We start from the raw sequence: 52,219 nt of genomic DNA on the forward strand, positions 1-52,219 counted from the left end.
GCCGCCGGCCGCTCCGGGTCCGTTCACGCCGGTCAATCCGGACGGATCGCTTATCAACTGCATCCCGCCATGGCACCTGTCGCCGCTCGGGCCGGTGAAGTATCTGCAGGATCTGCTCGCGACCGGTATCGGCGCCACATGCGAGCATCCGGCGGCAACCGGCGGCACCCTCGCCGACCTGGTCGCGCCGCGCCGCGGTGCGCTCGGCAGCCTTCACGCCACGGCCGCAAACCTTCACACCACGCTGCCGCTGATCGACATTGTCAATGAGAACCTCGAGGACCTCGCCGACAACGGCGCTCCTGGCGTCGTCTATGACACCAGCGCCACGGCGCTGGGCGGGCACGCGCTAAGACCCGCCGACGCGGACGACGGCACCGGGCACGCGCCGAATACCCTGTTCGCCGCGCTGCCGGAGCATTCGACGCCGGCAACGCCGGTGAAGGAGCCCGGCGCCTATGTGAAGCTCGCCGGCGATTTTTCCTCGCCGCTGCTGCCCTATTCGCAGCCGCTCGACATTTCGCGCACGTACCTGTGCGGCATGGGAACGTCGCGGTTCGCGACCATGCGCGCGTTCCGCGAAGAGATCACCGAGTTCGCGATCGACGCGAAGCAGGAGGCCGCGGACTTCCAGAAGCATCTGTGGCGGTATCCGGTACGGATCGAGCTGGCGATCGAGTACCTGCGCCTGTCCCCGGCCGAGTACCAGACCCTGTACGTCGATCCAATCGGCCCGGCCGACCTGCTCAAGATGTACGGCTTCCCGTCGGCCACGATCAACGGGGTCGACTGGAAGTCGATCGTCGTGCATGTGCCGGAGTTCCTAAAGCGCACGGGGCTGGATTACTGCGAGTTCCTCGAGCTTTGGAAAGCCAGGTTTGTCGAGTTTGAACGGCAACCGGCCGCGCCAGGGACCGCTGCCGGGCGGACCACGGGCGCCACGGGGACGACGCCGAAAGCCGGATTCCCGGATTGCGAACCGTGCTGCCCGGAAGATCTCGTGATCCAGTTCGTCAATCCGCAGGCGCCTGAAGATGCGCTGCGGCGGCTGATCGTCTTCATCCGCCTGTGGCGATCGCTCAGGTGCCTGCCCGGCGCGGGCTACAGCTTTGCGGATTTGCGCGACATCGGTCTGGTGCTCGGCCTGTTCCAGGGTGCGAACGTCAACCCGGAGTTCATCCGCCAGCTGGCTGCCTTCCAGATCCTGCGAGACGACTGGCGGCTCGCGCTGGGCACCGACCCGGACGCGGCACCGGACGCAACCGGATCGGCTCGCACACGCCTGCTTGGCCTGTGGGCGGCCGCGCCCACCGCGTCGTTCGACTGGGCCGTTGACCATCTGCTCGGGCGCATCGAGGACCGCGCCGAGCGCGAGCACGCGCCCGGCCGGCGTCCGGGCAGCCACCGCCGCCATCGTCCGCCCGAGTTCATCAAGATCCTGCGCGACAACCTCGACACGCTGTCGCTGCTGAGCGGCTTCGATCCGGTCGCGAGGCCGTGGAATGCGCAGCCGACCGGCACCCTGCGCCTCACGGAAGTCCTGGCCAAGGTCTACGGTTCGTGGTTCACCACCGGCGAGCTGCTGTACCTGTTCTCGGTCGACCAGCATCTCGACGGCGACGATCCGTTCTGCCAGCAGGACAAGAACGAAGCGCTCGATCAGCCGTTCGACTTCCCGGAGGAAGGGCATCCGTACGACCTGTGGTGCCTGCGGCGCAAGCTGCTGGACGTCCACGCAACCGAAGAGGAAATCGCCGCGCTGACCTGGACCGGCCTCGTCACCGCGATGCGGACCGACTTCGGGTACGAGCCTGCGCCGGGCACCGATCCGCTGCGCGAGCTTGGGGAGCATTTCTTCCCAGCAATGCTCGCTGACGCCGGGTTTCCGGTCAGCCCGCAGGCGCGCCAGTACCGCTCGCCTCTCGCGGCAACCGTCGCTAACATGTGGAACCACCCGCATCCCGGACCATTCCAGTACGATGCCGCCGCCAAGGAACTGGTGACGTCCCTGCCGCTGCTCGACCAGGACGTGCTGTTCAAGCTCAATGCGATCGAGCAGCTGACGGACGCCGAGCGCAAGGCGGTGCAACAGTTGTACTTCGCCCCGCGTGCCGAGCTCGCGCGGTTCTCGTTCCTGTTCCCCAGCCTCGCCGCCGCTGAACAAGCGCTGGTCCAGGAAGCGGATGAGACCCGGCGCTGGGAATACTTCCGCCGCGCGTTCGTGGAGTTCTCACGCCGCGCGCACATCGTCGCGGAGCATCTTGCCGCGCATGTGGGCTACGCCTCCGACGGCACCGATGCGGAAACCGATCTGGCGTGGCTGATCCTTCGCCGCCTGCTCGGCGACGAGAACAAGGCAGCGTCGGCGTGGGAGCAGGATAACGGCAAGCCGCCCGCCAGCTTCTCATGGCCGTTGCCGGCGGGCGGTGCCTTTGCCGCGCTGACCGGACTTACCGGCACCGGACTGTTCGGTGAGGTGAAAGGCGCGAGCGGGAGTTCATGGGCCGAACTGCGCGGACCGATGACGGCGTTCTCACAGGCGGGCAATGCCTGGAATGCGCCGGTTCCCGGGATCGTGCCGGACCTGGATTTCACGCTGCCGCCGGCGGCACTGAAGTTCGCCGTATTGCGCAACGGCCTGGCGATCCGCGAGTCGGACGGCCAGCCGCTGGCGGGCGCCGAAGGCTACACCGCACGCTGGACCGGCGTGCTCATGGTCGAGACATCGGGCACGTACACATTCTTCGCCGGCGCGCCGGCACCGGACTGCGAGACACCCGATTTCGAGGCGTGCAGCCACAACAAGTGGCGCGTCAACCTGCGGCGCGGACAGAAGACGTTCCGCCTGCTGAACTACCGGTGGGCGGACGAGCCGGCGCCGGACCGTGCGTCCGGCCCGCTGCATCTAAAGCGCGGCGCCTACTTCATCGATATCGACTTCGAGGAATCGCCACCGGAGTTCGATGAGAAGCAGGAACTGGCGCGCGCCCGCACCGGCTTCACGGTGAAGTACCAGGGCCCGGACACCGATGACTGCATTGCCGAGCTGCCGGCCGAGCGCCTGTATCGCGACGTCTCGCCGGGTCAGCTGAACAGCGCGCAGGCGGTGGTGCCGTCGGCAAAGGCGTATCTGGCCCTGCAGTACACCAGCAGCCTGCGCGACATCCGCCGCACCTACCAGCGCGCATTCAAGGCGCTGCTGTTCTGCCACCGGCTGCGACTGTCGGCACGCCTGGTGGCGCGGGCAAACGTTTCCGAGACCGGGTATATGCTGTCGTCGCCAGGCCTGTTCGCCGGCTTCACCTACGTTCCTGGCACCCCGTATACATCGCACCGCGCGTATCTGGACTTCAATTTCCTGCCGGTTGGCGACACCTACAACGGCGATCCGGAACGCAAGCCACCGGCGCCGCTCGACCAGCGCGCGACGCCGTCGGTCAAGCGCCGGCAGGCGCTCTTCGACTGGTTCGAGCGCTTCCATGACTACACGGTGATGCGGCGGGCAGTCCAGCAACGGGCTGAGCGCCTCGCGTGGCTCTGCTTCGTCGAGGCGTCGAACCAGCAGCCCGCCGATCCCGTGCCGCTGCTGATGGACCTTGGCGTCGACATGGATCATGCCGCGCTTGTCCTCGACTTCCACGACGGCGTATCCGTCGACTGGGCCAGGCTGTCGGACGATCGCTGGGCAATCCGCGTCTGGCACGCCGCGTCGTGGGTGCGGCGGCTGCTGAAGACGTTCGTTCCGCTCGACCTCGCCCAGGCACAGCCCGATCTCTGGGCAGCGAGCGCGCCGGCGGCAATGGCCAGCGGCAACGCGAACCTGACAAGGTTCTACCGCGACGGCATGATCGAGCGCGGCAACCCGCTGCGCTACGCCGACATCGAGCACCTCAACAACCTGCTGCGCGAGCGGGGACGCACCGCGCTGGTCGCGTATCTCACCGGAATGAACCGGATCCCGCTTCCGTTTGTGCCAGGCGCGTTTGCGACGTCGGCGAAGGATCTCAGTGCGCTGCTGCTGATCGACGTCGATGCTGGCATTTGCCAGAAGCTCAGCCGCATTGAAGAAGCGGTCACGGCGGTACAGTCCTTCGTAGAGCGCGCACGCCTGGCGCAGGAGCCGACCTTCGTGGTGACCCCTGCGTTTGCCTCGGCATGGGACAAGCTCTTTGCGATCTTCCATATCTGGCAGGCCTGCCGCCGCCGCACGCTGTACCAGGAGAACTACGTCGAGTGGACCGAGCACGAACGCGCGCTCCAGGCCGAAGCATTCCGCTTCCTCGAATCCGAGCTGCGGCGCGCCACCTTGACCGCGCCGCAACCCGGCGGCATGGAGTACTGGCCCGGACCCTACTGGCCGGCCCATCCGTTGCTGACCGCGCTGCAGCATCGCGAACCGTCGCATCTGAAGCAGGTGCCGCAGCCCGAGAACCTCGGGCTGATGGGGCGGCCCGAGCGCCACGCAAGACCCAGCTGGCTGGCGCCGTCGCAGCTCCGGCTGCCTGCCGGCCCGACCCCGGGCACGACCAACAATGTCCCGGGGGCCGCTCGCGGCATGCTCGCCGCTACGGTGCCTGCCAACGCGTCCACAGGAACGCCCCCCGGCGCTGAGTCTCCGCAGCCTCCGCTCTGGCTGCAGGCGGCGGTCCGCCTCGGCACGCGGTTCCTGCGCATTGCCGCTGCCGGGGAGCCGCCCGCCACGTCCGCGTTCATGCTGCCGGAGAGGTCGGGCTCGGTGTGCTGCGCCGAGTGCGGACACGTGCATGCGCCGGTCATGGACGAGTACTACTTCTGGCTGGTGAACTCCGAGTACTACGATCCGGGTGTTCTGAATCCCGCGGACCCATCCTTGTTCCAGGACGCAGACTGGGGTGTCGTGCCGGCCGACATGACCTCGGACTGGCATCGCCGTGACCGTCTGCCGCAGCTGCTGGCCTGGCCGCCGCGGCCGATGGTGAAGCTCGCATGGTGCCGCGTGCATAACGGAGAATTCCAGACCCCGCGCATCACCGACGACGGCGCGCATGTCAATCCTGCCGGCGGCGAGCCACAGCTCGAATTCCTGGGCCGCGAGGTTGACTCCCTTCGGTTCCGGATCACGAACGCGGCGGCGCTCCCGCCGGGCCATACGGACCCGTCGCCGTGGGGCTTCCGCTACGACATTACGCCGGATACCGCCGTCGTAACGCCCGAGGTGATCGCGACGCCCCTGGCCCCGGCACCGCTCGCTCCATTGCTGCAGGCGTATCCGTTCTTCGTCTATTTCACCTCCGGCGCCCCGCTTGAGCCTTCGCTCTACTCGACCGCGATGACGGTCGCCGGAACGCTGCGCGCCCACTGCCGCTTCGAGGCAGCCCTGAAATGGTACGAGCTCTACTTCGCGCCTGGCGACAAGGACCTGCGCTGGGCGACCTGCCGCACGCCGCAGCCGCCGTCGACCGGGACGATCCCCGGGACCAACGTTCCCGGTGGCACGAACGAGCCAAATCCGAATACCCCGGCCAATCCCGCACAGCCCGCTGGCCGCGGCATTGCTGCAGCATCGACGCCGCGCGCGGCGGTGTCGACGGGCGGTCGCATGCGCACCGGCCAGGATCCGTGCTGCGACACGCTGGTGAAGACCGAGCTTGCGTCCCGGCAGCGAAGTGTCGTCCTGGCGTATCTCGAAACCCTGCTTCAGCATGCGCAGGCGGCAATGTGCCGGCATTCCCCCGAGGGCTACGCCATGGCGCGGCTGCGCCTCGACACGCTCTCGAGATTCCTCGGCGAGCGGCCGCGCACGATCTTCGGCCAGGATGATGGCACCAAAGCGCAGACGGTAACCGCGTTTATCCCGCGGTTGGCCCCGCTCAACCCGCGCCTGATGGAGATCTACGACTGCGTCGCCGACCAGCTGGACGCCCTGCACCGCTGCCTGACGAAGGCGCGGCTGGCGGGCGGCGTCCCCAATCTGGATACCTCATATTGGGGCAACAATCCGGTGCGGCGCGGATGGAAGACTGCGGCCGCGAACTGCCTTGACGACGACGGCTGCTGCTGTCCGCCCAGCCCGTACCGCTTCCCCTTCCTCATCCAGCGCGCCGTGGAGACGGCGAACGAAGTCCGCACCTTTGGCGCCGCGCTGCTGGCCGCCTTCGAGAAAGGGGATGCCGAGTTCCTCGCGGCCATGCGTGCCGCGCACGAACGCCAGCTCCTCAACCTGACCGAGGAGATCCGCCGCATGGAATTCCGCGAAGCGGACTGGCAGGTGCAGGCACTGCAGAAGACCAAGCAGGGGGCGCAGGCGCGGCGGCAATATTACAGCGACCTGATCGCGAATGGGTTGATCCCGAAGGAGCAGGCCTACCAGAACCTGACCGGCGTTTCCATGACCACGCGCGCCGCCGGCAACATCGTGGAAGGTGTCGGCCAGGTCATGAACCTGATTCCGGACAATACGACCGGCGTTGCCGGGATCGCGTCCACCCCGGTGTCGGTGTTCCAGATGCCGATCGGCACCAAGCTGGCCCACGCGTTCGCCGCGGCCGCGAGGATTCTCTACACGGTTGCCGATATCAACGGCACGCAGGCCGGCCTGGCACTGACCGAGGGTGGATGGGACCGTCGCGAGGCGGACTGGATCTTCCAGGTCACGGTGCTCGATATCGAGATCCAGCAGATCGAGCGGCAGATCCTTGGCGCCGAGCGGCGCCGCGGCGTGGCGCTGCGCCAGTTGAACAACCTGGTGCAGCAGAAGCAGCAGGCGGCGGAGCTGCAGGACTTCCTGCGCGACAAGTTCACCAATCACGCGCTCTACCTGTTCCTGCAGCAGGAGACAGCGGCGCTGCACCACCAGATGTTCGAGATCGCCTGGTGCTGGGCACGCCAGGCACAACGCGCGTTCCAGCTGGAACGCGAGCTGACCACGCAGACGCACCTGCCACCGGATATCTGGGACGGTCTGCACGAAGGCCTGCTGGCCGGCGAGCGGCTGTCGACCTCGCTGCGCGCAATGGAAAAGGCCTACTACGACCAGAACCGGCGCGAGCAGGAGCTGGTGACGCGACTGTCGCTGCGGATCGATTTTCCGCTCGCGTTCCTGCAGCTGAAGGCGACAGGCATGTGCGAGATCGAGATTCCCGAATGGCGCCTCGACCGCGAATACCCCGGACACTACCTGCGCCGCGTCAAGAGCGTCAGCCTGACCATCCCCTCTGTCGTGGGCCCTTACACGGGCGTGCACTGCAAGCTGACGCTGCTGAGCAGCGCGACCCGCATCGAGCCCACGCTGCTCGACGTCGAAGACTGCTGCCCTGGCGAATGCACCTGCGGCTGCTGCGAGCGCCGGCGCTACGAGGCGACCAGGGATGATCCGCGCATCGTGAAGCGCTATGGCGCAACCGAAGCGATCGCAACTTCCACCGGGCAGAACGACTCGGGGCTGTTCGAGCTCAATTTCCGCGACGAGCGCTACCTGCCGTTCGAATACGCCGGGGCGGTCAGCCGCTGGCGCATCGAGCTGCCCATCGAGACCAATGCGTTCGACATTGACACGGTAAGCGACCTGATCGTCCAGTTGAGCTACACCGCTCGCGAAGGCGGAGCGCTGCTGCGCAAGGCAAGCTGGGCCGCCGCGTCCTGCCTGCTGCCCGGCGCGGGGCTGCGCTTCTTTGACTGGAAGCAGGACTTCGCCGATGCGTGGCAGCGGTTCAAGGCAGCCGTGCCGGCGGCAGAAATTCCCAGCTGCACGCGTGCGCTCACGCTGCGCATGAGCCGCGGCATGTTCCCGTACCTGCCGGGCCAGCGGCCGGTGCGCATGCGCCGCGTCGAACTGTGGTTCGAGGCCCAAGGCTGCAGCGGCGCGCGCAACCATGAGATCGAGTTCGTGCCAGATCGCGACTGCACATGCGAGGACGACGGCGAAGCGTGCTGCGACCGCTTCTTCCTGACCTGCGTGGCCAGCGAGGATTGGCCGTGCCTCTTCCATGGCGTGATCGAGTACCCGTTCCCGTACCTGAGCGACGAGCGACCGGTCGTGATCGGCGATTTCCTGTTTCCGGAAGACGCCGGCGTGGTACACCGTGCCTATCTGCTGTGCTCGTACGAGGCCGGTCCGCCGGAACGCTGCCTGCCGAAGCTGCCGGCTTGCGACGGCGACTGCATGACCGTCTGTTGAAGTGATGCCCGCGCCCGGGCCATAGCAGGAGTTGGCAAATGGAGAAGAAGCCCCCACCTGATGAAAACACGGACCTCCCACGCCGAGGGCACGGCTCCGCTGCGCGAGCGGCGAAGACTCCGCCGCCTCAGCAGAGCATGCCCGGGCATCTTATCGAGCTAAGGCCGGGCTTCTTTCTCAACCCCGACCACATTATCAGCGTGCGGGTGTTGCCGGAAGAGGAAGGCGACGTCTATGCAATCCTGCATCTGTCGAATGGCGACAAGCAGAACCTGACCCGCGGCGAGTTCACCGCCATTACCGGGGAAGAGCCGCGCCCGCCGGCGCGGCTGCCGCAGAGACCACTGGCCGAATAGCATTGCTGCGCCCGCTTGATGGCCGTCGCGCGCCGGCGGCATCGCCCATGCTCAGGGAGCAATGTGGGAGCTTGCGAGCAATCCAGCTCGATCCAGACCCTTCGCAATGCTCTCAGGTAGATGCCGCCTTTGCGGCCTGTTGGTCAATCTGACGCCGCATTTCATCGGCCAGTGGATGGAGCCCGCCCGCCGGTGGAAGCGGATGCGACCAGGCTGTAGCCCAGCCCTTGGCCTTGCCGACGCTAAGCGTGCTTGCGCATCCCGGCTTCGGTCAACGAGCAAAGTGCCACGGCAGACCAGTCGTGCTCGGCACCAATGCCTTGCGAGCGCACCGCAAGAAAGCGATCGTGAATGAAGCTCGCAAGCGGGAGCGGAACGCCGAGCGCGTCGGCGGCCGCCAGCATCAGGCGATTGTCCTTCTGGCCGAGCGGCAGTGCAAAGCCAGCCGGCTGGAACTGCTGCGACGCGATCATCGCACCATAGATCTTGTAGGGCGGCGCGTTGAAGCTGGCGTTCGTCAGAAGCTGGACGAAGTGCATCTGGTCGATTCCCGCCTTGCCCGCCACCGCGCAAGCTTCGCCCAGCGTCTCGATGATCACGGACAGCATGAAGTTGCCGATCAGCTTCACGAGACTCGCCTGCGAGGGATCGGCCCCAACGATACCGAACGACTGCCCCAACTGTTCCAGGAGGGGCACTGCAACTTTCAGGTGCTCGTCCGCGCCCGCGGCCATGATGAAGAGCTTGCGCGCCGCGGCCGCATCGGGCCGGCCAAACACCGGCGCCGAGACGAAGCCCACCCCGGCTTCACGATGCCGGACCGTGAGAGCCTGTGCGGTATCGACGCCAATCGTGCTGAGCGAGATATGCACCGCGCTTGGTCTGAGTCCCGCGAGGATTCCAGTCTCCCCGAGCGTGACCGATGTGAGGGCGGCATCGTCGGCGACCATCGAGAAAACGACGTCAGCCGCATGTGCAGCCTCGGCCGGACTCGCCGCGACCGTGGCCCCTGCCCTGCGCAGGCGTTCGGCACGCGCGGGGCTGCGGTTGAACACTTGCACCTGGTGTCCAGACTCGAACAGGTTCATGGCAATCGCGGCGCCCATGGCGCCAAGCCCGATGAATCCAATCTGCATGATGAAACTCCGAATAACGAACCCATTGACAAGGCAGCGCTCCGGCAAATGCGCTCCGCATCACGCCGGATCTTCTTCCTTGACGAATCGTCTAACTCTGGATAATCTGTCCAGATGACGAAGCGAACCATGGAGCAGCAAGCGCTGCTCGATCAACTCAAGCAAGTGGCGCAGGGCCTCGGCGAGACCCTGGCGCCGTTTTGCGAGGTCGTTGTCCACGACCTCCTCGATCCCAAGCATGCCATCCTGGCCATCCATAACAACCTGTCGGGTCGACAGCCTGGCGACCCGGCTACGGAACTCGGCCTGGCCCGCATCGCCGATCCGCAATACCAGCAGATCATCGCCAACTATGCCAACCAGTTCGCCGATGGCCGCCAGGCCAAGAGCACGTCGATCGGCATCAAGGATTCCAGCGGGCAATACATCGCGGCCCTGTGCCTGAATGTCGATCTCTCCCTGTTTCGTGGCCTGCAGACCATGCTGGGACAGTTCGGCACGGTCGGCGCGGCTGCAGGTGTTACCGAGTCGCTCGATCCGGTCGGAGCGGAAGCCATCCGGGATCGCATTGACCAGTTCGCGGCGCGGCTCGCCACCACTCCCCGTTCGCTCAAGGCGACGGACCGGCGCGCGCTGATACGCGAGCTCAAGGAATCGGGTTGCATGGAGGTGCGCCGGGCCATGGAAGTCGTGGCGATGCATCTGGGTGTATCGCGAGCAACGGTGTACAGCGATGCCAAGTGACGCCCGCCTGCTGCTGCTCGACAAGGACGAGGTGCAGTCCTTGCTACTGCCCGACGACGTCCTGGCAGCCGTGCGCGAGGCCTTCGTTCTGCATAGCGACGGCGAGGGCCGCGTCTTCCCGGTGGTGCGCGAGCCCCTGGCAACCGGCGGCGTCTTCGGCATCAAGTCGGGGGATGTGCAGGCACAAGGCTTGCTCGGGTTCAAGGCCGCGGGATTCTGGCCCAACAACCGTCAGCTTGGCGGTGAGCCGCACCAGGCCACCATCATCCTGATCGATCCCGCCACCGGGCGGCCCGTCTGCATCATGGATGGCAATGCGGTCACGACCATGCGCACCGGCGCCGCGGGTGGCCTGGGGCTGCAGCAGCTCGCACGGCCGGACAGTACCCGCTTGTGCCTGTTCGGCACCGGTGTCCAGGCGCGCGTGCAGCTCAGCTTCGCACTGCGGTTGCTGCCCTCACTTGGCGAGGTCCGCTATGCCACGGTGGACGGCAAGCGCGACGCTGCTTTCGAGGCGCAGTTCGCGCACCGTTGCGACATCTCGCCGGCGCGCGACCGCAATGCCGCCGTGTCGGAGAGCGACATCGTGATCACCGCAACACCAGGAGCGGGCGCTTTGTTCGACACGCAGGCGGTGCGGCCAGGTACACACCTGAATTGCGTGGGCGCCGACACCAAAGGCAAGCGGGAGCTGCCCGAGGGGCTGCTGCAGCGGGTACGCCTGTTTGTCGACGACCAGGTACAGGCACGCCAGATCGGCGAAACCCAGTGGGCTCCCGATACGCCGTGCATCGAACTGGGCGATCTGCTGACGGGAAAGGCGCGTGTGGACCGCCAACCGGCGGACATTACGGTATTCGACATGACCGGTCTCGCCCTGCAGGACCTGACCGTCGCCCGCCTGCTCCATCAGCGGGCCGGCGCGACCGGCGTGGGTTCCAGCATCCCGTGGTCGTGGTAACGCATTAATCGATGTTTGCACTATGTAGGAGTCGCTTGCTTTTCACGATGTCACCGCAGCCGCTGCGCGGCTTCGGCGCCTTGCCCGCGGCACGCCAGTGATGCGCTACCGGACGGTCAAGGACCTCAATTCCTTCCCATTTGTCCGGAGTTGGTTTCATGCGCCTCATCCCTGCCCTCACAGCGCTCGCATTGAGTGCTGCCTGTAGTTTCACTTCCGCCGCCCGGGCGGCCGACAATCCGTGGCCGCAAAAGCCGGTTACTGTCATCGTTGCCTCCGCTGCCGGCGGATCGGCCGACGTGCTGACCCGCGTTGTGCTGACGCACCTGGCGAAAGAAGCCCACGCCAACTTTGTCGTCGACAACCGCCCGGGCGCCGCCGGCAACATCGGCATGGCGCAGGTCAAGCGCGCTGAGCCGGATGGGTACACGCTGGGCTATGGCAACATCAACACCCTGGCCATCAATCCGGCGCTGTTCAGCAAGCTTTCCTATGACGTGCGGCAGGACTTTGTGCCTGTGGGCCGCATGTTCTCGATCTATAACTTGCTCGTGGTACGTGCCGATTCCCCGGTCAAGAACGTGGCCGAGCTGCTTGCACTGGCCAGGAAATCCCCGGGCAAGCTGTCGTACGCCGCTGCGGGCACTGGCAGCAGCGGCCACATGGGCGGCGAATTGCTCAAGAAGATGGCCGGCATCGACGTGTTGTTCATTCCATACAACGGTGACCCGGCGTCGCTGGCCGACCTCGCCGGCGGCCGGCTCGATTACACCATTACCAATGCGTCGGTGGCATGGCCACTGGTCAAGAGCGGGAAGCTGCGCGCGCTGGCGATCACCAGCCGCGAGCGCGTTGCGCTGTATCCAGACGTGCCGACGCTCAATGAGTCCGGCCTTAAGGGCTATGAAAATGTCTCGTGGGGTGGCCTGGTGTTTCCCAAGGGCACGCCGCAGCCTATCGTCGACAAGCTCAGCACGGCGTTGGAAAAGGTGCTGAAGACCGATAGCCTGCGCCAGGACCTGGCCAATGCCAATGCCGTCGCCGCCACCGGCACGCGCGCAGATTTCATCCAGTTCATCGCCAGCGAGCAGAAGAAATGGGCCGAGCTGGTGGAAACCGCGAAGATCCCCAAGCAGAACTGAGATTTCCGCCGACCATGTCCAGTCCCCGCATTGCTATTCTCGGCTTTGCCATTGAATCGAACCGTTTTGCTCCAGTGTCCACGCGCGCCGACTTCGTGTCGCGGGCTTATTTTGCCGGCGATGCGCTGCTGTCCGATGCCCGCGCCCGCGCGCCTGCCATGACGCCGGAGATCCCTGCCTTTGTCCGCCGCATGGATGCAGTCGGGCAGTGGCAGCCCGTCCCGATCCTGTTCGCCAATGCAGAGTCGGGTGGCCCGGTCGACCACGCCTTCTTCATGGAGACGCTCGCCATCTTTGAACGCGAATTGCGCGCCGCGCTGCCGCTCGATGCCGTCTACATTTGCGAGCACGGTGCCGCCATCACCACCGAAGAGGATGATCCCGACGGCCTGGTCTTCGAGATGGTGAGGTCCGTCGTCGGACCGTCGGTGCCGGTCGTCGCCACCGTCGACCTGCATGCCAATGTGTCCGATCGCATGGTCGACGCGGTGGATACGCTGATCTCCTATCGCCGCAATCCGCATACCGACATGGCCGAACGCGGTACGGAAGCGGCTGACGTCCTGATCGAGCTGATTCAAGGCGCGCGGTTTTGCGTCGCGCATGTGCGCATGCCGGTTTGTGCGCCCCCGACGCAGCTGTTGACCGCGCCCGGAACCGGGCCGTACGCCGACATGATCGCGCAAGCGGAGGCACTGACCGACCCGCGCATTGTCAATGTATCGGTGGTGGGCGGCTTTGCCTTTGGCGACACCCCGAAGAACGGCATGACGGTCATCGTCACGACCCGCGGCGATGCCGACCTCGCCCGGCAAACCGCCCAAGAGCTAGTGACGCCGGCCTGGACTGGCCGTGCCGCCTTCACGCCCGAGTTGACGTCCCTCGACGAGGCGGTCGAGCTAGCCAAGGCCGCTGGCGAGGACCACGCGCTCCCGCCCGTATTGCTGGCCGATGTGGCAGACAACCCCGGCGGCGGCGCGCGCGGCAATACGCCCTTCCTGCTGCAGGCGCTGTTGCACGCCGGAGTGCGGGACGCCATCCTCGGTGTGGTCACCGATCCTGAGCTCAGCGCGCAGGCCCATGCCCTCGGCGTGGGCGCCGAGTTTACCGCCCACTTCAATCGCGGCGAGAGCACCGCTTACTCCGAAGCATTCAGCGCACCCGCCACGGTACTGCGGCTGCACGCGGGCCAGGGCGTGGGGCGACGGGGGCAGCTGGCCGGTTGCAGCTTCAACCTGGGCCCGTCGGCCCTGCTGCGGGTGGGCGGCGTGAAGGTCGTGGTGATCACCAATCGACACCAATGCCATGAGCCCGCCTTCTTCGAGATGTTCGGCATCGATATCGCGCAAGCCCGCACGGTGGTGGTGAAATCACGAGGCCATTTCCGCGCGGCGTTCGACCAGTTCTTTGGCCCCGGACAGATCTTCAGCGTCGATGCCCCGGGCCTGACATCGCCGGTGTTGTCCCGCTTCGACTTCCAGCGCCTGCCGCGCCCGGTCGTTCCGCTCGACGCCATGACCGACTGGACGCCGCATATCCGGCTGCTGCGCAAACACAGTGCGCTCCAGTGAACCCCTTGCCGATCCAGCCAGACATGTCCACATCCCTCGACTCCCTCGATACCCCGGCAGCCGTCATCGACCTGGCGCGCATGCAGCGCAACATCGACCGCATGCAGCAGCGCATGAACGCGTTGGGCGTGCGCTTCCGCCCGCACGTCAAGACCTCCAAATGCACGCCGGTCGTGCGCGCCCAGCTTGCCGCCGGCGCGCAAGGCATCACGGTGTCCACGCTGAAGGAAGCGGAATACTTCTTTGCTGAGGGCATCACCGACATCGTCTATGCCGTCGGCATGGCGGCGCATCGGCTGCCGCAGGCGCTGGCGTTGCGTCGGCGCTGGTGCGACCTGAAGCTCCTCACCGACAGCGTGGCCTCGGCCGAGGCGATCGCAGAGTTCGGGCGGGCGAACGATGCGGTGTTCGAGGTGCTGATCGAGATCGACACGGACGGTCACCGCTCCGGCATCCGGCCGGAGGACCCTGCGCTGCTGGCTGTCGGCCGCGCCCTGCACGATGGAGGCATGCGCCTGGGTGGCGTGCTGACCCACGCTGGCTCGAGTTACGAGCTTGACACCACCGAGGCCCTGAGCGCCCTGGCGGAGCAGGAACGCGCCGGCGGCGTGCGTGCGGCTGACCGTCTGCGGGCCGCGCAGCTGCCATGCCCGGTGGTCAGCATCGGCTCGACCCCGACGGCACTTTCCGCCGCGCAGCTCGATGGCGTCACCGAGGTTCGGGCCGGCGTCTATGTCCTGTTTGACCTGGTGATGAGCAATGTAGGGGTCTGTACCACCGATGACATCGCCCTCAGCGTACTGACCACGGTGATCGGCCATCAGGGCGACAAGGGCTGGGCCATCGTCGACGCCGGGTGGATGGCGATGAGCCGCGATCGCGGCACGCAGAAGCAGAAGCGGGACTATGGCTATGGGCAGGTCTGCACGATCGACGGCACGGTGTTGCCGGGCTACGTGCTCAGCGGCGCCAACCAGGAGCATGGCATCGTGTCGCGCGAAGGAGCGCCCGATGCCGATATCGCCGCGCGCTTCCCGGTTGGCACGCGGCTGCGCATTCTTCCCAACCATGCGTGCGCGACCGGCACGCAATTCCCCGAATACCAGGGGCTCTCCGAAGACGGTGAGCTGGCGGCATGGCCGCGCTTCCATGGCTGGTGAGGTGGACGCCATCGTGCGCTCGACGAACGGCTCCACGCCTTGCCCTTCGGACTCATGAAATCGATCTGCGGATTGATGACAACGAACGCAGAGCAAGGAGCACTACAGAACGCCCCTACCCTTCAGTGCTTCCGTTCCTCGCGCGCGAATCCGTATGAAACCAACCCGCCCGCGCCGCGGCGCGCGCCGTCAGCCCTGCGAGAAGCAAAGCCGCACACTTTCGCAGCAGCGCGTGAAGTCTCGAATTGACTGGCATGGCTGGATCTCCGCTGTGATTCCGTGGCGCGCCGTCATGGCGTCGTAGCATGGCTGGCGCAAGGCGTGTGCCACCCAGGGGCACCGCGCATGTTCCTGGGTGTGCCTGAAATTAGTGCAGCGCGCGCTGCGCGCACCGGCCCGATGCACCGCATCGTAGCAGTTTGTCCGGCCCCTGCCCTGCCTTGGTGCTGCTCCCCGGCAGGGCGCTGCCATGGGCAGTGCCAATCCCTACAGCGGCACTCTGGCACGCCTATTGCGTAACTCCGGTCAGGGAAGCGATTTCGCATCGCTCACCGAAGGGTAGCTAGGGTTCCGGTCGTGCCGCGCACGACGTCTGGTCCAAGAGCAACCGGCCTCAGGCGCGCATGCTGGCGCCCAGGCTCCACGGCGGGACAAAAGCCCGGGAGATTCACTTCGTTGCGAGGTGTCTGCTTCCCTGCTTTTTTCTATCTGCCAGATCGGAGCCGAGGCATGCCTGCATTTTCTCTCTCATTGTTTTCGAATCGCCTGCCGGCGCGCGCCCGCGCCGGCTTGCTGGCCATCGCGGTGCTGGCTTACGGCCTGGGCGCGATGCGGCCCGCCGCGGCCGAGGTCAAGGTCGGCGTCTCCGACTGGCCGGGCTGGGTCGCCTGGTACGTGGCCGAGCAAAAGGGCTTCTTCAAGAAGCACGGCGCCGACGTGAAGCTGGTCTGGTTCGCGAACTACACGGATTCCATCGCGGCGCTTTCCTCCGGCCAACTGGACGCCAACTCGCAGACCTGGTCCGACACCCTGGGCCCGCTCGCCAAGGGCCTGCCGCTCAAGGCGGTTCTAGTCAATGACAATTCGGCAGGCAATGACGCGCTGCTGGTCAGCGCGCGCATCAAGTCTTTCGCGGATCTCAAGGGCAAGACCGTGGCCCTGGAGCAGTACAGCATCTCGCACTTCGTGCTGGCGACGGCGCTGGCGAGGAATGGCCTGAAGCCAGCCGATGTCAGGATCACCAACCTTGCCGCCGGGGATGCGGCGGCGGCATTCATGGCCGGCCGCGTGGACGCCGCGGTGGTCTGGAATCCATGGGTCGACCGCATCGTGCGCAGCGGCAAGGGTCGCGCGCTGTTCACGTCGAAGGACATGCCCGGGTTGATTCCCGATCTGCTGGTCGCGCGCGAAAAGGCCATTCAGGCCAAGCGCAAGGACCTGGTGGGCATGATCCGCGCATGGTTCGACACGCAGAAATTCCTTGCCGAGCAGCCCGCGGAAGCGGCCCGCATCATGGCGAAAGTCGTCAGCATGAAGCCGGAGGAATACGCCGTCTTCCTGCCCGGCACCCGCCTCTTCGACGGCGCCGCCAACAAGGCGGCCCTCGATCCGGCGCAGGGCGCGTCGCTGCAGGCCGTCGCACCGACCATTGCCGGATTCCTGCTGGAGCACAAGCTCATCGACGGCAAGCCGGACGCGACGCGCGGCGTCGACGCCAGCCTGCTCGCCGAAGCGTTGAAGTGAGGCAGCCATGAACGAGAAGACTGCCATGCTGCCGGCCGCGCTGCCGATGCTGCCACAAGCGCCGCCCGCACCGCCCGTCCTGGAGTCGCCAGATGCCTCACCCGCCGTGCCGCCGCTGCGCGCCCGGCCCAGGCCCTGGTGGAGCGTGCGCGCTGAAATCCCCGCTGGCCGCACCGCCGCACTGGTCAGCATCGGCCTGTTGCTGCCGCTGGCCGGCTGGGCCTTGCTGGCCGCCAGCGGCGCGGTAGACCCGGTATTCATGCCGGGTCCGCCGCAAGTGCTGCGCCGCCTCTGGGACTGGTTCAGCGAGGAGTCGCTGCCGGGCGACATCGGCATCAGCACGTTGCGCGTCGTGCTCGGCTGGGCGTTGTCCGCTGCGCTGGCGTTGCCGCTGGGCCTGATGATCGGCACCTTCCGCGGTGCGCAGGCGCTGCTGGAACCGCTGACCGACTTCATCCGCTACATGCCCGCGGTGGCCTTCATTCCGCTGGTCATGGTGTGGATCGGCATCGACGAGAGCGCCAAGGTCGCGATCATCTTCATCGGCACCTTCTTCCAGATGGTGCTGATGGTCGCTGAAGACGTCCGGCGCGTGCCGATGGCGCAGATCGAAGCCGCACAGACCATGGGCGCGAGCCGCGGCGAACTGATCCAGCTCGTCATCATCCCGGCTGCCAAGCCGGCGCTGCTCGACACGCTGCGCGTGACCATGGGCTGGGCCTGGACCTACCTGGTCGTGGCGGAACTGGTCGCGGCAAGCTCCGGGCTGGGGTTCTCGATCCTGAAGGCGCAGCGCTTCCTGCAGACCGACAAGATCTTCGCCGGCATCCTGCTGATCGGCCTGATTGGCCTGGCGATCGACCAGTTGATGCGCTGGACGCACCGCCGCGCCTTTCCTTACCTCCAAGCGAGACGCTGAACCATGGGCACATCCATCATTCCCAAGCTGCGCGCGCGCGGCGTCTGGAAGTTCTTCGACGCCGATACCACGCGTCCCGCCGCGCTGCAGGACGTGAATCTCGATATCGCCGATAACGCCTTCGTCACGCTCGTCGGCGCGTCCGGCTGCGGCAAGTCCACCTTGCTGCGCACGCTGGCGGGCCTGGAGCAGCACAGCGCCGGTGAAGTGTGGTGCGACAGCGAGCCGGTCGACGGTCCGGATCCGCGGCGCGCGATGGTGTTCCAGCACTACAGCCTGTACCCGTGGCTGACGGTGGAGGAGAACATCCGGTTCTGCCGCCGGCTGCAGGTCAGCATGAAGGATCGCACCAGCGCCGACGTGGAAGCGGCATCGGGCCGCGCCGACGCGTTGCTGCGGCTGATGGGCCTGTGCCACGTTGCGCGCGCCTATCCGAGCCAGCTTTCCGGCGGCATGCAGCAGCGCGTGGCCATCGCCCGCGCACTGATGAGCCGGCCGCCGGTGCTGCTGATGGACGAGCCGTTCGGCGCCCTTGACGCCCAGACGCGCGAGGTCATGCACGACCTGATCTTGCATGTGCACCGGCTGGAGCGCAGCACGATCGTCTTCGTCACGCACGACGTCGAGGAGGCCATCTACCTCGGGCAGCGCGTGGTGCTGATGGCCCCGCGTCCAGGCCGCGTCGACACTGTCTACGACGTGCCGCTGCCCGCGCATCGCACGCAGGACATGAAGCTTGCGCCGGAATTCCTCGACCTCAAGCGCGAAGTGCTGGCGCGTATCCGCGCCACCTCCGGCATGCAGACCGACTTCGACCTGCTCGAACAGCTTTCGCACACCGCTTCCACCGCAATGGCGCCCGAGCCGGTTGCCTGAGACCCCACGGAGACCCGATATGGAACACCCCGACCATCTCCTCGACAATCCCCCCACCCACGCCCCCGTGGACGCGGTGCCGCTGTGGCGCCGCTTCGCCGCCGGGCTGCCCGCCGAGCGCGTCGCCTGGAGCGAGATCGTGCCCGGCGGCGCGCACTGGAGCTGGCGCCTGTCGCGCGGCATGTCGCTACGCTTCGTCGCGCTGGAGGCGCGCGCCAACTGCTCGATCGTGCTGTACGCCGCGCACGACCGGCTCGAGCGCTACAGCATGCCAGATACCTGCAAGGCGCTGCACACCGCGCATTTCACGCGCGGCCACGTGCTGATGAGCGACATGGGCCGCGCCATGGCTTCGTTCACCCACGACACGCTCGGCTGGCACGATCCGTTCGGCGGCCTGCTCGATGCCCGCCGCATGCAGGAAAAGTATGGCGAGCGGCGTTTCGGCGAGCACCGCAACGCCATGCATCGCGCCGGGCGCGATGGCCTGCTCATCGAGATCGGCAAGTACGGCCTGAGCGCGCGTGACCTGATCGCCCCCGTCAATCTGTTCAGCCGCGTCACCGTCGACGCCGAGGGGCGCTTCGGCTTCGACGCGCAGCATCCTGTGCAAGGCAGTTCGGTCGAACTGCGCTGTGACATGGACCTGATCGTGGCCGTCTCAACCGCCCCGCATCCGCTCGATCCACGCCCGGACTATGCGCCCGGGAAGATCGGTATCGCCGCGTGGCGCACCGGCCCGGCGCCGGCGGACGACTACTGCCGCGGCTTCCGGCCGGAATGCGCGCGAGCCCTCCACAACGCCGACGTGTTCGCGCTCTCCTGATCGCGTCCGGCTCATGCAAAGGAAACCAGATGATGTCTGACAAAGCTCTCCCCTCTCCCGCCGCGCCCGTCGCCGCCGCCCTGCTGCGCGAGAGCCCGCTGGATCCGGCCAGCGCCGTGCTGCGCCACCGGCAGCCCGCCGGCGAGCCCTGGCTGGCTGAAGTCCGCGCCGGGCAGACCGTGCGTATCGTCGACCTCGACGGCAACCAGGCCGCCGATGTGCTTTTCTACAACCGGCACGAGGTTGCCGAGCACTACAGCGCCACCGACACGCTGCTGTGCCAGGGCGGCATCTACCTGACCACGGGTTCCGTGCTGGTCTCCAACAGCGGGCGGCCGATGCTGACGATCGTTGCCGATACCTGTGGCCGGCACGACACCCTGGGCGGCGCCTGCGCGGCCGAAAGCAACACCGTGCGTTACGCGCTGCAGAAGAAGTTCATGCATTCCTGCCGCGACAACTACCTGCTGGCGATGGCGACTGCCGACGTGGGCCTGGGCAAGCGCGACCTGGTGCCGAACGTCAACTTCTTCATGAACGTGCCGGTGACCCCCGCAGGCGGCCTGCAGTTCGCCGACGGCGTCTCGGGACCGGGCAAGTATGTCGAGCTGCGCGCTGAAATGGACCTGTGGATGCTGGTATCGAACTGCCCGCAGCTCAATAACCCGTGCAATGCCTACGATCCCACGCCGATTGAGTTCATCGTGTGGGATGCCGAACCCGGCCAGCCGCGCCACACCGCCTGATCGCCCCCCCTCAAAGCGCCGCCAGGCGCCGCCGCGGGACGACCCGCGGTCGTACGGTTTCCGGCAGGACGACCTGCCACGAGGGAGCCCTCCCCATGTCATTGCCCAGCGCCACGGCGCCCAACGTCGGCCACGCCCCGCGTGCGCCGCGCTTCGATACTGTCCTGATTGCCAATCGCGGCGCCATTGCCTGCCGCATCATTCGCACGCTGCGCCAGCTTGGACTGCGCGCCGTTGCCGTGTACTCCGAGGCCGATGCCGATTCCGCGCACGTCGCGCAAGCCGATGCGGCGATCTGCATCGGCCCGGCCGCGGCGGCCAGCAGCTATCTCGACGGCGACCGCATCCTGGCCGCCGCCCGCGAGGCCGGCGCCGGCGCCATCCATCCCGGCTACGGCTTCCTGTCCGAGAATCCAGCCTTCGCCGAGGCCTGCGAGGCCGCGGGCATTGCCTTCATTGGCCCGACCGCCGCGCAGATGCGCGCCTTCGGGCTCAAGCACACGGCCCGCGAGCTGGCCGCGCGGCATGGCGTGCCGCTGCTGCCCGGCAGCGGACTGCTCGACGACCTCGACAGCGCGCGTGCCGAGGCCGCGCGCATCGGCTACCCCGTGATGCTCAAAAGCACCGCCGGCGGCGGCGGCATTGGCATGCGCATGATCCGCGGCGAAGCGGAACTCGCGCCCGCATTCGAGGCCGTGCAGCGGCTGGCGCGCGCCAATTTCAAGGACGCCGGCCTGTTCCTGGAAAAATTCATCGAACGTGCCCGCCATATCGAAGTGCAGTTGTTCGGCGATGGCCGCGGGGAGGTCGTCGCGCTCGGCGAACGCGACTGCTCGGCCCAGCGCCGCAACCAGAAGGTCATCGAGGAAACGCCGGCCCCCGGGCTGGACGCCGGCACCCGCGCCGCGCTGCTCGATGCCGCCGTGAAGCTTGGGCGCGCCGTGGACTATCGCTCGGCCGGCACCGTGGAGTTCGTGCTCGATGCGGGCACCGGCGCCTTCCACTTCCTGGAGGTCAACACGCGCCTGCAGGTCGAGCATGGCGTCACCGAACAGGTCACAGGCGTCGACCTGGTGGCATGGATGGTGCAACTGGCGCGTGGCGACGCCTTCGCGTTGCGCGCGCCGCAGCCGCGCGGCGCCTCGATCCAGGTGCGGCTCTATGCCGAGGATCCGGCCCGCAACTTCCAGCCCAGCGCCGGGCTGCTGACGGAAGTCGCGTTTCCCGCCGGCGCGCGGGTCGAAACCTGGGTGAGCGCCGGCACCGAGGTGCCGCCGCATTACGACCCGATGCTCGCCAAGCTGATCGTCACCGGCTCGGATCGCGCCGACGCCGTGGACAAGCTGCGCGCCGCGCTGCGCGACACGCGGCTGGGCGGTATCGAGACCAACCTGCGCTACCTGCGCGCCGTGGCGGCAGCGCCCGAGTTTGCCGAGGGCCGCATCACCACGCGCTCGCTGGCCGATTTCCGCCATCGCCCGAACGCCGTTGAAGTGCTCGAGCCCGGTGTCCAGACCAGTGTGCAGGACTGGCCGGGCCGTACCGGCTACTGGGACGTGGGCCTGCCGCCGTCCGGCCCGATGGATGACCTGGCGCACCGCCTCGCCAACCGGCTGGTGGGCAACGCTGAAGGCGCCGCCGCGCTCGAATGCACGCTGGGCGGCCCGGCACTGCGCTTCCACGACGATGCCGTCATCGCGCTCTGTGGCGCGACGATGGCCGCGACGCTCGACGGCGCCGCGCTGCCGCCGTGGCAGGCGCATCGTGTCGCGGCGGGCAGCGTGTTGCGGCTGGGCGCGGTGCAGGATCGCGGCAGCCGGGCCTACCTGGCGATTCGCGGCGGCATCGATGTGCCGCGCTATCTCGGCAGCCGCGCCACCTTCACGCTGGGCCAGTTCGGCGGCCACGGCGGACGCGTGCTGCGCGCCGCCGACATGCTGCACATCGGAAACGATACCGATGGCGCCGTCGACCCCACCGCCTTGCCGGCGCTGGCGCCGGAGGACGTGCCCGCCTGCCCGCCCGCCTGCCAGGCCTGGGACATCGCCGTGCTGTATGGCCCGCACGGCGCGCCCGATTTCTTCACGGATGGCGATATCGACATGGTCTTTGCCACCGACTGGCAGGTCCACTACAACTCCAGCCGTACCGGAGTGCGCCTGATCGGGCCAAAGCCGCAATGGGCACGGCGCGACGGCGGCGAGGCCGGGCTGCATCCGTCCAATATCCACGACAACGCCTACGCCATTGGCGCCATCGACTTCACCGGCGACATGCCGGTCATCCTGGGACCAGACGGTCCCAGCCTGGGTGGCTTCGTCTGCCCGGCGGTGGTCATCGGCGCAGAGCGCTGGAAACTGGGCCAGCTCAGGCCCGGCGATACCGTCCGCTTCAGCCGCGTCACGCAGGCCGAGGCCGCGCGGCGACAAGCGGCGCAGGACCGCTGGGTGCGGGAACTGTCCGCGCCGCAGGCGTGCGCGGACAGCATCGACACGGGCGGCCCGGAATCGCCGATCCTGTCCGAGCGCGCCGCCACCGCCACCCGGCCGGCGCTGGTCGTGCGCCAGGCGGGCGACCGCTACCTGCTGGTGGAACTCGGCGAGCTGCAACTCGATATTGCGCTGCGCATGCGCATCCATGCCTTGCATGCGCGGCTGTCGGAGATGCGGCTCGACGGCATCGTCGATCTCACGCCGGGCGTCCGCTCGTTGCAGCTGCACTTCGATCCGCGCCGCGTTCACCGCGCCGCGCTGATCGACGCCGTCCTTGCGGCTGACGACGCGCTGGGCGACACCGACGACCTGGTGGTGCCGTCGCGCACCGTATACCTGCCGCTGTCCTGGGACGACAGCGCCACGCGGCTGGCCATCGACAAATATATGCAGTCGGTGCGCCCGGACGCGCCCTGGTGCCCGAGCAACATCGAGTTCATCCGCCGCATCAACGGCCTGGACTCCATCGAGGACGTCAAACGCATCGTCTTTGACGCTAGCTACCTCGTGCTCGGGCTTGGCGACGTCTATCTGGGCGCCCCGGTCGCAACGCCGGTCGATCCGCGCCACCGCCTGGTCACCACCAAGTACAACCCCGCGCGGACCTGGACGCCCGAGAACGCCGTCGGCATCGGCGGCGCGTACATGTGCGTCTACGGCATGGAAGGCCCCGGCGGCTACCAGTTCGTCGGCAGGACGCTGCAGATGTGGAACCGCTGGCGCGATGCGGCGAGCGGCGCGGCGGCCTTCGAGGCCGGCAAGCCGTGGCTGCTGCGCAGCTTCGACAGCATCCGCTTCTACCCGGTGAGCGAGGACGAGCTCGCGCGCATTCGGCGGGAGTTTCCGGTTGGCCGCTATCCGCTGCGGATCGAGGCGGGCAGCTTCGGCATGCGCGAGTACCGGCAGTTCCTCGATGACAACGCGCAGGACATCACAGCGTTCCGTGAGCGCCAGCAGGTGGCTTTCGCCGCAGAGCGCGAACGGTGGCGCGCGCTCGGGCAGGCCGAGTACGTCGATGAATCGGATGCGCCAGCCGCAATCGCGCCAAGCGACGGCGATGCACTGCCCGAGGGCGCCCGCACGATCTGCAGTCAGGTGCCGGGCAGCGTCTGGAAGGTGCTGGTGCAGGAAAGCGCCACCGTTGCCGAGGGCGACACGCTGATGGTGATCGAGTCCATGAAGATGGAATTCGCCGTCACCGCGCCGTGCGCCGGCCGCGCCTGCCGTATCGCCTGCCGCGAGGGCAGCGCGGTGGGTGCCGGGCAGGAAGTCGCCGTCGTCATTCCCGAAACCGTATCCATCGAGGAGGCAGCATGAGCCAATCCTTCCAACCAGGCGTCAATCCCGCGAGCGTCACCGGCGCGCCGCACGGGCCAGCCGGCCCCGGTGTCCCATTCGCGCTCGACATCGCCACCCTGCTGGCAGCCTACCGCAGCGGTGAACGCAGGCCGACGGAGGTCGTGGAAGCGATCATTGCCGCCACGGCGGACGATCCGCATCGCGCCTGGATCCACCGCGTGGAAGCGGACGCGCTGCGCGCCCGTGCCCGCGCGCTCGAACGGCACGGCGCAAGCGACCTGCCGCTCTTTGGCATCCCGTTCGCGATCAAGGACAACATCGACCTGGCCGGTGTTCCCACCACGGCTGGCTGCCCCGATTATGCCTATGTGCCGGAGGAAAGCGCCTTTGTCGTGCAACGGTTGCTCGACGCGGGGGCCATCGCGGTCGGCAAGACCAACCTCGACCAGTTCGCCACCGGCCTGAACGGCACCCGTTCACCTTATGGCGCGTGCCGCAATGCCTTCGACCCGGAGCGCATCTCGGGAGGCTCCAGTTCCGGCTCGGCCGTCGCGCTGGCACTTGGGCAAGTCAGCTTTTCCCTGGGTACCGACACTGCCGGCTCGGGCCGCGTCCCGGCCGCGTTCAATCACCTGGTCGGCCTCAAGCCTACGTGCGGCCTGCTGTCCGCCACCGGCATGGTGCCCGCCTGCCGCTCGCTCGACACGGTTTCCATCTTCGCGCTGACCGCTTCGGATGCACATCGCGTGTTTGCGGTGGCACTGGGGTTCGATGAGGCGGACGCCTACGCGCGTCCGTCCCGCGCGTACGGCTTCGACTTCGGCAGCGCCGCGCGCTTCCGGCTGGGCATCCCGGCACCCGGCCAGATCGAATTCCGTGAGCCTGGCTATGCCGACGCCTATGCCCAGGCTTGCGAGCATGCACGCGGGCTTGGCGCCGAACTCGTGGAGATCGACTTCGCCCCGTTCATGGCCGCGGCCCGCCTGCTCTACGAGGGCCCCTGGGTGGCGGAGCGCTACCAGGCGATCCGCGCCTTCATCGACAGCCATCCCGCTTCGGTCTTTCCCGTCACGCGGGAGATCACGCTGGGCGGCGCCTTGCCACGTGCCGCCGACGCCTTCGCCGCGATGTACCGGCTCCGTTCACTGCGGCGCCGGTGCGATGCCGCATGGCAGCGGGCCGACGCGTTGCTGTTGCCGACCGTGTCGTCGCACCCGACGATCACCGCGATGCTGGAGGAGCCGGTCGCACACAACAGCGAGCTGGGGCGCTACACCAACTTCATGAATCTGCTCGACTACGCGGGCATTGCGGTGCCGGCCGGATTCACCGCCAACGGCCTGACGTTTGGCATCACCCTCGCCGCCCCCGCGCACCAGGACGTGCCGCTGCTGCATCTGGCGGACCGCTGGCAGCGCGCCCTGCACGGGCGCTCGGCGACGCTGGGCGCCACGTCGCGCGTGTTTCCTTCCGGCCCCGGCGGCAGCTTCGCGCCGGCAGTGCGTTCGGGCCAGGTGCACATCGCCGTATGCGGTGCGCACCTGGAGGGCCGGCCACTTCACCCGCAGCTTGCCGACCGCGGTGCGCGGCTGGTGGCCCGCACGCGTACGGCGCCCCGCTACCGCCTCTACGCCCTGGCTGACAGTGGCGCCGCTGTGCAGCGGCCCGGCCTCGTGCATGCGGCCGCGGGCGAATCCGGCGCAGCCATCGAGGTCGAGGTCTGGGAGATGCCTGAATCGCATTTCGGCAGCTTTGTCGCGGGCATTCCCGCGCCACTCGGCATCGGCCGCACCGAACTGGCGGATGGCACCACGGTGCCCGGCTTCATCTGCGAACCGCGGGGACTCGCCGGCGCCACGGACATCACGGCATTCGGCGGCTGGCGCGCGTGGCTGGACCAGCGCGCGAACGGCGCCTGACTCACCTCGGCCAGAGCGCCGTCCGCTTTCACACCCATTTTCCAATCGAACTTGCACCATGCCCGCCCTACTGTCCTCGCTTCGCCACCCGGCCGCCTGCGCGCTGCTTTGCAGTCTCCTGTTGCCCGTTACCAATGCCCGCGCCGACGACGCCACGGCAGCAACGGCCACCGAATCCCCGTCAGCGCAGAAGAACGGACCCTATACCTTCACCGGCCACGTTGACGTGGTGTCGCGCTACGTGCTGCGGGGCGCCACCACCACCTACGGCAACGGCACGCCGCTCGGCAATGCCGGCGGCGACGCCCCCGAATCCTCGCGCCCGGCGCTGCAATGGGGGCTGGACCTCGCGCACGAAAGCGGCTGGAGCGTGGGCTATTGGGCCTCGATGATCAACTACTCCTACCAGCAATTCGGACGCTCCTATAGCGACCGCGGCATCACGGACTTCCAGCGCGACAAGTCCATCGAGAATGATTTCTATGGCGCCTACAGCGGCAAGCTGGCCGGGGATCTCGGCTATACGCTGGGTATGACGGCCTACTACTACATCAACGGCGAGCACGCGAACGCGTTTGAAACCAAGGCCGGCCTGTCATACGGACCGTTCAGCCTCAATGCCCAGACGCTGCTGAACGACGTGGTGTGGGGCAACAAGGGCGATACGTACTGGACGCTGGTCTACTCCACCTTGCTTCCCTACAACGTCACGTTCACATCCACCCTTGGCGCCTACACCTACAACCGCCAGGGCAAGTACCTCGGCTCTGTCGATACGCTGACCGGCACCGCCTGCGGTCCGCACGCGGCCTTCGTCGTCAACGGCTGCTTTGCCGGCAACTCGCCTTCGCGAGGCGGCTTTCGCCACTTGACGCTGGCGTTGAACGCCCCCATTCCCGGAACGCCAGTGACGGTCGGCGTACAGTGGATCATTGGGGGCAGCAACCGCTTCGGCGTGCACCAGGACAACCGCTGGATCGCATCGCTCAGCGCGGGGTTCTGACGCGTGGAGGACGCCGCGGGCCAGTCAAAGCGCTACATGCCGGCGCCTGAACTGCCAGGCCCGGCCTGGATCGCGGCCAGTCAGGATGAGTATGAATCAATTCGGTGACTACCAGAACGAAAGTGCCAGGATTGAGGTGTCGCCCATCAGGCCAGCCGGGCGCCTCGAGTCCCGACTCCGGCAGCGCATCAACTTCCAGGCAAAGGCCGCTGCACATCATCGAGCGCGGGCTGCGGCCAAAAGCCGCTTGCAGCGCGCATTCACCTTCGACGTCCCCTACCCTTTAAGTCTCCCTTAAGTCTTTCCTCATAGAGTGACGGTGTACCAGCAACAACCGGATAGAGACGCCATGACCCCGCAAGATACGCAAGCACTCGAAGTCTTCCTGACTCAATTGACCCAGGCCCGCGCCGGCGCGAAGGACCCGCAGGCGCAGGCACTCATCGCCCAGGCGGTCGCGATACAGCCGGACGCCGCCTATTTGCTGGTCCAGCGGGCCATGCTGCTCGATCATGCCTTGTCGACGGCAAAGGCGCAGATCGCTGCATTGCAGGGCCAGTTACAGGCTGCGCAGGCCAACGGCTCACGCAGCTTCATCGATCAGCAGAATGCGTGGGGCGCCAGTGCGAATCCTGCTGCCGCGACGCCCGTGCCTGCGCCCGCTCAGGCCGTGTCACCCGCGCTGCAGACCGCCCCGGCGCAGCCGCCCCGGCCGGGCTGCCTGACCGGAGGGTTCGGCAGCACGCTGGGCACCATCGCAACCACGGCTGCCGGCGTGGCCGGCGGTGCCTTCCTGTTCCAGGGTATCGAGAACCTGTTCGGCCACAGCAGCAAGAACGCGTTCCCGGAGCCGTCCGGCATGAACACGCCAGGAACGGAAACGAACGTCGTCAACAACTACTACGGGAACGATGACCAGGCATCGGTCGCTGCGCGCGATGGGGGCTCGGATAGCGGCAATCTCGATGCGGGCCTGAGCGACGACGGTTTCCTGGACGACGATTCGACCGTGATCTAGCGTCATCGCGCGCGCGTGGCACGCGGGGGAAGCAGATGTCCTGATGGCGCGGTGCACGGGACCCAGGGGCCGCGCCCTGGATCAGGACGCAGAAACCACTGGCCGAATAGCCTTGCTGCCAAGCTGCCCTCCCCCCCCAGCATCAATGCTGACTCGCCCCGGCAGCGCCAATCCCGGTCATGGCACGCACGAACTGCGCACCATAGCGCTGGCGCTCGGTGCCGGCCCGGGCGGAGCGGTCCAGCACCGACGCCAGCCAGGCGCTGGCAAAGGCCAGCGTCATCGAGAACAGCGCCGGGTTGGCATACGGGAAGATCGCCTTGTCATGATGCAGGATGCCCACCCAGACCGTCGGGCCCAGCACCAGCAGCGCCACCGCCGACACCAGACCGGCCAGGCTGCCGGCCACGGCGCCGCGCGTGGTCAGGCCTTTCCAGAACATCGACAGGAACAGCACCGGGAAGTTGACCGAGGCCGCGATCGCCAGCACCAGGCCGGACAGGAAAGCGATGTTCTGCTTCTCGAACATCACGCCCAGCACCATGGCCAGCACGCCGATCACCAGGGTGGCCGCCTTGGACACCCGGATCTCGTCCTTCTCGTTGGCCTTTCCGCGGCGGAACACATTGGCGTACAGGTCGTGCGAGACCGCCGAAGCGCCCGACAGGGCCAGGCCCGCCACCACCGCGAGGATGGTCGCGAACGCCACCGCCGAGATAAAGCCCAGGAAGAGATCGCCGCCGATCGCATGCGACAGGTGCACCGCCACCATATTGCTGCCGCCGATGATCTTGCCGGCCGCGTCGCGGTAGGACGGATCCGCGCCCACCATCACGATCGCACCGAAGCCCACCACCAGGATCAGCACGTAGAAGTAGCCGATGAAGCCGGTGGCGTAGAGCACGGACTTGCGCGCCTCGCGGGCGTCGGCCACGGTGAAGAAGCGCATCAGGATGTGCGGCAGGCCCGCGGTGCCGAACATCATCCCTACCCCCAGCGAGATCGCATCGATGGGATTGGACACCAGCCCGCCCGGCGACAGGATCGCCAGCCCCTTGTCATGCACCTTGGCCGCACCGGCGAACATGGCTTCCGGGCTGAAGCCGAAGTACGCCAGCACCATCACGGCCATGAAGGTCACGCCGCCCAGCAGCAGCGCGGCCTTGATGATCTGCACCCAGGTGGTGGCCAGCATGCCGCCGAACATCACATACAGCACCATCAGCAGGCCGACGATCACCACGGCGGACTCATAGCTGGTGCCGAACAGCAACTCAATCAGCTTGCCGGCGCCGACCATCTGCGCCACCAGGTACATGATCACCACCGTCAGCGTGCCGCAGGCGGCGGTGATCCGCACCGGCTTCTGCGCCAGCCGGTATGACACCACGTCGGCAAAGGTATAGCGGCCAAGGTTGCGCAGCCGTTCGGCGACGATGAACAGGATGATCGGCCAGCCGGCCACCACGCCCAGCGCGTAGATCAGCCCGTCGTAGCCCTTGTCGAACATCATCGCGGAGATGCCGAGGAAAGAGGCCGCCGAGACCATGTCGCCGGCAATTGCCAGGCCGTTCTGGAAGCCGCTCAGCCCGCCCCCGGCGGCATAGAAGTCTGATGCCGAGCGCGTGCGGCGCGCGGCCCAGCGTGTAATGCCGAGCGTGAACAGCACGAACAGCAGGAACATCACGATGGCGCTCCAGTTCAGCGGCCGCGGCGCGGCATCGCCCTGGATTGCGGGTGCCGCCGAGGCGGCCATGCTGGCAAGCCCGAGCAGGGCCGCGCACAGGTAACGGTTGGCGGGCTTCATGCCTGGCACTCCTTGCGCACGCGTTCGTTGAGCGGGTCCAGGTCGCGGTTGGCCCGGTACACGTAGATCCCGGTCAGCAGCACGGCCGCGACGATCACCGCCACGCCGACGGGAATGCCCACGGTCATCACACCCGCGCCGAGCGGTGTGCCGAGCGTGGCCGGCGAGAATGCCAGCAGCAGGATAAAGCCGAAGTAGATCGCCAGCATGACCAGCGTCAGCGACCAGCCCAGGCGGGTCCGCCCGTTGATCAGCCGGATGAAATCGGGGTGGTTCTGGATGATTTCCAGTTGTCGCGCGTCCATGGGGGTCTCCTTTGGCGCAGGGGTGGGCGTGGCGCCTCTGGGTGAGCGCCATCGATGGATGATTCGTTGAGGCTTAAACTCTTCCGGCGATGTGCTCCCTCTCCCCGCATGAGGAGAGGGCCGGGGTGAGGGGTGGTTTAGCTAGGATCCAAATCAAGCGGGGCCTTTGGTTTTATCCAGCATAGCGCCCGTTGAAGCCTCCGCCCTCACCCCAACCCTCTCCCGCAAGCGGGAGAGGGAGCACACATGCAGCGGCTTGTCAGTTCATGCGATACGTTCAGATCGCCCCGACCGACTGCTCGTGCGTGACCTTCGGCCGCATATCGAGCACCCGCCGCGCCTTGCCGACAGTGGTGCGCTCGATGCCGTCCGCATCCACCACCTGCACGCGCGTGGTCACGCCCACATAGGTCTTGATCTGCTCCTTCAGCCCGCGCTCCAGCGTCGCGCGGTCGTCGGCGCAGAGCGGGGCCGAACGTCCACGCCGCGCTTCGACGCGCACTTCCAGCTTGTCCAGGTGGCCGTCGCGGGTCACCACCAGCTGGTACTGCGGCGCCAGGGCCGGCGTCTTCAGGATCAGCTCCTCGATCTGCGACGGGAACACATTGACGCCGCGGATGATCAGCATGTCGTCCGAGCGGCCGGTGATCTTGCCGATGCGGCGCATCGAACGCGAGGTGGGCGGCAGAAGGCGCGTCAGGTCGCGCGTGCGGTAGCGGATCACCGGCAGCGCTTCCTTGGTGAGCGACGTGAACACCAGTTCGCCCTCTTCGCCATCCGGCAGCACCTCGCCGGTCACCGGGTCGATGATCTCGGCGTAGAAGTGGTCTTCCCAGATCACCGGGCCGTCCTTGCTCTCGATGCATTCGCATGCGACACCCGGCCCCATGACTTCAGACAGGCCGTAGATGTCCACTGCGTCGATGCCGGCGCGGGCCTCGATCTCGGCGCGCATCGCATCCGTCCACGGCTCGGCGCCGAAGATGCCGACCTTGAGCGAGCTTTCCGACGGATCCATGCCCTGGCGCTCCATCTCCTCGATCAGGTTCAGCATGTACGACGGCGTCACCATGATGATGTTGGGCTCGAACTCGCGGATCAGCTGTACCTGTTTCTCGGTCTGTCCGCCGGACATGGGGATCACCGTGCAGCCGGCCTTCTCGGCGCCATAGTGGGCGCCCAGGCCGCCCGTGAACAGGCCATAGCCATAGCTGACATGGACCAGGTCGCCGGCGCGGCCGCCGGCGGCGCGGATGGAGCGCGCCACCACGCTGGCCCAGGTATCGATATCCTTCGCGGTATAGCCGACCACGGTCGGCTTGCCCGTGGTGCCGCTCGACGCATGCACGCGCGCCACCTTCTCGCGCGGCACCGCGAACATGCCGAAGGGATAATTGTCGCGCAGGTCCTGCTTGGTCAGGAACGGGAATTTCGACAGGTCTGACAGCGACTGCAGGTCGTCCGGATGCACCCCGGCCGCATGGAAGGCCTTGCGGTAGTGCGGCACGTTGTCGTAGGCATGGCGCACGCTCCATTTCAGCCGTTCCAGCTGCAGCGCCTGCAGTTCGTCGCGGCTGGCGCGCTCGATCGGCTCCAGCTCGTTGGGGTTAGGGATGCGTTGAACCATTGTCTACTCCATCATCGTTATGATTGCGCCGCATACGTATTTGGGGGCCGGCGCCGGGTACTGCGACTGCTAGTTAGTGCATCAGATATGGGAACGGCTCTGCACCACGCGGAAGCGGTTGGCGACGAAGGCCGCATCCGACAGCGAGGCATTGGCTGCCGGGTTGGCGCCGGTGGCATGGAAGTCGCTGAACGCGGCCGACTGGTTGACGAACACGCCCCCGGTCAGGTTCAGCGACAGGGCCACGCCCGCGTCCTCGGCGGCTTCGCGGATGCCCTCGGACACGCCGGCATCGGTGGTGTATGCCGACAACGTCAGTGCGCCATGTTCCTTCGCACCGCGATGCGCCAGCGCGATGCTGTGCGCGGTGTTGTCGGTGGCGACGATGAAGGAGATCGGGCCAAACAGCTCCTGCATGATCTTGCCCTCGTCGCTGGCGTCCACCTTGAGCACCAGCGGCGTGCGGATACGCGCGCCGGGGAACTCCGGGTGCTCCAGCGCGCGGCTGTCGGCGACGATCTCGCCCAGCGCGCGCGACGATTCGATGCGCTGCACCACCATGTCGTTCTGGATCGCGCCCAGCAGTTCCACCGCCTTGGCCGCATCGCTGGTGAGCCTGACTACGCCCTCCCCGATCGCCGCGGCCACCTGGTCGAAGCTGAGGTGCCCTTCCGGCGTGTCGATGCCGCCCTTCGGCACATAGATGTTCTGCGGTGCCGTGCACATCTGGCCCGAGTACAGCGCCAGCGAGAACGCGATATTGCGCACCATGCCCTTGAAGTCGCTGGTGGAGTCGATCACGATCTGGTTGACGCCGGCCTTCTCGGTATAGACCTGGGCCTGGTGCGCATTGCGCTCCAGCCATTCGCCATTGGCGCTGCTGCCGGTGAAGTCGATCAGGCGCACTTCCGGGCGCAGTGCCAGCGTCGAGGCCATGCGCTCGGTCGGGTCGTTGGCCACCAGCGTGACCAGGTTCGGGTCGAAGCCGGCTTCCTGCAGCACCTCGCGCGCCACCTCGACGGTGATCGCCAGCGGCAGGATCGCGCCCGGGTGCGGCTTGACCACCACTGCGTTGCCGGTCGCCAGGCTGGCGAACAGGCCGGGATAGCCGTTCCAGGTCGGGAAGGTGCAGCAGCCGATCACCAGGCCCACGCCGCGCGGCACCACGCTGTAGCGCTTCTCCATGCGCAGCGGCTCGTTCTTGCCCTGCGGCTTCTCCCAGATCGCCTGCTTCGGGATGCGGCGCATCTCGTCCCAGGCGTAGGCCACCGCTTCCAGCCCGCGGTCCTGCGCGTGCGGGCCGCCGGCCTGGAAGGCCATCATGAAGGCCTGGCCGGTGGTGTGCATCACCGCGTAGGCGATCTCGAAGCTGCGGCGGTTCAGGCGCTGCAGGATTTCCAGCGAAACGCCGACCCAGGCTTCCGGCCCGGCCTTGCGCCAGGCCGGCATGCCTTCGGCCACGCCGGCAAAGAGCTGGTCGAGGTCGGGCTTCGGATAGGTGACACCCAGTTCCGCGCCGTACGGCGAGACTTCCTTGCCGGCCTGGCCGACCGTGCCCGGCTGCGACAGCGCGAACGGGCGGTTCAGGCGGGCCTCGAAGGCAGCCTTGCCGTCGGCGTTGGCGGTTTCGCCGTAGACCCTGGGGCTCGGCATTTCGGTGAACGGGCTCCAGTAGCCGCGCTCGGCAATGGCTTGGGTGGCTTGTTCCAGCAGCGCCTGGTGGCGTTCAAAAAACAGATGGGACACGGCTTGCTCCGGGGGCAGAATGGTTTGTGTATGGGTCGGGATGGCAGCAGGAAACGCCTCAGGTTTCCTGGTCGAAGTCGATCACCAGCTTGTCGCTGACGGCGTAGCTCTGGCAGCTGAGGATGAAGCCGCGCGCGACTTCGTAATCCTCCAGCGCAAAGTTGACGTCCATGTCGACCTCGCCTTCGATGCGCTTGCAGCGGCAGGTCGAGCAGACCCCGCCCTTGCATGAGTAAGGCAGCTCGATGCCTTGCGCCAGCGCGGCATCCAGCACGGTCTCCTTGTTCTTCTCCAGCGTGAAGGAGCGCGTGCGGCCGTCCTGGATCACCGTGACCTCGCACTGCTGCAGACCCACCTGCTTGTGCGCATGCGCCGCCGGGCGGGCCGCGGGAATGCTGGTGGCAAACAGCTCGCGCTTGATGCGGGCCTTGTCCACGCCGTTGTCGAGCAACGCCTGCGACACCTCTTCCATCATCGAATGCGGGCCGCAGATAAAGGCGATGTCGATGTCCTGCGGCTTGACCCAGTGCTTGAGCAAGGCATTGACCTTTTCGCCATCGATGCGGCCGTTGAAGAGGTCAATGTCAAGCTGCTCGCGGCTGAGCACGAACACCAGGTTGAAGCGCTGCAGGTAGGTGTCCTTCAGGTCTTCCAGCTCTTCCTTGAACAGCACCGACGACGAGGCGCGGTTGCCGTAGAACAGCGTGAAGCGGCTTTCCGGCTCGGCTTGCAGCGTGGTCTTGATGATCGACAGCATCGGCGTGATGCCGCTGCCGGCGGCGAAGGCCACGTAGTGTCTCGCCTGCGTGGCGGACAGCGGCACGTGGAAGTGGCCGGATGGCGGCATCACCTCCAGCTTCATGCCGGGCTGCAGTTGCTCGTTGGCCCAGTTGGAGAACAGGCCGCCGTCGACGCGCTTGATCGCCACGCGCAGCTGCGCGTCCTGCACCGCCGAGCAGATCGAGTACGAGCGGCGCACGTCCTCGCCGCCGATGCCGGTGCGCAGCGTCAGGTGCTGGCCCTGGATGTAGCGGTAGGTGTCGGCCAGTTCATCCGGCACGGCAAAGGTCACGGCCACGGCATCCCGGGTTTCGCGGGTGACCGAGGCCACGGTCAGTTCATGGAATTTGCTCATCTCACTACCCCGGTCAGGCTCAGTGCGCCTTGAAGTAATCGAACGGTTCCTTGCAGTCGCCGCAGCGGTACAGGGCCTTGCAGGCGGTCGAGCCGAACTGGCTGACCAGCCGCGTGTGCCGCGAGCCGCAGTGCGGGCAGGCCACCACCAGCGCAGGCGCCGCCTTGCGGCTGATGCCGCTGATGTCGATCACCTGCTGGGCCGGCGGCGCAATGCCGTAGCCACCCAGGCTGGCCTTGCCGCGCGGCGTCATCCAGTCGGTGGTCCAGGCCGGCGCCAGTTGCGTGCGCACACGCACGCTGGCGATGCCCTGCGCGGCCAGCGTGCGCTCGATCTCCTCCCGGATCACCGTCATGGCCGGGCAGCCGGAGTACGTCGGGGTGATGGTGACGACGCAGGCGTCGTCCTCCCATGCCACGTCGCGCACGATGCCGAGATCCACCACGGAGATCACCGGGATCTCGGGATCGGGCACCGTATCGAGCCAGGTCCAGACCTGCCCGATGGCCGGGCGTGCGATCGCTTGCGCAGTCATGGCGTTCACCAGCTGGCGCCCGGATAGGCGCGCTGCAGGAACTGCATTTCGGCCAGCAGGTAGCCGAGGTGTTCGGTATGGCGGCCGGGGCGGCCGCCGCTCTGCGACCACGTCCCGGCAGGCAGCCGCAGCGTGGCTTCTTCCAGCACCGCTGCCACGTGGCGCTGCCACGGTGCGGCCAGTGATGCGGGATCGGGCACCACGCCGTCCTGCACCAGCGCGGCGTCGCCCGCGTCGGACTCGAACAGCTCACCGCTGAACATCCACAGGTCGTCAAAGGCATCCCGCATGCGGCGGTGGCTCTCTTCGCTGCCGTCGCCCAGGCGCACCACCAGGTCGGCGCTGCGGCGCACGTGGTAGGTCACTTCCTTGAGCGACTTGGCGGCGATCTCGGCAATGCGGGCATCGGTCGAGCGCTGCAGGCCATCGAGCAGGAAGTAGTGCCAGGTGTCGAACAGGAACTGCCGCGCCAGCGTATCGGCATAGCTGCCGTTGGGCTGCTCCGCCAGCAGCAGGTTGCGGAACTGGTGCGCGTCGCGCAGGTAGGCCAGCTGGTCGGCGCTGCGGCCGGCGCCCTCCACTTCCGCGGCGTAGCCCAGCCACAGCCGGGTCTGGCCGATCAGGTCGAGCGCGACATTGGTCAGCGCGATGTCTTCTTCCAGCGCCGGGCCGCGGCCGCACCATTCCGACAGGCGCTGGCCGAGGACCAGCGTGGAGTCGCCGAGGCGCAGCAGGTATTGGAGCTTGTGGTTGTCCATCATGCGGGCCCGTATCAGATGTGCTTGACGGCTTCCGGCATCGGGAAGAACGTCGGATGGCGGTAGACCTTGCTGTTGGCCGGCTCGAACAGCGGGCCCTTGTCGCCGGGGCTGCTGGCGACGACATCACCGGCCTTCACCACCCAGACGCTGACGCCCTCGTTGCGGCGCGTATAGACGTCACGCGCGTTGTTGATCGCCATTTCGCCGTCGGGCGCGTGCAGGCTGCCCACGTGCTTGTGGGCTAGGCCGTGCTGGCTGCGGATAAAGATCTCCCAAAGCGGCCACTCTTTCATGGCAACCTCCTGTGTCATTGCGTTGGATGGATGGCGGTGCCGGGCGCCGCGGCGTCAGGCGGCGGCGCGCTGGGCCTGCTTGTCGGCGTGGGTCACCAGGGCGTCGCGGAACCACGCGCCCTCTTCCCAGGCCTTGACGCGGGTGCGCAGGCGGTCGCGGTTGCAGGGGCCGTTGCCCTGGATGACGTTGTAGAACTCGGACCAGTCGATCTCGCCGAAGTCATAGTGGCCGCGCTCCTCGTTCCACTTCAGCTCGGGATCGGGAATGGTCAAACCCAGGTACTCGGCCTGCGGCACGGTCTGGTCGACCATCTTCTGGCGCAGCTCGTCATTGGAGAACAGCTTGATGCGCCATTGCATGGATTGCGCGCTGTTGGGCGAATCGCCGTCGGACGGGCCGAACATCATCAGCGCCGGCCACCACCAGCGGTTGAGCGCGTCCTGCGCCATCTGCTTCTGCTCGGGGGTGCCGTTGCACAGTGACAGCAGGATGTCGTAGCCCTGGCGCTGGTGGAACGACTCTTCCTTGCACACGCGCACCATGGCGCGCGCATACGGGCCGAACGAACAGCGGCACAGCGGCACCTGGTTGATGATGGCCGAGCCGTCGACCAGCCAGCCGATCATGCCGATATCGGCCCAGCTCAGCGTCGGGTAGTTGAAGATGCTGGAATACTTGGCCTTGCCGGTGTGCAGGTCGCCCAGCATCTGGTCGCGCGACACGCCCAGCGTCTCGGCCGCGCTGTAGAGATACAGGCCATGGCCAGCCTCGTCCTGGATCTTGGCCAGCAAGACTGCCTTGCGCTCCAGCGTCGGCGCGCGGGTGACCCAGTTGCCTTCCGGCAGCTGGCCCACGATCTCCGAATGCGCATGCTGCGAGATCTGGCGGACCAGGGTCTTGCGATAGGCCTCGGGCATCCAGTCCTTGGCCTCGATCTTGATCCCGGCATCGACGCGCGCCTGGAACTCGCGTTCCTGCGGCTCCATTTCTTCCATGGCGCGAAGCCTCGTCGCTCCTGTCTCCACCAGCTGTGCGTACATCCTTTGCTCCGCTCTTGGTTGCTCTGAATCGGGGTCTTGACCTGCATCAACATCGTCAGTTGCAACGGATGGTAGTGATACACTTTGATTCAATCAATCTGCATTTGTGTATCACTTCAGGGAGCAGGCCGATGGCGACGCCAGGCACAGATCCGGTTTCTCCCCGCGTGGCGCGGCTGGCACGCGGGCTGAAGCTGGGCGCCAATTCCATGCTGCTGACCTTGTTCGGCGATGTGGTGGCGCCGCGGCCGCAGGCAATCTGGCTGGGCAGCCTGATCCGGCTGGCGGCGCCGTTCGGCATCAATGACCGGCTGGTGCGAACCGCCACCTTCCGCCTGACCGCCGACGACTGGCTGGCCGCGACCAGGATCGGGCGGCGCAGCTACTACGGGCTGTCAGAAGCCGGTTTGCAGCGTGTACTGCACGCCGGCAAGCGCATCTATGCGGGCGAGGCATCCGAATGGGATGGCCGCTGGACCCTGGTGATGGTGCGCGGTGACGTACGCGCCACGGTCCGGCAGAAGCTGAAGCGGGAATTGCTGTGGGAGGGCTTCGGCGCCATTGCGCCAGGGGTGATGGCCCACCCCAATGCAGACCTCGCCTCGCTGCGCGAAATCGTCCAGGCCGCACGCGCGCAGGACGATGTGGCGGTGATGGAGGCGAGCAGCCTTGAGGCGTTTTCCATCCGGCCACTGCAGGCGCTGATGCACCAGACCTTCAAGCTCGGCGACGTGGCCGCTGCCTGGCAGGCACTGCTGCGCCGCTTTACGCCGCTGGCCGAAGAGGCCGCCGGGCTTGCTCCGGCCGATGCCTTCTTCGTGCGGACGCTGCTGGTGCACGAATACCGGCGCGTGCTGCTGCGCGACCCCAACCTGCCCGAAGCGATGCTGCCGCAGGACTGGCCCGGCCGCACCGCGCGCGGCTTGTGCCACACCCTGTATGGGGCACTGCTCGACGCCAGCGAAGACTACCTGCACCGCGTGGTGGAAGCGGCGGACGGTTCGCTGCAGGATGCCAACCGGAGCCTGCGCCTGCGCTTTGGGGCCGGCGCGCAGGCGGCCGATGGCAATTAGCCGGGCATCGGGGGAATCCGGCGCACGGACTCACCCGTCCTTGAAGAGGAAGCTGTAGGCATTCAGTGCCGGTACCCCGCCCAGGTGTGCGAAGAGGACTCTCGATCCTTGCGGAAACTCGCCGCGACGGACCATGTCGATCATGCCCTGCATGGACTTGCCCTCGTAGACCGGGTCGGTCATCATGCCCTCCAGCCGAGCGCTGAGGCGGATGGCTTCCAGGGTGCCCGCCGAAGGCAGGCCGTATTCGGGGCCGCCATAGCGGGTGTCCAGCACCACGTCCGCTTCAGTGATGTCGCGGCCGAGGTCGACCAGCTCCGCGGTATGGCGTGCGATGCGCAGGATCTGCGCGCGCGTCGGTTCCGGCTTCGCCGAGGCATCAATGCCGATGACCCGGTCCGCGCGACCGTCGGCAGCGAATCCCACCACCATGCCCGCCTGGGTGCTGCCGGTGACCGAGCAGACGACGATGTAGTCGAACCTGAAGCCGAGTCCGGCTTCCTGCTCCCGCACTTCCTCCGCGAACCCTACATAACCGAGACCGCCGAGCGGATGCTCCGAGCAGCCTGCCGGAATCGGGTAGGGCTTGCCGCCCGCCTTGCGCACGCTCTCCATGGCTTCTTCCCAGCTGGGGCGAATACCGATGTCGAACCCTTCGCTGGCCAGGCGCACGTCGGCCCCCATGATGCGCGACATCTGGATGTTGCCCACGCGGTCATAGACCGCGTCGGAGTAGTTGACCCAGTTCTCCTGCACCAGCACGCACTTCAGCCCCAGGTGCGCCGCGATGGCGGCAACCTGGCGCGTGTGGTTCGACTGGATCCCGCCGATCGAGACCAGCGTATCGGCGCCCTGCGCCAGCACGTCGGGAATGACGTATTCGAGCTTGCGCGTCTTGTTGCCGCCAAAGGCAAGCCCGCTGTTGCAGTCCTCGCGCTTGGCATAGAGCTCGACCTTGCCACCCAGGCTTTCGCTCAGCCGCGATAGCGGATGGATCGGCGTCGGGCCGAAGGTCAGGGAATGACGCGGAAATTGCTTCAGGTTCATGACTGGCTCCAGGTTGTGGTTGGCATGCGGGTGCGCGGCAGCCGCAAAGCCCGGCATTCGCATGGAGGGCGCGACGCCGCATCTGGAATCATCATAAGAAGACTGAGACGAAAGGTGCTTGCAAAGATCTGCGACTTCTTGCACGATAAAAAGGCCGGAAGCACCACGAAATTCTCTTTATTCCGTAAAAATGGCCACATCCAGAATAAAATTTCGTACGAAATCCGAGACCTCCCCGCAGCCCGCGCCGGTGCTGGATCGCACGGACAAGGCCATCCTCCGCGCCTTGCAGCGCGATGCGTCCATCTCCAACCTGGCCCTAGCGGCCAAGGTCAGCCTCAGCCCGCCCGCATGCCTGCGCCGCGTGGAACGCCTGAAAGCGGATGGCCTGATCCGCGGCGTCGTGGCGCTGCTTAACCCGGCTCCCCTGGACGCGGGGATGCTGGTCATCATCGGGGTCGTGCTGGACAGGTCCACGCCCGAATCGTTCGCCGCCTTTGAGAAAGCGGCGCAGAAGGTATCAGGCTGTATGGAATGCCATGAAGTCACCGGCGAGTTCGACTACATCATGATGCTCAGGACGAAGGACAGCGAGAGCTTCAACCGCCTCCACGCGGAGCAGTTGCTCTACCTGCCGGGCGTGCGGCAGATTCGCTCGTTCATGGTGCTCAAGCAGGTGCTGTCGACGACGCAGTTTCCGATCTGAGGGTCGGCCTGGATCCGGCTGCGCGGACGAAGAGAGGAGGCAGGGAGGGAAATTCGGGGGCCTGGGGCGAAGCGGAACCCCCGGCGCCGTTGCTGCCGGGGTTCCATCCGGCCAGCCCCTTGAGCGTTGGGGCTGGCGCGCCGTCCATCGCTCAGAATGAGCGCGGCAGGCCCAGGACGTGTTCGGCGACGAAAGAGTAGATCAGGTTGGTGGAGATCGGTGCCACCTGGTACAGCCGCGTTTCCCGGAACTTGCGCTCCACGTCGTATTCGCAGGCAAAGCCGAAGCCACCGTGGAACTGCAGGCAGGCGTTGCCGGCCTCCCAGCTGGCCTTGGCCGCCAGGTACTTGGCCATGTTGGCCTGGGCCCCCATGGGCTCGTGCTTGTCAAACAGTTCGCAAGCTTTCCAGCGCATCAGGTTCGCCGCTTCCAGCTCGATAAAGGTCTCGGCGATCGGGAACTGCACGCCCTGGTTCTGGCCGATGGGGCGGCCGAAGACCTCGCGTTCCTTGACGTACTTGGTCACGCGGTCGATGAACCAATAGCCGTCGCCGATGCACTCGGCCGCAATCAGCGTGCGCTCGGCGTTCAGGCCGTCGAGGATGTACTTGAAGCCCTTGCCCTCTTCACCGATCAGGTTTTCCTCGGGGATTTCCAGGTCCTCGAAGAACAGTTCATTGGTCTCGTGGTTGACCATATTGGGGATCGGGCGCACGGTCAGGCCCTTCTTCTGCGCCTCGTGCAGGTCCACCATGAAGATGGACATCCCCTCGCTCTTCTTCTTCACCTCGGCCAGCGGCGTGGTGCGCGCCAGCAGGATCATGAAGTCGCTGTGCTGGACGCGGCTGATCCAGACCTTCTGGCCGTTGATGACGTAGCGTCCGTCCTTCTTGACCGCCGAGGTCTTGATCTTGGTGGTGTCCGTGCCGGTGGTGGGCTCGGTCACGCCCATGGACTGCAGGCGCCATTCCCCCGAGGCAATCTTCGGCAGGTACTTTTCCTTCTGCGCCTTGGAGCCGTGCCGCAGCAACGTGCCCATGTTGTACATCTGGCCGTGGCAGGCGCCGGAGTTGCCGCCGCAGCGGTTGATCTCTTCCATGATGACCGAGGCTTCGGTCAGGCCCAGGCCGGAACCACCGTACTCCTGCGGGATCAGCGCCGCCAGCCAGCCCGCCGCGGTCAGCGCATTGACGAAGGCCTCGGGATAGGCGCGCTGCTCGTCCACCTTGCGGAAGTACTCATCGGGAAACTCGGCGCAAAGCGCGCGGATGGCGTCGCGGATTTCTTGGAAGTTGTTCGATTGGGTCTGTTCGATCATGGCGCTTGGCTTGCGTTCGGTCTCTGGCGGACGGCCGCCTCCTTGTGATGACCGCAATGTTCGCGGCGTTCGGCCGCGTGGACAATCAGCCTTTCCGAAAGCGCGCCTTCCACCGCGGTTAAGTCCCGGCGACGGCCAAGTCCTTTCGCTTTCGCCAAAGTCCACCATTGGCATTGTCAAATAGCGCAAACCACGCTTTGGAGACATGCTCCGGGCTATCTGGCGCATGCGCCGACTGACCGCTGCCCCGTGGACATGCACACCCTCGCCTCCCGCCTGCAAGCCCTGATCCGCCCCGGAGACCATATCTGGTGGGGGCAGGCCACCGCCGAGCCGCTGACGCTGACGCGCGCGCTGGTGGAGCACCGCCACGCCATCGCCCAGGGCGGACGGCTCAGTGTCTTTGTCGGCATCGGGCAGTCAGACACCCTGCAGCCGGCCCAGGCCGACGTGCTCGACTTCTTCGGCTACGCCGCCAGCGGCCCGCACCGGCAACTGGCCAGGGCCGGCGTGCTGGACATCGTGCCCAGCCACTATTCGCACCTGCCCGGGCTGATCCGCCAGGGCACGCTGCGGGCGGACGTGGCGCTGGTGCAGGTCTCGCCCGCAGACGAGCAGGGGCGCCACAGCCTGGGGCTGGTGCATGAATACCTCCCCGCGGCGCTCGACCGCGCCCGCGTCATCATCGCCGAGGTAAACCCGGAGGTGCCGTGGACCCACGGCAGCTGCTACCTGAGCGCGGACGACATCGACCTGCAGGTCGAAGCGCTGCACCCGCCGATCAGCCTTGACCGCAGCGCGCCCGGCCCGGCCGAACAGGCCATCGCCCGCCACATCGCCGGCTGGGTGGAGGATGGCGCCACCCTGCAGATGGGCATAGGCAACCTGCCTGAGGCCGTGGTGGCTGCGCTGCATGGTCACCGCGACCTGGGGCTGCACAGTGGCGCGATCGGCGACGGCATTGCGGCGCTGGCCGAAGCCGGGGTGCTGACCAACGCACGCAAGAGCATCGATACGGGCGTGGGCATTGCCGGCATCCTGATGGGCAGCGAACGGCTGCGGCGCTGGGCCCACCGCAATCCGCAGCTGCAGCTGCGCGAGACCGCCTATACCCATCACCCCGAGGTCCTGGCCAGCGTCGACAAGCTGACCGCCATCAACTCCGCCATCGAGGTCGACCTCACCGGCCAGGTGAACGCCGAAGTCGCCGCCGGCGTCTATGTCGGCGCCGTCGGCGGTGCAGTGGACTTCCTGCGTGGCGCCGCGCGCAGCCGCGGCGGCCTGCCCATCGTCGCGCTGCCGGCAACCGCCAAGGGCGCGAGCCGCATCGTGGCGCAGTTGTCCGGCCCGGTCAGCACGCCCCGCTCGGACGCGGGCCTGATCGTCACCGAACACGGCGTGGCCGACCTGCGCGGCCAGACACTGTCGCAGCGCGTGCGCCGCATGCTGGACATTGCCGCCCCCGAACACCGCGAGGACCTGGAACGCCAGGCCCACGCCCTGCTGCGCCAGTGCGGCGCGGTCTTCGTCGCCCTTCCCGGGCACACGCTGGCCAACTGACTTATTTGCTTACCCCAACACAGAGTTCCAAGGAGACTTCCATGCGCAGAGCTGCAATCGTCACTCCCCTCCGCACGCCCGTCGGCACCTTCGGCGGCAGCCTGCGCCCGGTGCCCGTGGAGGAACTGGCCGCCACCGCCGTGCGCGCCGTGGTGGAACGCAGCGGCATCGATCCCGCGCGTATCGATGACGTGGTCTTTGCCCAGTCCTACGCCAACAGCGAAGTGCCCTGCGTCGGCCGCTGGGCCGCGCTGCAGGCCGGCCTGCCGGTCGAGGTGCCGGGCATGCAGCTGGACCGCCGCTGCGGCGGCGGCCTGCAGGCCATCGTCACGGCCTCGATGATGGTGCAAAGCGGCGCCGCCGACGTGGTGATCGCGGGCGGCGTCGAGAGCATGAGCAATATCGAGTACTACACCACCGACATGCGCTGGGGCGCGCGCTCGGGCAATGTGCGCTTCTTCGACCGCCTCGACCGCGGCCGTGAACGCTCCCAGCCGGTCGAGCGCTTCGGCAAGATCTCCGGGATGATCGAGACCGCCGAGAACCTGGCGCGCGACTACGACATCAGCCGCGATGCGGCCGATGTCTTCGCCGCCCGCAGCCACGCACGCGCCGCGGCAGCCTGGGAGGCCGGCCGCTTCGATGCCGAGGTCGTGCCCGTGCAGGTGCCCCAGCGCAAGGGCGATCCGGTGCGGTTCGCGCGCGACGAAGGCTTCCGCCCGGAAACCACCCGTGAAAGCCTGGGCAAGCTGCGCACGCTGATGCCGAACGGTACCGTCACCGCCGGCAACGCCAGCCAGCAGAACGACGCCTCGGCCGCCTGCCTGATCGTGGCCGAAGACAAGCTGGCCGAACTGGGCCTCACCCCCATGGCCTCGCTGGTGGGCTGGGCGGCCGCTGGCTGCGAGCCCTCGCACATGGGCATCGGCCCGGTGCCCGCGGTGAAGAAGCTGCTGGCGCGCCTGAACCTGACGCTGGACCAGATGGACCTGGTCGAGCTGAACGAAGCCTTCGCCTGCCAGGTGCTGGCGGTGCTCAAGGGCTGGGAATGGCATGACCAGGACGCGATCGAGCAGAAGCTGAACGTGAACGGCTCGGGCATCTCGCTGGGCCATCCGATCGGCGCCACCGGCGTGCGCATCCTGGCCACGCTGCTGCACGAACTGCAGCGCCGCGGCGGCCGCTATGGCCTGGAAACCATGTGCATCGGCGGCGGCCAGGGTATTGCCGCGGTCTTCGAACGCTACTGAGAAAACCCACTTCATTCACCGTTACAGCCCCCGTGCGCGACGGCGGGGGCTCGCCTGCCTTTTGCTTTTCGGCTTTTGCCATCGGCTCTTTGCTTTACGTAGGAGAAGTATCTTGATTTCCACCTCACGCCGCCACGCCATGCTGGCCGCCCTGGCCCTGTGCGGCGCAACCCTGGCCACTCCCCCTGCCTCGGCGCAGCCCAACGGCCAGCCGGTGCGCCTTGTGGTCGGCTATGCGGCCGGCGGCCCCGCCGACCAGGCCGCGCGCCTGTTTGCGGTGGCGTTGGGCAAGGCGCTCAACGCCAACGTCATCGTCGACAACAAGCCCGGCGCCAATGCCACGCTGGCCGGCTATGAAGTGGTCCGCGCCAAGCCCGATGGCGCCACGCTGTGGTTCGCCGCCAGCGCGGCGCTGACGGTCGCGCCCAACATCATGAAGAGCCTGCCGTACGACCCGGCGAAGGACCTCACCCCGGTGGCACCGGTGGCGCGCTACTACAACATGCTGGTGGCCAACGTCAAGGAGCCGTTCAAGGGCACCCAGGACCTGGTTGCCTACGCCAAGGCGCATCCCGGCAAGCTCAGCTACGGCTCCTCGGGCGTGGGCAGCTCCAACCATGTCGCCATGGCCCTGTTCGCCCGGCAGGCGCAGGTCGAGCTGAACCATATTCCGTACAAGGGCAATGCCCCCGCCATGACCGATACCATCGGCGGCCAGATCGACGTGATGTTCGACATCATCAGCACCGCCAGCGGCTATGTGCAGAGCGGCAAGGTCAAGCCCATCGCCGTGGGCTCGCCCAAGCGCAGCGCATCGCTGCCCGGCGTGCCCACCTTCCGCGAATCCGGGATTGCCGGCCTCAAGGACTACGAAGCCGGCGGCTGGTACGCCATCTACGCCCCCAAGGGCGTAACCCCTGAGCAGACCCAGAAGCTGGCTGCGGCAGTGCGGCAGGCCGTGGAAGACGCGGAGCTCAGGAAGCGCTATGCCGAGCTGGGCTACGAACAGTGGAGCGGCACCACGCAGGACGTCGTGAACACCGCCGCGCGCGAGCGCACGCAGTGGGCCAGCGTGCTCAAGGGCGTGACGCTGGACTGACTGCCCCGCCACCCGCGAACCGACACCGACCCGACATCCAGGAAGAACTGACATGATCCGCGATAACGACATCCTCGAAGCCCTGCTCGACAGCGTGCGCCGCTTTGTGCGCGAACGCCTGGTGCCCGCCGAGGCGCTGGTCGCCGAGACCGACGAAATCCCGCAGGACATCGTGCAGGACATGCGCGAGATGGGACTGTTCGGCATGACCATCCCCGAGCGCTTTGGCGGCCTGGAGCTGACCATGGAAGAGGAAGTGCGCGTGGTCATGGAGCTGTGCCAGACCTCGCCGGCCTTCCGCTCGCTGCTGGGCACCACCGTGGGCATCGGCTCGCAGGGCATCCTGATGGACGGCACGCCGGAGCAGCAGGCCGCCTGGCTGCCCCGCCTGGCCACCGGCGAGATCCTGGCCTCGTTTGCCCTGACCGAACCGGAAGCCGGCTCGGACGCCGGTTCGCTGCGCACCACCGCGGTCAGGGATGGCGACCACTACGTGGTCAACGGCACCAAGCGCTTTATCACCAATGCGCCGCAGGCCGGCATGTTCACGCTGATGGCGCGTACCAACCCTGAAATCAAGGGCTCGGCCGGCGTCTCGGCATTTATCGTCGATGCCAGGACACCGGGCATCAGCTTCGGCAAGCGCGACGTGAAGATGGGACAGAAAGGCGCGCACACCTGTGACGTGATCTTCGACAACGTGCGCGTACCGGCCGAGAACCTGATCGGCCTGAAGGAAGGCCAGGGCTTCAAGACGGCGATGAAGGTGCTCGACAAGGGCCGGCTGCACATTGCGGCGGTCAGCGTCGGGGTGGCCAGGCGCGTGCTGCGCGACGCGCTGAACTACGCGCTGGAGCGCCAGCAGTTCGGCCAGCCGATCTGCGAGTTCCAGCTGATCCAGGCCATGCTGGCCGACAGCCAGGCCGAGCTCTATGCCGCCGAATGCATGGTGATCGATGCCGCGCGCCGCCGCGACGAAGGCAGGAACGTCTCCACGGAGGCCTCATGCTGCAAGATGTTCGCCACCGAGATGGTGGGCCGCGTGGCGGACCGCGCGGTACAGATTCTCGGCGGTTCCGGCTATATTTCCGAGTTCGGCATCGAGCGCTTCTACCGCGATGTGCGCCTGTTCCGCCTGTATGAGGGCACCACGCAGATCCAGCAGGTCATCATCGCGCGCAACATGATCCGTGAAGCCCGCGGCGCCTAGGAACCCGTTCCAGGACGCCTGACCCATGCCCACGCGCAACGCTGCCCGTCCCCAGGACGGGCAGCGTGCCTTGAGACCGCCTGACCTGACATGACAGATTCCACCGCTACGCCGGCCACTGGCCTTCCTCCCCCCTCCCCCCGCACCGGCGCCCTGAGCCACCTGCGCGTGCTCGACCTCTCGCGCGTGCTGGCCGGGCCGTGGTCCACCCAGAACCTGGCGGACATGGGCGCCGACGTGATCAAGATCGAAAAGCCCGGCGAAGGCGACGATACGCGCCACTGGGGGCCTCCGTTCCTCGCCGACGAGGCCGGCGCACCGACCCGGCAGGCTTGCTATTTCACCGCCGCCAACCGCAACAAGCGCTCGGTCACGGTGGACATGGCCACGCCGGAGGGACAGGAGCTGATCCGCGAACTGGCCCGGCAGAGCGATGTGGTGGTGGAGAACTTCAAGACCGGCGGCCTCAAGCGCTACGGGCTGGACTATGACAGCCTGAGCGCGCTCAACCCGCGCCTGATCTACTGCTCGGTCACGGGGTTTGGCCACACCGGTCCCTACGCGGCGCGGCCCGGCTACGACCTGCTGATCCAGGCCATGAGCGGCCTGATGAGCATCACCGGCCACGCCGACGGCGAGCCCGGCGGCGGCCCTATGAAGGTAGGCGTAGCCGTGATCGACCTGTTCACCGGCATGTACGCCACCACCGCGATCCTGAGCGCGCTGGAGGCGCGCCACTTCACCGGCCGCGGCCAGCATATCGACATCGCCCTGCTGGATGTGGCGATGGCGGTGCTGGCCAACCAGGGCGCGGGCTTCCTGAACGCAGGCGACGTGCCCCGGCGCCAGGGCAATATCCACCCCAGCGTGGTGCCCTACCAGGACTTCCCGACCGCCGACGGCAATATGCTGCTGGCCATCGGCAACGACGGGCAGTTCGCACGCTTCTGCGACGCCGCGGGCGTGGACTGGGCGCGCGACGAGCGTTATGCCACCAACACCGGCCGCGTCAACAACCGCAAGACGCTGATCGCGATGATGATGGAGCTCACGCGCACCCGCTCCACGGCGCAATGGGTCACGCTGCTGGAAGCCAATTCCGTGCCTTGCGGCCCCATCAACAACATCGCCCAGGCCCACGCCGACCCCCATGTGCTGCACCGAGGCCTGCGCGTCGAGCAAGAGCGCTATCCGGGAGCACAGCCGCCCGCAGGCGAGCCAGTGAACCAGGTGGTCACCGCGGCCAGCCCGCTGCGTCTGTCGGAGACGCCCCCGACGCTGCGCTATGCCCCGCCCGCGCTGGGCCAGCACACCGACGAGGTGCTGCGCGAGTACCTGAAGCTGAGCCCGCAGCAACTGGAAGCACTGCGCGCCAGGCGCGTGGTGTAAGCGGCCAGGCGGCTTTCGGCAGAGAAGAAATCCGCCTTTGCGGATTACCGATTGCACCGTGCAACGGGCGCACATACACTGGCGCCGTTCGGCTGGCCCCCGCCTTGCCGAACGGTTTTTCCAGCACAAGGACTCCCGCGAGATGCCACCGGACCGAGACACCCCACCACGGATCAGCGACATCCCTCGCCACTGGGCTGCCGAGACCCCCGGCCATGTGGCAGTCTTCGAGGAAGGCCGGACCACCACCTACGCGCAGCTGTGGGCGGGCATCGAGGATGCGCAGCGCTACCTGCAAGCGCAGGGCGTCGGGACCGGCGATCGGGTGCTGATCACGGCCGAGAACTGCCTGGCGGTGATCACGCTGGTGTTCGCCTTGTCGGAACTGGGCGCGTGGCCGGTCGTTGTCAACGCTCGCCTGTCGGAGCGGGAAATCGAGGTGATCCGCGCCCACTGCCAGCCGCGCCTGATGCTGTTCACCCACGCGGTGTCGCCCGATGCCCTGCGGCACGGCGTGCGCTACCGGGCCAGGGAGATTGCCCCGGCCGGCCTCGGCCCGCTGATGGCAGGCGCTGTCGACGAGGCCGGCGAGCGCGAGCCCGAAGCACTGGCGCGTGACGTCGCCGCGTTGATCTACACCTCCGGCACCACCGGACAGCCCAAGGGCGTGATGGTGACCCACCGGGGCTTGCTGCACTTTGCGCGCGTCACGGTGGAGTCGCGCCGCATGCAGGCAGACGACTGCGCCTATGCGGTCATGCCGATGTCGCATGTGTTCGGGCTGGGGACGCTGCTGGTCTCGACCCTGCAGGCCGGCGCCAGCCTGTACCTGAGCGCGCGCTTCAATGCCGCAGACGTCGCCGCCGCGATCCGGCAGGGTGCGATCACGCTGCTGCAGGGCGTGCCGACGATGTTCAACCGCATCGTCGCCCATGTGCGGGCAACGGGCACGCCCCTGCAGCCTTCGCCGCGGCTGCGCTATCTCTACACCGGCGGCGGGCCGCTTGATCCGACGCTCAAGCACGACGTCGAGGCGATGTTCGGCCAGCCGCTGCACCATGGCTACGGCATGACCGAATATGCGGGGTCGCTGTTCGTGACCCGCATGGACCGGCCGCGCACCGATTGCTCGGCCGGCGAGATCGTCGAAGGCGCAGAACTGCGGGTAGTCGGGCCGGAAGGCAATCCGGTGCCGCCGGGGGAACCCGGTGAGCTATGGATCAGGGGGCCCGGCGTGATGCGCGGCTACTACCGCGCACCGGACCTGAGCGCCGAGGCCCTGCGGCCCGACGGCTGGCTCAATACCGGCGACATCGGCCGGCTGGACCCCGACGGCGCGCTGTTCATCGTCGGCCGCACCAAGGATCTGATCATCCGCTCGGGCTTCAATGTCTACCCGATCGAAGTCGAATCGGTCATCAACACGCATCCGTCCGTGCGCGTGTCGGCCGTCATCGGGCAGCCCACCGCGGACGGCAACGAGGAAGTGATCGCCTTCGTCGAGATCAGGGATGGCGAGAAATTCGACGCGCAGGCGCTGCACGACTACCTGGTCGACCGCCTGTCGCCGTACAAGCGCCCGGAGCGGATCCTGCGCGTGGCCTCGATCCCCACCACAGCCAGCGGCAAGCTGCTGAAGCACCAGCTGCGGCAGATGCTGGCGGACAAGGCCTAGTCCGCCGGGCGCCCTCAGTCCTGGCGCCCCAGGCCGTCCTCGACCAGCAGGTCCACCAGCTTGCGCGCAAACAGCGGCAAGGCGCCGAGGTCGGCCACGCATATCTGCAGCTTGCGCTCGGCCCATTCATCGTTGAGCTGGACGATGCGCAGCGCCATCGTCTTCGCATGGCGGCTGGCGGTAGTCTCCGGCAACACGCCGACGCCGACATTGGCCTCGATCATCCGGCAGGCGGTCTCGAAGTTGCTGACCTGCACGCGCCAGCGCAGCGTGCGCTGCAGGTCGGTCGCGGCCCGCAACAGGAAATTGTGGATCGCGCTGGCCTCGGGCAGGCCGATGAAGTCGTAGTCCAGCGTATCGATGAAATCCACGCTGCCGCGCTCGGCCAGCGGATGGCTCAGCGCGGTGGCCAGCACCAGGCGGTCGCGCCGGTAAGGCATCACCTCCAGCCCTTCCGTGCGCACGTTGCCGGCAATGATGCCGATATCCACCATGCCCTCCTGCACCGCGCGCACGATATCCGGGCTCAGGCGCTCGTGCATGTCGATGGTCACGTCCGGATGGCTGACGAGGTAACTGCGCAGCACCGCCGGCAGGAACTCGCTCATCGCGGTGGTGTTGGCGAACACGCGCACATGGCCTTTCACGCCCGCCGCATATTCCTGCAGATCGCCGCTCAGTTGCTCCAGCTGGCGCAGCACGCGGCGCGCATGGGCGAGCAGGGTCTCGCCTGCCCCGGTCACCTTCACGCCCTGGCTGCTGCGGCTCAGCAGCTTGACGCCGACGTGTTCCTCGAGGTTCTTGATGCGCGTGCTGGCCGCGGCTAGCGACAGGTGCGAGCGTTGCGCACCGCCGGTCAGGCTCTGGGCCTCCGCAATATGCGTGAACAGTTTCAGGTCGACCAGATCAAAGCGCATGACATCATTCCGCAGCGTAAGGGCGGATTATCTCGCAAAGCGCGGCGCTCAGTACACTCTGGCGGGCGCAATTCGCAGGGGCCGGCACCCTCGCATCCGGGACCTGATCCCGGAAGCTTGCGAACGTCAGGTAGATTTTTGGGAACGAGTCAGGCGACCGAGCGCTGCCGCTGCGCTGCGCGTGCTACCGCCAACCGGCTGGCAGCTTCCATCGATAAGCCGAAGCGGTCGTAGAAAGCGCAGTCCAGATCACTGCTGGCTGGCCAGCCGACGCGCCGCCGGGCTTCGCCAATGCCGGCATCACCGGCCATGACCTCGAACAGCAACCGCATCAGCCGTTGCGTGCGGCACAGGTCGGTCAGCGCCGTGCCCTGCGAAAACAGCAGGCGGCGCAACTGTGCCGTGGACATGCCCAGCCGTTCCGCGATAAACGCAGCATTCCAGGCGTAATGGGGTTGCAGGAAGACCCGCTTGCAGATGCGGTGGTGCAGGCATTCCTGTTGCGCTGCGGGAATCATGCGCTGGATTTCGAGGGTGCACGCGGCCGGCTGAGTGCTGCTGCCATCCAGGTGCAGCGCAAAGGTTTCAAACGGTTCGATGGTGAGATGCTGGCCCGGCAGCAGCAGGCGCTCATAGCCGCGGCGCCTGAGCACCAGCCTGCCGTGGGCCGTAGAGACCGACAGCGGGAAGGCCAGCAACAGCTGCTGCAGGCTGACGTGCATGTGGGACTGCAGATGGACGTGCATGGTGGCTCGGGATGCGGACAGGATCAGACTGCATGATCGCCGCTAATTGGATTGCCCGCCTCTGCCATTTCCGAATGCACCGTTCACCGCCGCCCCATAGCCGTTCATGTACGATGGACTCCCGCACTGCCGGGGTGCTTGCACCCTCTCCCGCTTGCGGGAGAGGGTGGGGCTTCATGTGCGTAACCGGAATTGACTGGACTACAGAATACGGTCAGCGTTCCCTGATTCATTCCGAGATAGTGGCGCGTGTTGACGGTGTCGAACCGTACCGGCGCCGCACCTCGCCCTGGCTCGTTCTCACCGATATACAGCCAGGCGTCCACCGGGGATAGGAATGTGGTGATTCCGTGGTGGCCGCCGATACGCGCCGTTACCATCGTGCAATCGTTGTCTTCTGTGGTATGCCGGCCCGGTAAGGCGACGGGCGCCACCAGGGCGTATAGGTGCAGATTCGTGTGGAACTGAAGTTCACAGCTTGGTGCGTGTTCGGCTTGCATCATGGGCACAATCAGAATGAGTAGATAAACCAGCCCCAAAACTCAAGGAACGGAAGCAAGACCACGAGGAGCAAGAAGACCCGTGACCGATTCGGCTTGTCACGCATGGCAAGGATGGCTGCTACCGCGATACTCGCCAGCCATAGCAGGAACAAGTACCCGGAGATGTCCAAGAGAGAGGGTCGATGTGGATCACTAGCGGGAAAGTCCAGTTCACCCCAGGACCGTCTTCTCAATATCGCAGACCCAGCAATAATCACGGACTGAGCAATAGCTATGACGAAGTAGAGGAATTTCATCGCCCCGCCTGCTTTGGGTAGTAATTCGTATTGCTCAGCCGCTTTGATTTCTCCAATACCCTTTCCAGCTCTGCCGGCGTTACCGCACCTCATTACACACAACTCCTGGTGGCT

Annotated in this window: 39 protein-coding genes and 1 riboswitch; of the genes, 24 read left to right on the forward strand and 15 right to left on the reverse strand. The window is 66.9% G+C overall.

The features are described from left to right. The first annotated feature begins 94 nt into the window (after positions 1-94). Positions 95-8,155, forward strand: a complete 8,061-nt coding sequence (locus CF68_RS10030; protein ID WP_051591479.1) for a neuraminidase-like domain-containing protein — start codon at positions 95-97, stop codon at positions 8,153-8,155. A gap of 38 nt (positions 8,156-8,193) precedes the next feature. Next, complete coding sequence (locus tag CF68_RS10035; RefSeq protein WP_152548486.1) at positions 8,194-8,511, forward strand: hypothetical protein; 318 nt, start codon at positions 8,194-8,196, stop codon at positions 8,509-8,511. Between the two features lie 242 nt (positions 8,512-8,753). Here CF68_RS10035 and CF68_RS10040 read toward each other — a convergent pair whose 3' ends face one another. Then, on the reverse strand, positions 8,754-9,647 hold the full coding sequence (locus CF68_RS10040) for an NAD(P)-dependent oxidoreductase (RefSeq protein ID WP_035818047.1): 894 nt from the start codon (positions 9,645-9,647) through the stop codon (positions 8,754-8,756). 114 nt (positions 9,648-9,761) lie between these two features. On the opposite strand from CF68_RS10040, the gene CF68_RS10045 reads away from it, so the two are divergent. From CF68_RS10045 to CF68_RS10110, 14 genes are all read left to right on the forward strand, one after another. Further along, positions 9,762-10,391 carry a transcriptional regulator gene (locus tag CF68_RS10045; protein WP_035818049.1) on the forward strand — a complete coding sequence of 210 codons (630 nt, stop codon included), beginning with the start codon at positions 9,762-9,764 and terminating at the stop codon, positions 10,389-10,391. Then, positions 10,381-11,352 carry an ornithine cyclodeaminase family protein gene (locus CF68_RS10050; protein ID WP_035818051.1) on the forward strand — a complete coding sequence of 324 codons (972 nt, stop codon included), beginning with the start codon at positions 10,381-10,383 and terminating at the stop codon, positions 11,350-11,352. Before CF68_RS10045 ends, CF68_RS10050 begins: the two co-directional genes overlap by 11 nt. Positions 11,353-11,510: 158 nt before the next feature. Then, positions 11,511-12,494 carry a tripartite tricarboxylate transporter substrate binding protein gene (locus tag CF68_RS10055; RefSeq protein ID WP_035818054.1) on the forward strand — a complete coding sequence of 328 codons (984 nt, stop codon included), beginning with the start codon at positions 11,511-11,513 and terminating at the stop codon, positions 12,492-12,494. 14 nt (positions 12,495-12,508) lie between these two features. Next, on the forward strand, positions 12,509-14,065 hold the full coding sequence (locus tag CF68_RS10060; RefSeq protein ID WP_035818056.1) for a M81 family metallopeptidase: 1,557 nt from the start codon (positions 12,509-12,511) through the stop codon (positions 14,063-14,065). A 23-nt stretch (positions 14,066-14,088) separates the two neighbouring features. Continuing rightward, positions 14,089-15,225: a DSD1 family PLP-dependent enzyme gene (locus CF68_RS10065; protein WP_035818058.1), complete on the forward strand. Its 1,137-nt coding sequence runs from the start codon at positions 14,089-14,091 to the stop codon at positions 15,223-15,225. Positions 15,226-15,776: 551 nt separating this feature from the next. Beyond that, positions 15,777-15,892, forward strand: a riboswitch (guanidine-I (ykkC/yxkD leader). A gap of 62 nt (positions 15,893-15,954) precedes the next feature. Beyond that, a complete protein-coding gene (locus CF68_RS10070; protein WP_035818061.1) occupies positions 15,955-16,968 on the forward strand; it encodes an ABC transporter substrate-binding protein in 1,014 nt (337 codons plus the stop codon). A gap of 7 nt (positions 16,969-16,975) precedes the next feature. After that, positions 16,976-17,887, forward strand: coding sequence for an ABC transporter permease (locus tag CF68_RS10075; protein WP_235205725.1), 912 nt, complete (start codon positions 16,976-16,978; stop codon positions 17,885-17,887). 3 nt (positions 17,888-17,890) lie between these two features. After that, on the forward strand, positions 17,891-18,763 hold the full coding sequence (locus tag CF68_RS10080; RefSeq protein WP_035818063.1) for an ABC transporter ATP-binding protein: 873 nt from the start codon (positions 17,891-17,893) through the stop codon (positions 18,761-18,763). A gap of 19 nt (positions 18,764-18,782) precedes the next feature. Beyond that, complete coding sequence (locus tag CF68_RS10085) at positions 18,783-19,589, forward strand: urea amidolyase associated protein UAAP1 (RefSeq protein WP_084187162.1); 807 nt, start codon at positions 18,783-18,785, stop codon at positions 19,587-19,589. Between the two features lie 32 nt (positions 19,590-19,621). After that, a complete protein-coding gene (locus tag CF68_RS10090; RefSeq protein WP_051591483.1) occupies positions 19,622-20,335 on the forward strand; it encodes an urea amidolyase associated protein UAAP2 in 714 nt (237 codons plus the stop codon). A gap of 95 nt (positions 20,336-20,430) precedes the next feature. Further along, a complete protein-coding gene (gene uca / locus CF68_RS10095; RefSeq protein ID WP_051591480.1) occupies positions 20,431-24,144 on the forward strand; it encodes an urea carboxylase in 3,714 nt (1,237 codons plus the stop codon). Then, entirely contained in the window at positions 24,141-26,045 is a 1,905-nt protein-coding gene (atzF, locus tag CF68_RS10100; protein ID WP_084187166.1) for an allophanate hydrolase, read from the forward strand. Before uca ends, atzF begins: the two co-directional genes overlap by 4 nt. Positions 26,046-26,103: 58 nt before the next feature. After that, entirely contained in the window at positions 26,104-27,048 is a 945-nt protein-coding gene (locus CF68_RS10105; protein WP_035818066.1) for a TorF family putative porin, read from the forward strand. A gap of 349 nt (positions 27,049-27,397) precedes the next feature. After that, positions 27,398-28,066, forward strand: a complete 669-nt coding sequence (locus CF68_RS10110) for a DUF2076 family protein (RefSeq protein WP_035818068.1) — start codon at positions 27,398-27,400, stop codon at positions 28,064-28,066. 142 nt (positions 28,067-28,208) lie between these two features. On the opposite strand, the gene CF68_RS10115 is transcribed toward CF68_RS10110, so the two are convergent. The 9 genes from CF68_RS10115 to paaA all read right to left on the reverse strand — a co-directional run bounded on the left by CF68_RS10115 (position 28,209) and on the right by paaA (position 37,316). Continuing rightward, entirely contained in the window at positions 28,209-29,873 is a 1,665-nt protein-coding gene (locus CF68_RS10115) for a cation acetate symporter (RefSeq protein ID WP_035818070.1), read from the reverse strand. Further along, positions 29,870-30,178 (reverse strand): DUF485 domain-containing protein, encoded by a 309-nt coding sequence (locus CF68_RS10120; protein WP_035818072.1) that lies wholly within the window; start codon positions 30,176-30,178, stop codon positions 29,870-29,872. Before CF68_RS10120 ends, CF68_RS10115 begins: the two co-directional genes overlap by 4 nt. Before the next feature lie 277 nt (positions 30,179-30,455). After that, positions 30,456-31,805: a phenylacetate--CoA ligase PaaK gene (gene paaK, locus CF68_RS10125; protein ID WP_035818073.1), complete on the reverse strand. Its 1,350-nt coding sequence runs from the start codon at positions 31,803-31,805 to the stop codon at positions 30,456-30,458. A gap of 81 nt (positions 31,806-31,886) precedes the next feature. Next, positions 31,887-33,551, reverse strand: a complete 1,665-nt coding sequence (gene paaN / locus CF68_RS10130) for a phenylacetic acid degradation protein PaaN (RefSeq protein WP_035818076.1) — start codon at positions 33,549-33,551, stop codon at positions 31,887-31,889. Between the two features lie 58 nt (positions 33,552-33,609). Beyond that, on the reverse strand, positions 33,610-34,686 hold the full coding sequence (gene paaE, locus CF68_RS10135; RefSeq protein WP_035818078.1) for a 1,2-phenylacetyl-CoA epoxidase subunit PaaE: 1,077 nt from the start codon (positions 34,684-34,686) through the stop codon (positions 33,610-33,612). A gap of 19 nt (positions 34,687-34,705) precedes the next feature. Further along, positions 34,706-35,221, reverse strand: a complete 516-nt coding sequence (gene paaD, locus CF68_RS10140) for a 1,2-phenylacetyl-CoA epoxidase subunit PaaD (protein ID WP_035818143.1) — start codon at positions 35,219-35,221, stop codon at positions 34,706-34,708. Between the two features lie 5 nt (positions 35,222-35,226). After that, complete coding sequence (paaC, locus tag CF68_RS10145) at positions 35,227-35,982, reverse strand: 1,2-phenylacetyl-CoA epoxidase subunit PaaC (protein ID WP_035818082.1); 756 nt, start codon at positions 35,980-35,982, stop codon at positions 35,227-35,229. An 11-nt stretch (positions 35,983-35,993) separates the two neighbouring features. Further along, positions 35,994-36,275: a 1,2-phenylacetyl-CoA epoxidase subunit PaaB gene (paaB, locus tag CF68_RS10150; RefSeq protein ID WP_010809321.1), complete on the reverse strand. Its 282-nt coding sequence runs from the start codon at positions 36,273-36,275 to the stop codon at positions 35,994-35,996. Between the two features lie 54 nt (positions 36,276-36,329). Then, a complete protein-coding gene (gene paaA / locus CF68_RS10155; protein WP_035818085.1) occupies positions 36,330-37,316 on the reverse strand; it encodes a 1,2-phenylacetyl-CoA epoxidase subunit PaaA in 987 nt (328 codons plus the stop codon). 131 nt (positions 37,317-37,447) lie between these two features. Between paaA and paaX the strand changes: the two genes are divergently transcribed. After that, positions 37,448-38,389 (forward strand): phenylacetic acid degradation operon negative regulatory protein PaaX, encoded by a 942-nt coding sequence (gene paaX, locus CF68_RS10160; RefSeq protein WP_035818087.1) that lies wholly within the window; start codon positions 37,448-37,450, stop codon positions 38,387-38,389. Between the two features lie 30 nt (positions 38,390-38,419). Here paaX and CF68_RS10165 read toward each other — a convergent pair whose 3' ends face one another. Next, positions 38,420-39,436: a 1-aminocyclopropane-1-carboxylate deaminase gene (locus tag CF68_RS10165; protein ID WP_035818145.1), complete on the reverse strand. Its 1,017-nt coding sequence runs from the start codon at positions 39,434-39,436 to the stop codon at positions 38,420-38,422. A 190-nt stretch (positions 39,437-39,626) separates the two neighbouring features. Between CF68_RS10165 and CF68_RS10170 the strand changes: the two genes are divergently transcribed. Continuing rightward, positions 39,627-40,142 (forward strand): Lrp/AsnC family transcriptional regulator, encoded by a 516-nt coding sequence (locus CF68_RS10170; protein WP_013952983.1) that lies wholly within the window; start codon positions 39,627-39,629, stop codon positions 40,140-40,142. Between the two features lie 151 nt (positions 40,143-40,293). Here CF68_RS10170 and CF68_RS10175 read toward each other — a convergent pair whose 3' ends face one another. After that, positions 40,294-41,460, reverse strand: a complete 1,167-nt coding sequence (locus CF68_RS10175) for an acyl-CoA dehydrogenase family protein (RefSeq protein WP_035818093.1) — start codon at positions 41,458-41,460, stop codon at positions 40,294-40,296. Between the two features lie 255 nt (positions 41,461-41,715). On the opposite strand from CF68_RS10175, the gene CF68_RS10180 reads away from it, so the two are divergent. The 6 genes from CF68_RS10180 to CF68_RS10205 all read left to right on the forward strand — a co-directional run bounded on the left by CF68_RS10180 (position 41,716) and on the right by CF68_RS10205 (position 49,643). After that, positions 41,716-43,020, forward strand: a complete 1,305-nt coding sequence (locus CF68_RS10180; RefSeq protein WP_035818096.1) for an acetyl-CoA hydrolase/transferase family protein — start codon at positions 41,716-41,718, stop codon at positions 43,018-43,020. Between the two features lie 41 nt (positions 43,021-43,061). Further along, a complete protein-coding gene (locus tag CF68_RS10185) occupies positions 43,062-44,270 on the forward strand; it encodes an acetyl-CoA C-acetyltransferase (protein WP_035818099.1) in 1,209 nt (402 codons plus the stop codon). Between the two features lie 112 nt (positions 44,271-44,382). Continuing rightward, a complete protein-coding gene (locus CF68_RS10190; protein ID WP_200872550.1) occupies positions 44,383-45,369 on the forward strand; it encodes a tripartite tricarboxylate transporter substrate binding protein in 987 nt (328 codons plus the stop codon). Positions 45,370-45,421: 52 nt separating this feature from the next. Then, positions 45,422-46,579: an acyl-CoA dehydrogenase family protein gene (locus tag CF68_RS10195; RefSeq protein ID WP_035818104.1), complete on the forward strand. Its 1,158-nt coding sequence runs from the start codon at positions 45,422-45,424 to the stop codon at positions 46,577-46,579. 90 nt (positions 46,580-46,669) lie between these two features. After that, positions 46,670-47,968, forward strand: a complete 1,299-nt coding sequence (locus CF68_RS10200) for a CaiB/BaiF CoA-transferase family protein (RefSeq protein WP_035818106.1) — start codon at positions 46,670-46,672, stop codon at positions 47,966-47,968. Between the two features lie 142 nt (positions 47,969-48,110). Further along, positions 48,111-49,643 (forward strand): class I adenylate-forming enzyme family protein, encoded by a 1,533-nt coding sequence (locus CF68_RS10205; RefSeq protein ID WP_035818108.1) that lies wholly within the window; start codon positions 48,111-48,113, stop codon positions 49,641-49,643. Positions 49,644-49,657: 14 nt separating this feature from the next. Here CF68_RS10205 and CF68_RS10210 read toward each other — a convergent pair whose 3' ends face one another. The 3 genes from CF68_RS10210 to CF68_RS38245 form a co-directional block, all read right to left on the reverse strand. Next, a complete protein-coding gene (locus CF68_RS10210) occupies positions 49,658-50,560 on the reverse strand; it encodes a LysR substrate-binding domain-containing protein (protein ID WP_011617192.1) in 903 nt (300 codons plus the stop codon). A gap of 149 nt (positions 50,561-50,709) precedes the next feature. After that, complete coding sequence (locus tag CF68_RS10215; protein WP_035818111.1) at positions 50,710-51,306, reverse strand: AraC family transcriptional regulator; 597 nt, start codon at positions 51,304-51,306, stop codon at positions 50,710-50,712. 511 nt (positions 51,307-51,817) lie between these two features. Continuing rightward, positions 51,818-52,219, reverse strand: a 402-nt coding sequence (locus CF68_RS38245) for a hypothetical protein (RefSeq protein WP_235205726.1), incomplete at its 5' end; no start/stop codon positions are given.

It is taken from the genome of Cupriavidus sp. SK-4 (genome assembly GCF_000611125.1).
In the GTDB taxonomy this organism is placed as follows: domain Bacteria; phylum Pseudomonadota; class Gammaproteobacteria; order Burkholderiales; family Burkholderiaceae; genus Cupriavidus; species Cupriavidus necator.

Excerpts from the sequence above, each read along its gene's own strand:
- CF68_RS10175 (WP_035818093.1), bottom strand. The coding sequence starts at position 41,460 with ATGATCGAACAGACCCAATCGAACAACTTCCAAGAAATCCGCGACGCC.
- CF68_RS10210 (WP_011617192.1), bottom strand. The coding sequence starts at position 50,560 with ATGCGCTTTGATCTGGTCGACCTGAAACTGTTCACGCATATTGCGGAG.
- CF68_RS10045 (WP_035818049.1), top strand. The coding sequence starts at position 9,762 with ATGACGAAGCGAACCATGGAGCAGCAAGCGCTGCTCGATCAACTCAAG.
- CF68_RS10165 (WP_035818145.1), bottom strand. The coding sequence starts at position 39,436 with ATGAACCTGAAGCAATTTCCGCGTCATTCCCTGACCTTCGGCCCGACG.
- paaA (WP_035818085.1), bottom strand. The coding sequence starts at position 37,316 with ATGTACGCACAGCTGGTGGAGACAGGAGCGACGAGGCTTCGCGCCATG.
- paaC (WP_035818082.1), bottom strand. The coding sequence starts at position 35,982 with ATGATGGACAACCACAAGCTCCAATACCTGCTGCGCCTCGGCGACTCC.
- CF68_RS10085 (WP_084187162.1), top strand. The coding sequence starts at position 18,783 with ATGGAACACCCCGACCATCTCCTCGACAATCCCCCCACCCACGCCCCC.
- CF68_RS10060 (WP_035818056.1), top strand. The coding sequence starts at position 12,509 with ATGTCCAGTCCCCGCATTGCTATTCTCGGCTTTGCCATTGAATCGAAC.
- paaX (WP_035818087.1), top strand. The coding sequence starts at position 37,448 with ATGGCGACGCCAGGCACAGATCCGGTTTCTCCCCGCGTGGCGCGGCTG.
- CF68_RS10065 (WP_035818058.1), top strand. The coding sequence starts at position 14,089 with ATGTCCACATCCCTCGACTCCCTCGATACCCCGGCAGCCGTCATCGAC.
- CF68_RS10050 (WP_035818051.1), top strand. The coding sequence starts at position 10,381 with ATGCCAAGTGACGCCCGCCTGCTGCTGCTCGACAAGGACGAGGTGCAG.
- CF68_RS10040 (WP_035818047.1), bottom strand. The coding sequence starts at position 9,647 with ATGCAGATTGGATTCATCGGGCTTGGCGCCATGGGCGCCGCGATTGCC.
- CF68_RS10205 (WP_035818108.1), top strand. The coding sequence starts at position 48,111 with ATGCCACCGGACCGAGACACCCCACCACGGATCAGCGACATCCCTCGC.
- CF68_RS10055 (WP_035818054.1), top strand. The coding sequence starts at position 11,511 with ATGCGCCTCATCCCTGCCCTCACAGCGCTCGCATTGAGTGCTGCCTGT.
- atzF (WP_084187166.1), top strand. The coding sequence starts at position 24,141 with ATGAGCCAATCCTTCCAACCAGGCGTCAATCCCGCGAGCGTCACCGGC.
- CF68_RS10080 (WP_035818063.1), top strand. The coding sequence starts at position 17,891 with ATGGGCACATCCATCATTCCCAAGCTGCGCGCGCGCGGCGTCTGGAAG.
- CF68_RS10075 (WP_235205725.1), top strand. The coding sequence starts at position 16,976 with ATGAACGAGAAGACTGCCATGCTGCCGGCCGCGCTGCCGATGCTGCCA.
- CF68_RS10215 (WP_035818111.1), bottom strand. The coding sequence starts at position 51,306 with ATGCACGTCCATCTGCAGTCCCACATGCACGTCAGCCTGCAGCAGCTG.
- paaK (WP_035818073.1), bottom strand. The coding sequence starts at position 31,805 with ATGGTTCAACGCATCCCTAACCCCAACGAGCTGGAGCCGATCGAGCGC.
- paaB (WP_010809321.1), bottom strand. The coding sequence starts at position 36,275 with ATGAAAGAGTGGCCGCTTTGGGAGATCTTTATCCGCAGCCAGCACGGC.
- CF68_RS10110 (WP_035818068.1), top strand. The coding sequence starts at position 27,398 with ATGACCCCGCAAGATACGCAAGCACTCGAAGTCTTCCTGACTCAATTG.
- paaE (WP_035818078.1), bottom strand. The coding sequence starts at position 34,686 with ATGAGCAAATTCCATGAACTGACCGTGGCCTCGGTCACCCGCGAAACC.
- paaD (WP_035818143.1), bottom strand. The coding sequence starts at position 35,221 with ATGACTGCGCAAGCGATCGCACGCCCGGCCATCGGGCAGGTCTGGACC.
- CF68_RS10195 (WP_035818104.1), top strand. The coding sequence starts at position 45,422 with ATGATCCGCGATAACGACATCCTCGAAGCCCTGCTCGACAGCGTGCGC.
- CF68_RS10105 (WP_035818066.1), top strand. The coding sequence starts at position 26,104 with ATGCCCGCCCTACTGTCCTCGCTTCGCCACCCGGCCGCCTGCGCGCTG.
- CF68_RS10070 (WP_035818061.1), top strand. The coding sequence starts at position 15,955 with ATGCCTGCATTTTCTCTCTCATTGTTTTCGAATCGCCTGCCGGCGCGC.
- CF68_RS10180 (WP_035818096.1), top strand. The coding sequence starts at position 41,716 with ATGCACACCCTCGCCTCCCGCCTGCAAGCCCTGATCCGCCCCGGAGAC.
- CF68_RS10200 (WP_035818106.1), top strand. The coding sequence starts at position 46,670 with ATGACAGATTCCACCGCTACGCCGGCCACTGGCCTTCCTCCCCCCTCC.
- CF68_RS10090 (WP_051591483.1), top strand. The coding sequence starts at position 19,622 with ATGTCTGACAAAGCTCTCCCCTCTCCCGCCGCGCCCGTCGCCGCCGCC.
- uca (WP_051591480.1), top strand. The coding sequence starts at position 20,431 with ATGTCATTGCCCAGCGCCACGGCGCCCAACGTCGGCCACGCCCCGCGT.
- CF68_RS10170 (WP_013952983.1), top strand. The coding sequence starts at position 39,627 with ATGGCCACATCCAGAATAAAATTTCGTACGAAATCCGAGACCTCCCCG.
- CF68_RS10185 (WP_035818099.1), top strand. The coding sequence starts at position 43,062 with ATGCGCAGAGCTGCAATCGTCACTCCCCTCCGCACGCCCGTCGGCACC.
- CF68_RS10035 (WP_152548486.1), top strand. The coding sequence starts at position 8,194 with ATGGAGAAGAAGCCCCCACCTGATGAAAACACGGACCTCCCACGCCGA.
- CF68_RS10120 (WP_035818072.1), bottom strand. The coding sequence starts at position 30,178 with ATGGACGCGCGACAACTGGAAATCATCCAGAACCACCCCGATTTCATC.
- CF68_RS10115 (WP_035818070.1), bottom strand. The coding sequence starts at position 29,873 with ATGAAGCCCGCCAACCGTTACCTGTGCGCGGCCCTGCTCGGGCTTGCC.